The 57,671-nt window shown below is 41.3% G+C and carries 31 protein-coding genes, 1 tRNA gene and 1 pseudogene (1 of these 33 running past the window's edge); 23 read left to right on the top strand and 10 right to left on the bottom strand.

Translation table 11 applies throughout. The features are described 5' to 3' along the window. Positions 1-782: the 5' portion of a DEAD/DEAH box helicase gene (locus tag D0T84_RS09465; protein WP_163307639.1), read on the bottom strand. 334 nt of this gene lie to the left of the window's left edge; only the first 782 of its 1,116 coding nucleotides appear in the window; the start codon lies at positions 780-782; its stop codon lies beyond the left edge, outside the window. A gap of 374 nt (positions 783-1,156) precedes the next feature. Beyond that, entirely contained in the window at positions 1,157-2,512 is a 1,356-nt protein-coding gene (gene lpdA, locus D0T84_RS09460; protein ID WP_163307638.1) for a dihydrolipoyl dehydrogenase, read from the bottom strand. A gap of 1,174 nt (positions 2,513-3,686) precedes the next feature. Here lpdA and D0T84_RS23220 point away from each other — a divergent pair. The 21 genes from D0T84_RS23220 (at position 3,687) to D0T84_RS09355 (ending at position 47,407) form a co-directional block, all read left to right on the top strand. Next, entirely contained in the window at positions 3,687-4,250 is a 564-nt protein-coding gene (locus tag D0T84_RS23220; RefSeq protein ID WP_163307637.1) for a sugar O-acetyltransferase, read from the top strand. A gap of 12 nt (positions 4,251-4,262) precedes the next feature. Beyond that, a complete protein-coding gene (locus tag D0T84_RS09450; protein WP_163307636.1) occupies positions 4,263-6,194 on the top strand; it encodes a glycoside hydrolase family 97 protein in 1,932 nt (643 codons plus the stop codon). Between the two features lie 67 nt (positions 6,195-6,261). Beyond that, on the top strand, positions 6,262-8,229 hold the full coding sequence (locus tag D0T84_RS09445) for an alpha-L-arabinofuranosidase C-terminal domain-containing protein (protein WP_163307635.1): 1,968 nt from the start codon (positions 6,262-6,264) through the stop codon (positions 8,227-8,229). Positions 8,230-8,707: 478 nt separating this feature from the next. Next, positions 8,708-11,062 (top strand): glycoside hydrolase family 127 protein, encoded by a 2,355-nt coding sequence (locus D0T84_RS09440; protein WP_163307634.1) that lies wholly within the window; start codon positions 8,708-8,710, stop codon positions 11,060-11,062. A 102-nt stretch (positions 11,063-11,164) separates the two neighbouring features. Continuing rightward, positions 11,165-11,857, top strand: a complete 693-nt coding sequence (locus D0T84_RS09435) for an NUDIX domain-containing protein (RefSeq protein ID WP_163307633.1) — start codon at positions 11,165-11,167, stop codon at positions 11,855-11,857. Positions 11,858-12,793: 936 nt separating this feature from the next. Further along, complete coding sequence (locus tag D0T84_RS09430; RefSeq protein ID WP_163307632.1) at positions 12,794-13,681, top strand: helix-turn-helix domain-containing protein; 888 nt, start codon at positions 12,794-12,796, stop codon at positions 13,679-13,681. Between the two features lie 586 nt (positions 13,682-14,267). Continuing rightward, a complete protein-coding gene (locus D0T84_RS09425; protein ID WP_163307631.1) occupies positions 14,268-18,023 on the top strand; it encodes an FISUMP domain-containing protein in 3,756 nt (1,251 codons plus the stop codon). Positions 18,024-18,287: 264 nt separating this feature from the next. Then, positions 18,288-19,805 carry an FISUMP domain-containing protein gene (locus D0T84_RS09420; RefSeq protein ID WP_163307630.1) on the top strand — a complete coding sequence of 506 codons (1,518 nt, stop codon included), beginning with the start codon at positions 18,288-18,290 and terminating at the stop codon, positions 19,803-19,805. Positions 19,806-19,968: 163 nt separating this feature from the next. Continuing rightward, positions 19,969-21,363: an FISUMP domain-containing protein gene (locus D0T84_RS09415; RefSeq protein ID WP_163307629.1), complete on the top strand. Its 1,395-nt coding sequence runs from the start codon at positions 19,969-19,971 to the stop codon at positions 21,361-21,363. Between the two features lie 625 nt (positions 21,364-21,988). Further along, positions 21,989-25,132, top strand: a complete 3,144-nt coding sequence (locus D0T84_RS09410; protein ID WP_163307628.1) for a TonB-dependent receptor — start codon at positions 21,989-21,991, stop codon at positions 25,130-25,132. Between the two features lie 11 nt (positions 25,133-25,143). Then, positions 25,144-27,084 (top strand): RagB/SusD family nutrient uptake outer membrane protein, encoded by a 1,941-nt coding sequence (locus D0T84_RS09405; protein ID WP_163307627.1) that lies wholly within the window; start codon positions 25,144-25,146, stop codon positions 27,082-27,084. Between the two features lie 44 nt (positions 27,085-27,128). Next, the gene (locus tag D0T84_RS09400) at positions 27,129-29,960 is read left to right on the top strand and encodes a SusC/RagA family TonB-linked outer membrane protein (RefSeq protein WP_163307626.1); all 2,832 of its coding nucleotides are present in this window, start codon (positions 27,129-27,131) and stop codon (positions 29,958-29,960) included. Positions 29,961-29,978: 18 nt separating this feature from the next. Then, positions 29,979-31,790, top strand: coding sequence for a RagB/SusD family nutrient uptake outer membrane protein (locus D0T84_RS09395; RefSeq protein WP_163307625.1), 1,812 nt, complete (start codon positions 29,979-29,981; stop codon positions 31,788-31,790). A gap of 34 nt (positions 31,791-31,824) precedes the next feature. Then, a complete protein-coding gene (locus D0T84_RS09390) occupies positions 31,825-32,880 on the top strand; it encodes a DUF5627 domain-containing protein (RefSeq protein WP_163307624.1) in 1,056 nt (351 codons plus the stop codon). A gap of 20 nt (positions 32,881-32,900) precedes the next feature. Further along, complete coding sequence (locus D0T84_RS09385; RefSeq protein ID WP_163307623.1) at positions 32,901-35,081, top strand: endo-1,4-beta-xylanase; 2,181 nt, start codon at positions 32,901-32,903, stop codon at positions 35,079-35,081. A gap of 162 nt (positions 35,082-35,243) precedes the next feature. Further along, a complete protein-coding gene (locus D0T84_RS09380; RefSeq protein ID WP_163307622.1) occupies positions 35,244-39,116 on the top strand; it encodes a hybrid sensor histidine kinase/response regulator transcription factor in 3,873 nt (1,290 codons plus the stop codon). A 268-nt stretch (positions 39,117-39,384) separates the two neighbouring features. Continuing rightward, positions 39,385-41,109 carry a glycoside hydrolase family 43 protein gene (locus D0T84_RS09375; RefSeq protein WP_163307621.1) on the top strand — a complete coding sequence of 575 codons (1,725 nt, stop codon included), beginning with the start codon at positions 39,385-39,387 and terminating at the stop codon, positions 41,107-41,109. Between the two features lie 259 nt (positions 41,110-41,368). After that, positions 41,369-42,511: an alpha/beta hydrolase-fold protein gene (locus tag D0T84_RS09370; protein WP_163307620.1), complete on the top strand. Its 1,143-nt coding sequence runs from the start codon at positions 41,369-41,371 to the stop codon at positions 42,509-42,511. A 10-nt stretch (positions 42,512-42,521) separates the two neighbouring features. Beyond that, positions 42,522-44,465, top strand: a complete 1,944-nt coding sequence (locus D0T84_RS09365; protein WP_163307619.1) for a glycoside hydrolase 43 family protein — start codon at positions 42,522-42,524, stop codon at positions 44,463-44,465. Between the two features lie 78 nt (positions 44,466-44,543). Continuing rightward, positions 44,544-45,671, top strand: a complete 1,128-nt coding sequence (locus tag D0T84_RS09360; RefSeq protein WP_163307618.1) for an endo-1,4-beta-xylanase — start codon at positions 44,544-44,546, stop codon at positions 45,669-45,671. A gap of 374 nt (positions 45,672-46,045) precedes the next feature. Further along, positions 46,046-47,407 (top strand): glycoside hydrolase family 43 protein, encoded by a 1,362-nt coding sequence (locus tag D0T84_RS09355; RefSeq protein WP_163307617.1) that lies wholly within the window; start codon positions 46,046-46,048, stop codon positions 47,405-47,407. Between the two features lie 132 nt (positions 47,408-47,539). On the opposite strand, the gene D0T84_RS09350 is transcribed toward D0T84_RS09355, so the two are convergent. Continuing rightward, a tRNA-Lys gene (locus D0T84_RS09350) sits at positions 47,540-47,615 on the bottom strand. A 146-nt stretch (positions 47,616-47,761) separates the two neighbouring features. On the opposite strand from D0T84_RS09350, the gene queC reads away from it, so the two are divergent. Both queC and queF read left to right on the top strand, forming a co-directional pair. After that, the gene (gene queC, locus D0T84_RS09345; RefSeq protein WP_163307616.1) at positions 47,762-48,418 is read left to right on the top strand and encodes a 7-cyano-7-deazaguanine synthase QueC; all 657 of its coding nucleotides are present in this window, start codon (positions 47,762-47,764) and stop codon (positions 48,416-48,418) included. Position 48,419: 1 nt separating this feature from the next. Continuing rightward, positions 48,420-48,887 carry a preQ(1) synthase gene (queF, locus tag D0T84_RS09340; RefSeq protein WP_163307615.1) on the top strand — a complete coding sequence of 156 codons (468 nt, stop codon included), beginning with the start codon at positions 48,420-48,422 and terminating at the stop codon, positions 48,885-48,887. 85 nt (positions 48,888-48,972) lie between these two features. Here the strand turns inward: queF and D0T84_RS09335 are convergent, their stop codons facing one another. From D0T84_RS09335 to D0T84_RS23280, 7 genes and pseudogenes are all read right to left on the bottom strand, one after another. Further along, entirely contained in the window at positions 48,973-50,346 is a 1,374-nt protein-coding gene (locus D0T84_RS09335) for an MATE family efflux transporter (protein WP_163307614.1), read from the bottom strand. Positions 50,347-50,372: 26 nt separating this feature from the next. Further along, on the bottom strand, positions 50,373-51,692 hold the full coding sequence (locus D0T84_RS09330) for a YihY/virulence factor BrkB family protein (RefSeq protein ID WP_163307613.1): 1,320 nt from the start codon (positions 51,690-51,692) through the stop codon (positions 50,373-50,375). A gap of 672 nt (positions 51,693-52,364) precedes the next feature. Next, a complete protein-coding gene (locus tag D0T84_RS09325; protein WP_163307612.1) occupies positions 52,365-53,363 on the bottom strand; it encodes an acyltransferase family protein in 999 nt (332 codons plus the stop codon). A 580-nt stretch (positions 53,364-53,943) separates the two neighbouring features. Next, positions 53,944-54,588 carry a hypothetical protein gene (locus tag D0T84_RS09320; protein WP_163307611.1) on the bottom strand — a complete coding sequence of 215 codons (645 nt, stop codon included), beginning with the start codon at positions 54,586-54,588 and terminating at the stop codon, positions 53,944-53,946. A gap of 260 nt (positions 54,589-54,848) precedes the next feature. Further along, positions 54,849-56,168: an ABC transporter permease gene (locus D0T84_RS09315; RefSeq protein WP_163307610.1), complete on the bottom strand. Its 1,320-nt coding sequence runs from the start codon at positions 56,166-56,168 to the stop codon at positions 54,849-54,851. Next, positions 56,168-57,076 carry an ABC transporter ATP-binding protein gene (locus tag D0T84_RS09310; protein ID WP_163307609.1) on the bottom strand — a complete coding sequence of 303 codons (909 nt, stop codon included), beginning with the start codon at positions 57,074-57,076 and terminating at the stop codon, positions 56,168-56,170. Before D0T84_RS09310 ends, D0T84_RS09315 begins: the two co-directional genes overlap by 1 nt. A 498-nt stretch (positions 57,077-57,574) precedes the next feature. Continuing rightward, positions 57,575-57,671 (bottom strand): annotated as a pseudogene (locus D0T84_RS23280) (hypothetical protein); the annotation flags it as partial.

Here is a 57,671-nt window from a genome sequence, read left to right as displayed (position 1 = left end):
GCTATCTTATCGGCTCCATGTTTCGTGCGTGAAAAGACCAGTACAGATTGCCTTTTATCCTTTTTCAGCAAATTGATAAGCAAATCCTTTTTGTCCTGCTTTTCCACAAAGTAAACGCTTTGTTCAATCACATCCACAACGGATGATACGGGAGCAACTTCAACTTTCACAGGATTCTTCAGTATCGAACGCGAAAGCATCGCTATTGCCGGAGGCATGGTAGCGGAAAAAAACAGTGTTTGCTTATTCTTCGGCAGTTTTGGCAATATGCGCTTTATATCGTGTATAAAACCCATGTCGAGCATCCTGTCCGCCTCGTCAAGCACAAAATGAGTGACGAAGTCCAGATTTATAAACTTCTGGTTCATCAGGTCAAGCAACCGCCCCGGAGTAGCCACCAGTATATCTATACCTTTATTCAATTCATCCGTTTGGGCTTTCTGTTTTACACCACCATAAATAACGCAATGTTTCAGACCAGTGTATTTCGTATATTCTTTGATACAGTCGTTAATCTGGATTGCTAGTTCACGCGTAGGTGTTATCAGCAATGCTCTTATCTCTCTTTTTCGCCCATGTACTTTATTCTGATACAGTTGCTGAATGATTGGTATTGAAAATGCAGCCGTTTTACCGGTTCCGGTTTGTGCAAGCCCCAGAATATCATGCTTTTTGAGAGCCATCGGGATTGCGTCTTGTTGTATTGGGGTAGGATTTGTATATCCTTTTTCTTGCAGAGCCCTTAATATCGGCTCTATAATGTCTAATTCTTGAAATGTCATGTAATAATCAACCTGCCCTTTAGCAGAGCATATTTAAATTTGTAATTCACAAATAGTGGGGGAAATAACTGTAAGGATAGAACCAACACAAATTGTTTTTTTGATTTACAAAGATAATGCTAATAATCGGTTTGGCATTATAAGAGCTTGTTTAAATTTTATACGAATATTTTATTATACCTTTTTCTTCGTTCATTTTTAGTCTGTTTCCCGCTATTTTTTCCTTTCTCTCAACTCAATTGTTAAATAGGCGGAGCCAAATAGCCCGCTATTATCGTTTCGCGGAAGAACCAACGGTCACAGGAGCGAAGCGTATGTAAAAAACATCGCTAAAACATCGCTAAAAATTTGAACGAATAAAATTTGAACAGTTACTAAGAGAATAATGCTTCATGTATAATTTCCCCGACAGTAGGGTGCGGGAAGACTATCTTGCGGAACTCTTCTACGGTAAATCCTTTTTCGATGGCAATACCTGCGATCACAATCAGTTCGGATGCCGGATTACCTAACATGTGGCAACCTATAATTTTATTATCCCCGCTCACAATCAATTTACAGACTCCATTACCCAGTTCGTTTTCGGCAACAAAGCGCCCCGAATATGCCATCGGTAATTTAAGTATGCTAAAAGTCTCGCCTTTTGCTGTAAGTTCTTCCTCTGTTTGTCCTACTCCGGCTATTTCAGGATTGGTATATACTACTCCGGGAATAGCCTTGTAGCTCATATTGTCGGCTTTGCCCAGAATATGGTTTATGGCTACTTCTCCTTCTCTCACCGCGGTGTGCGCCAGTAGAGAGTGGCCTGTGATGTCCCCACAGGCGTATACATTAGGGTGTGTTGTCCGCATCCATTCATCTACTTTCACACCATTACGGAACATTTCAATATTCAGCTTATCAAGGTTCAGGTTGGCTGTGACGGGGCGACGTCCTGTACTCAGCAGGAGTTGAGCCGCTTCTATGGCTGATTGCTCTCCGTCTTTTTCAATTATAACCTGATTACCTTTAATTTCCATAACTTTAGTACCCACATGGAAGTCGATGCCCTTTTTTGTATATTCGGCACGAAGCATGGCCGACAGTTCTTTGTCCATCGTCCCGAGTATTTCGGGAAGCATTTCTATAACTGTCACTTTCACGCCCAAACTGTTGAAAAATGATGCAAATTCGACACCGATGACACCGCCGCCAATGACAGCTAAAGTTGCAGGCACCTCCTTATTTTCCAAAGCCTCCTTCGATGTCCAGAAACCCGCTTCGTCCAGACCTTTTATAGGAGGTATGATTGTTTCAGAACCTGTGCACAGCAAGACTTTTGCCGCAGTAATAGTTTCCCCGTTACAGGAGATCAGTAGATTCCTTTCGCCGTCTTCGCCGTTTATAACCGCTTCGCCGCTTACTACCGTCACATCATGGACAGCCAGTTTTTGCTTTATTCCGGCAACCAACTTACGCACAGTCTTTTGTTTGCGGGCGATAATCTTAGGCAAATCGAATACGGGTTCGCCTTCTACCAAAACGCCATATTTAGGAGCGCTCTTCATATTATCAAGGGTCTTGGCCGAGTACAAAAGGGTCTTAGTAGGGATACAGCCTTCATTGAGACAAACACCTCCCAAAGCGTTTTTTTCGAAAAGGATGGTTTTCAAACCATTTGCAGAAGCTCTTTCTGCCGCTGTATAACCTGCCGGTCCTCCGCCAATAATGGCAATGTCGTATAGTGTCATATCTGGATTAGTTTAAAGATTCAATAATTCAAAGATTAGTATCAATTAACAATTGTTAAAAAGTAAAAGCTGCACTGTATATGACAAAGATAAACGGAAAATCGGATAATCCACGCTACATATCCAAATGAAACAGTGAATATTTATGCTTACTACTGTTAATCTGACGATAAAAAATTACTTAGTCTTTCATATATTAGAGTTTATATTCAATGCGAATCAAGGGTTGCTTAGGGTTGCAGTATACTATTATAAATCAATCTTCTGTTTTGCAGTCAGGGTTCTAAGTCCACGAAGTGGGCTAATATGGATAACCACGGGTAAAGCCCGTGGCAAAAGCAGGTAGAAATAGACCGTCTCCGTAGGAGGCGAATGACATTTGTTTTTGCTATTTGCCTCCTACGGAGACATATTCTTCAGTCAGTTCCTGCCACGGGTTTTACCCATGGTTATCCACCTTCAGTCCCTTCGGGACAATAAGTTACTGTGCTTTTTAACCCTTGATTCGCATATTCAATAAGATTATATATGGTTTATTTTTCAAGCCATCGGATGAATTTTCCCAAACCCTGGAAGGGTGGGAAAAGAAAACCCCTGTTTTTAAACAGGCATTAACGCAAAAGGATTTATCCTTTTAACTTTCAACCTACGGAACTTGTTCCGTAGTATTTGAGTCTCTGTGATTTAATTGCCTCCTGCTTTAGCAGGAGGATAATAGTCTAATCAGATAATGGCTTTAGCCAAAATGTTTTGACTAAAGTCGTTTTCTATCTGTATTATTATCCACGACTTGAAAGTCGTGGCAACTAAAACTCCTAAAAATATGCATCTTACTCTTTTATTGAATATAAACTCTATTATTCCCAATAGTGGTTTATTCCTACTTTGTGTTCTTTAAAGATAGTCATAATCGCATGATTATCAATACTTAAAGATAGCAAAAGTAATAAAATGAAATCGGCATAATTAATTAAATATCAAATAATTACATATAGAGGCAGGTGAAAATTCTTCCAACTACCCCTGAGACGATTTCATCACTTATTTTCTATATTCCTCTAATTTATGCTATAAAACATGTTTTATAAGTGTATCTAATTACACTTATTTTCATACCTTGCAAGTGTTTTAAATACACTTATTGTAATCTGATAAATTCTAGGATACGGAAACCATGAAAACTGAAAAAGAAAAAATGCTTGCAGGAGAGCCATATACGGCTCACGGAGAGGAAATGATAGGGCTTCGTACCAAGGTGAAAAAGATACTTCACCGCCTGAATGTGACGGAGTACTACACAGACAAATTTCAGGATACCATAAATGAGTTGTGTCCCAATTCAGCTAAAAACCTGCATCTGGAACCTCCTTTTTATTGTGATTATGGCGAACATATATATGCAGAAGAAAATGTATTTATCAATTTTGGCGCAGTATTTTTAGATGGTGGCACTATCCGTATAGGTGCAAATACCCTGCTTGCTCCCGGTGTGCATATTTACACAGCCCGCCATCCGTTAGATATTGCCGACAGGAGGGAATGGGAAGACTGCAAGCCTGTAGTTATAGGTAAAGACTGCTGGATAGGCGGACATTCTACAATTCTTCCGGGAGTTACCATAGGCGACCGTTCGGTTATCGGTGCAGGTTCGGTTGTTACAAAAGACGTTCCCGCAGATTCGTTGGCTGTCGGAAACCCTGCCCGTATTGTGAAGAAACTAAATATAAAAACTAAATAAAGAATTTAAGCTATGAAAAAAGTAATAGGATTGTTCACTTTCCTATGTGTAATGTTGTTATTCTCATGCTCAGGTACGCAAAGTAATATGACGAGCCCTGACGGGAAAATAAGTGTAGAACTACAGACTGACTCATTACAGGTTTTACGCTATATTGTTAAAAAAGGAGCAGAAGTTGTCCTCGAACCTTCGGCTTTGGGGTTGGTAATGAGTGACGCTGACTATTCCAAACTTGAGGTCGCTAAAATCAGTGGTAAGAGAGAGGTGAACGGTACGTATACTACTCCTGCCGAGAAGAAACTGAATAACAGCTTTAAAGCGAATGAATGGGATGTGACGGTTCGCAATCCGGAAGGAAAGCAGATGCTGATAACATTTCATATTTCCGATAACGGGGTTGCTTTCAGATATGTATTCGATGAAACCTCGGAAAATGAAAAGACAATTGAAAAGGAAATTACATCTTTCAAATTTCCGTCAGCGGCGAAAGCATGGCTTCATCCGCACGATGATGTAAAGAACTGCTGGGCGCAGACATGCCCTAGCTACGAAGATAATTATATTACAGATGTCCCTGTTGGTACTCAGGCGCCTAAACTTGCGGGCTGGAGTTTCCCGGCGTTGTATAAATCAGGAGAATCGTGGGTGTTGCTTACCGAAGCAGGGCTGGAACCTACATATTGCGGGACGCGTTTGGCGCAGGATAGCCCCGATGGAGAATATTTTATCGAATTTCCGCAGAAAGGCGAAACTGTAAAACCGACAGACCCTATCACTCCGGTATCCAAATTACCTCTGCGTTCTCCCTGGCGTGTAATAATGGTAGGCAAATTGAGTGATATAGTAGAGAATACAATGGTAACGGATGTGTCGGAACCAAGCCGTATAGAAAATATAGACTTCGTAAAACCCGGACGTGCTGCATGGAGCTGGGGAATCGAAAAAGATAACTCTGTGAACTATGACCGGCAAAAACAATATATTGATTACGCATCTTCTATGACGTGGGAATATGTCCTTGTTGATGTAGAATGGGATAAGCGTATCGGTTACGACAGAATGCAGGAGCTTATCGATTATGCTAAATCAAAAAATGTAGGTCTTATCTTATGGTATAATTCATCCGGAGACTGGAACGAAACGCATTATACTCCTAAGAGTGCATTGCTGGAAAAAGATGCCCGCCGCGCCGAATTTGAACGTGTAAGCAAGATGGGTGTAAAAGGTCTGAAAGTAGACTTCTGGCCGGGCGACGGTCCTTCTGCTATACAATATTATTATGATATGATGCAGGACGCCGCGGATTATAAGTTGATGCTAAACTTCCACGGAACCACCGTGCCTCGTGGATGGAGCCGTACTTTTCCTAACCTGATGACGTTAGAGTCAATAAAAGGCTTCGAATTTATCACCTTTACTCAGGAAACGGCCGATCTGGCTCCGCAACATTGTGCTACAGCCGTTTTTGCCCGAAATGTTGTAGGCCCTATGGATTTCACACCTGTGTGTTTTGGCGAAATTCCGGGCATTGAGCGCCGTACTTCCAATGGATTTGAAATAGCGCTTACTGTTCTGTTCCAATCGGGGCTTCAGCATTACGTGGAAATACCGGAGAGTATGGCAAAACAACCGGACTATGTTCAGGAATATATGAAACATGTGCCCCGTGTTTGGGACGACCTTAAGTTGATTGACGGTTTCCCTGCTAAATATGCGGTGTTTGCCCGTAAGTCGGGGGATAAGTGGTATGTTGCGGGTATTAATGCTGAAACAACAGTGAAATCATTAGATTTAGACCTGTCTTCGCTGGGAATCAGAGGCGACGGTTCGATGATAACGGATGGCGATACCAACAGGACTTTCTCTCAGAAGACTGTGACTTTGGATAATGGAAAACTAAGAGTAGAAATGCAGCCGAATGGCGGATTTGTAATTGTGTTTTAGACAGTCAGCGATTAACGATCAATAACTTGTAACTCTTAATTCTTAACTCATAATTTATTATAAACTCATGAAACTAACTAAAATTTTAAGCCTCGCTGCCTTATTTGCTATCGGGCAAAATATGTATGCGCAACAGACCTATGATTTTGAACTGGATACAAAAAAGGTAGGAGCGCCTATCCAATCCACAATGTACGGATTGTTCTTTGAAGATATCAATTTTGCAGCAGACGGAGGCCTGTATGCCGAATTAGTGAAAAACCGTTCGTTCGATTTCCCGCAAAGCCTGATGGGCTGGTACACATTCGGAAAGGTAGAGGTAGCGAAGAACAATCCTTTGTTCGACCGTAATCCGAATTATGTAATCCTCTCCGATCCCGGACATGTGCATAAGCGTACGGGAATCGAGAATGAAGGATTCCGCGGTATGGGATTCAAAAAAGATGCTACATACCGTTTCTCGGTATGGGCGAAGAATATGAATGCTGCCGGCGATCAGAAAATAAGAGTTGAACTGATTGATTCAAAGAGTAATATTATCGGTGGTGAGGAAATAACAATCAACGCATCTGACTGGAAAAAATATCAGGTAACACTAATATCCACAGCCACAGAAGATAAAGGGCACCTGCGCATTTTTCTTGCTTCTGCCGGATCTGTTGCCTTAGAGCATGTTTCTCTATTCCCTGCAGATACATACAAAGGCCGTGAAAACGGTTTGAGGAAAGACCTTGCGCAAGCTTTGACTGATATTCATCCGGGTGTATTCCGTTTTCCCGGAGGATGTATTGTTGAAGGTACAGACTTAGATTCTCGTTACGACTGGAAAAAAAGTGTTGGCCCGGTAGAGAACAGGCCTGTAAACGAAAACCGTTGGCACTATACATTCCCTCATCGTTTCTTCCCTGATTACTATCAGAGTTATGGACTAGGTTTCTACGAATACTTCCTGTTGTCGGAAGATATGGGTGCAGAACCGCTTCCTGTGCTTAGTTGCGGGCTGGCTTGCCAGTTCCAGAATGAAGGAGAACATTGCCATGTACCTGTAGGCGAACTTGACTCTTATGTACAGGATGCGCTGGATTTGATTGAATTTGCGAATGGCTCTACTTCTTCTACATGGGGAAAACTACGTGCCGATATGGGACATCCGGCACCTTTCAACTTAAAATATATTGGTATAGGTAATGAACAATGGGGTAAGGAATATCCTGAACGTCTGGAACCGTTTGTAAAAGCTATCCGTGCAAAATATCCTGATATAAAAGTCATAGGTAGCTCAGGCCCTTCTGCCGATGGAGAGCAGTTCGATTACCTGTGGCCTGAGATGAAACGTCTGAAAGTAGATTTGGTAGATGAGCATTACTATAAAGAGCCGGAATGGTTCCTTGCTAATGCAAGCCGTTACGACAATTACGACCGCAAAGGCCCAGCTGTTTTTGCAGGAGAATATGCCTCACACGACCACTCTACAGGTAAGCAGAATAACTTCCTTTCGGCGTTGACCGAAGCTGCGTTTATGACAGGCTTGGAGCGTAATGCCGATATCGTACACATGTGTACTTATGCGCCATTGTTTGCGCATGTAGATGCCTGGCAATGGAATCCTGACATGATCTGGTTCGATAACCTCAGGATGATGAAAACGCCTAACTATTATGTGCAACAGCTTTATGCCCATAATGCAGGCTCAAACGTTATGACTCTGACAAGAGATAAAAAAGCGATTGCCGGACAGGATAATCTGTATGCTTCTGCGGTATACGACAAAGGTCAGAATTGCTATATCGTAAAGGTTGCCAATACGGGAACAGAGGCAAAGGATATTAAAGTAACGCTGACCGGAGGTAAAAAGGGTGCTTCGTATACTGTTGGCGACTGTGTTACCATGCAAAACAATGATTTAAAATCAATCAATACATTGGATAATCCTTCAAACCTTATTCCTCAGAAGACTTCAGCAACAATAGAAGGAAACGTATTGAATATAAAAGCTCAGGCTCAATCATTTAATGTATATAAGATAAAACTTTAGAAACTGTTTAAATTTTATTCGTTCAAATTTTTAGAGCTGTTTTAGAGATGCTTATTTACATACGCTTCGCTCCTGTGACCGTTGGTTCTTCCTCGAAACGATAATAGCGGGCTATTTGGCTCCGCCGATTTAACAATTGAGTTGAGAGAAAGGAAAAAACAGCCTAAAACAGCCTAAAAATGAACGAAGAAAAAGGTATAATAAAATATTCGTATAAAATTTAAACAGTTTCTTAGTCCAATTCAACAATGAAAGAGGAATCCGGAGCTGCTTATAGAAGGAGTACTCGGATTCCTTATTTTTAATTTATTATTTTCTTATTTATCTATTGGGTATCAAGTCGAGATTAGTTAAAGTAACAAATTTGAATAATAGAAAAACTGTTACTTTTGTCACTTTTTTAATGTAAATATTTGAAAATTAGATTTCTGTATTATTTGGTTTTGTCACTTTCTATCACCTTAGGTTAAAAAATAAAATGAAAAAACTATCTGTATTAATAATATCTCTTATATACGCAATAGCTGCTGTTGCACAGTTAAGTCCTAAAATCGAATATTTTCCTTTGCAGGATGTAAAGCTGCTAAATAGCCCGTTCAAACATGCTCAGGATTTAGACAGACAATACTTGTTGGAACTGAATGCCGACAGGTTGCTTTCTCCTTTTCTTCGGGAGGCGGGCTTGACACCCAAAGCAGAAAGTTACACCAACTGGGAGAATACAGGGCTTGACGGGCATATCGGCGGACATTACCTGTCAGCTTTGTCGTTGATGTACGCATCCACAGGCGACCAGGATATAAAAAACCGTCTGGATTATATGCTGGCCGAGTTGAGGCGCTGTCAGGATGCTAATGGCAATGGCTATATCGGCGGTGTTCCCGGAGGAAAAGCTATCTGGCAGGAAGTGGCAGACGGAAATATCAGGGCAGGAGGTTTCGACCTGAATGCCAGATGGGTTCCGTTGTATAATATACACAAGACCTATGCAGGATTGCGCGATGCATATTTGCATGCAGGGAGCGATATGGCAAAGGAAATGCTGATAAAGATGACGGACTGGGCTATCAGCCTTGTTTCTAAGTTGTCGGAAGAGCAGATACAGGATATGCTTCGCAGCGAACATGGCGGACTGAACGAAACATTTGCCGATGTTGCAGCCATTACTGGAAATGAAAAATACCTGAAGTTGGCGCATCAGTTTTCACATCAGGCTATTCTCAACCCTTTGATGAATCATGAAGATAAACTGACAGGTATGCACGCCAATACACAGATACCAAAGGTGTTGGGTTACAAACGTGTAGCCGATGTAGAAGGCAATGAATCATGGTCGGAGGCTTCCCGTTTTTTCTGGGAGACAGTTGTAGAGCACCGTTCGGTTTGTATTGGAGGAAACAGCGTAAGTGAGCACTTTAATCCGCTGAATGATTTTTCCCGTATGATAGAACATATCGAAGGGCCTGAAACCTGCAATACGTACAATATGCTTCGTTTGTCCCGTATGCTTTACCAGACTTCTCTGGATAAAAAGTATGTTGATTATTACGAACGGGCATTGTACAATCATATCCTTTCCACACAGCATCCCGAAACAGGCGGTTTCGTTTATTTTACCCAGATGCGTCCGGGACATTACCGTGTGTATTCGCAACCGCAGACCAGCTTCTGGTGTTGTGTAGGCTCGGGTATAGAGAACCATGCCAAATATGGAGAGATGATTTACGCGCATACCGATAATGAATTGTATGTCAATTTATTCATTTCATCCGAATTGGACTGGAAGGAAAAAGGAGTGAAGTTTATCCAGACAAATTCATTTCCGGATGAACCTTCAACTACTTTTGTCATAAATACTCAGGATTCGAAGGTTTTTACATTAAAACTACGTTATCCGAACTGGGTAAAAAAAGGAGAGCTTAAGGTTTCTGTAAATGGAAAGGATTTCCCGATCGGGTCAGAAGAAGATTATGTGGCGATAAACCGTAAATGGAAAAACGGAGATAAAGTAGTGATGCAAATGCCGATGCATGTTACTGCCGAGCAATTGCCGGATAAGTCAAATTATTACTCGTTCCGCTACGGGCCTGTAGTATTGGCAGCCAAAACGGGAACGGAAGATATGACAGGGCTCTTTGCCGACGATAGCCGTGGCGGGCATGTTGCACATGGCAGGCAAATACCTTTGAAGGAAATGCCGATAGTAGTCGGCAGCCCCGAGAATATGGCTTCACTCTTGAAACCTGTAGACGGAAAATCCCTGACATTCCATCTGGGTGATTTATATACAGATAAGTATAAGGATGGTTTGGAACTAATACCGTTTTTCCGCCTGCACGATTCCCGTTATATCATTTACTGGCCTCAGGCTACACCAGATGGCGTGAAAGAACTTCAACGGCAGATTGAGCAGGAAGAACAGGAACGTATCAAACTAGATGAAATTACTATAGATAAAGTAGTATGTGGCGAACAGCAACCCGAATCCGACCATTTTATACAGTCGGAGGACTCATATACAGGTTTTGAAGAAGATGTACATTGGCGCGAAGCCCGGGGGTGGTTTAGCTATCAGATGAAAAACGGAAACGGAAAAGCAAAATATCTCTTCTTGAAAGTTCTTAATAATAGGAATTTCAGTAATTTTGACGCTTATATAAATGAGCGGAAGCTTTCAGAACCAGAAATAGTAGAGTTTGGTAATTTTGCATATTTGCATTTCAGCATTCCCGATAATATGGGACAGGCTAACCCTGTCGTTAAATTTCAGGCACATTCAAATGCGGTAACGCCCAGAATTGCAGAAGTAAGGATTCTCTCAGATAAATATTGATATTGTTGAGAATTTGGATATTGGAAGAAAATAATAGTATATTTGCCAACTTTATGAATAAATGTATCACTTACACTTATGTAAGGCTTAATTCAACTTTAAATGACACCATTATTTTATAGAGAACAGGAAAAGTTTTATGTATCAGTCGATTGTATCATTCTTGGGTTCAAGGAAGGTAAGTTGTACCTGTTGATATCCAAACGTAAGTTTGAACCCCTTGAGGGGCACGATACACTGATGGGAGGTTTCCTTCGTTCAGACGAAAGCCTTTCCGAAACGGTGTCGCGTGTACTGTTCGAATATACAGGGATTAAGGATGTATTTATGGAGCAGGTCGGTACTTACGGCGAGATCAATCGCGATGAAGGCGAACGGGTTATTTCCATAGCTTACTATGCCCTGATCGATCTTGAAATGTTTGCCGATGAGTTGTGCAAGATACATGACGCGCGGTGGGAAGAACTAGATAAAGTAGGTAAACTCGTATTCGACCATAATCAGATGGTGGATGACACAATAGAGATACTGAGAAAGAAAACCGCGACCCAGCCTCTCGGATTCAATCTGCTTCCTGAGAAATTTACTTTACCGCAGCTTCAGTCGCTCTATGAGGCTATCTACCAGACTACATTGGATAAGCGCAATTTCAGGAAGAAGATACTGGAAATGGATATCCTTGAAAAACAAGATGAAAAGGACAAATCCAGTTCGAAAAGAGGGGCGTTCTATTATACTTTCAATAAGGAAAAATACGATCAGCTACTGCAAAAAGGCTATTATTTTTCATTATAATCGGGGAATATCACTTGTAATTACTTATCGTGGTTTTAATATACTAATGGTTTTGTTAGGCATGATATAAGATTTTGTTGCTCAGCTTTTAAGAGTCTGTTTAGTACATAACAAAAAACATTGAAACAGGCTTGAAAAACCTGATTTTTATAACCAAGATTATCGGTCCAGTGTCATCAACTTTAGGATTATGGAACTAAAGATCAGGGCTGAAAGCCCGTCTTATTTCAGCCCAAGGCAACGCTTCGCTTGCCATTGGGCTGAAATAATAAAGGCTTTCAGCCTTAGCCGGAAGACATTGGGTCATTGGCCTGCGGAAATTGCAATGCTTAGAAACTACTGTCTGAAAGACAGGACAGCGTATATTTTACTTTTCGGTCAATTTGTTAATTATCAATGTTTTCCATGTTGGATATTTTTTTTATCATGTACTAAGTAACTGTTTAAATTTTATTCGTTCAAATTTTGAGATCTATTTTTGAGAGCCATAGAATCCCAAAATGCAATCTTTATATCTACTCACAAGATTTAACAAATCCACTTTTTTAGAACTATACAGCTCATACACTTTGTGTTACAATCAGTACGCGCTTAATACATTACGATATCAAAATGTTAAAATATAAAAAGAGGATAACAATCACTGACTTTTTTTATACTTTTGAGCAAGTTAAAGACAAAATAAAGCATATTATTAAAAGCAACAAGCGTATGAAACAAATCTTATCAGAACTCTGATCAGCTTTTAGTGCATTCAAACATTAAGAGTAAAAGCGCTGTATTTTTAATGAAGAAAGTACACTAAGAAACTACTTACCAAGAACTTAAGGCAAAAAGAACGCGTCAGTATCCTATTATTGATGCTAATATTTAACATCTGTTTATCCCAAATAACATCCACCTAGCACCCTGATAAACAGCGAAAAAAGCAACACTATGGCAAAGCTACTCTATGCCGGGGAACATCTTAATTGTCCCAACTATGAAACCAGACAACGTCCGGTAATACAAGAAATGTACATAGACGAAAGTACTACTCAGCAGATAATACCTATGGTCAACAAAATTTTATTTGTTTTGGATGGAGAAATGGAATACTCTATGGGAAATGTAGAAGCTTCTCGTATAACCAAAGGACAAATGCTTTTTATACCAGCAGGCAGTCGTATCACATGCGTTGCACAAGCATACACACACATACTTGTGATACGCCTCTACAACAGAATACAACTTTGCGACTGTTTTAAGGTAGAAGATCTGCAACGTGTCATAACAGGAGAGGACTATAACTCACAGAGCTTTCTGCTGGAAGTAAACCCAGTAATGGAAAAATATTTGGATATGCTTATCCTATGCCATAATGCAGGTTTGCGATGCCGGTATTATAACGAAGATAAAGTCAAGGAACTGATGTTTATATTCAGAGCCTTCTATTCTAAGGAAGAATTGCGCCGTTTCTTTTCTTCCGCACTGACTACAGATACCACTTTCTCTCAATTTGTAATGGATAACAGCAACCGCTACAACTCCCTGTCTGAGATGGCAGAAGCGATGAACTATACAGTATCCGGTTTTGAAAAAAGGTTCAGAAAAGTATTTGCCTGCTCTCCTTATAGCTGGATGAAACGCCGCAAAGCGATGGAAGCATACCACTACATCAACACCAGTGATATGAGCCTAAAGCAGATAAGTGATAATTTCGGCTTTAATTCTCCCTCCGCATTCAATAACTTTATCAAACAACATTTCGGGAAAACACCCGGACAAATACGGGAAAATAAGAAAGATGGCGGAAATGGACAAAATCCGTCCGGTTATGAGTAACATCTAAGCCGTTTTATCAAAATATATTTGTATTCGAAAATAAGATATATAAAAGTTGAAGATTGCTTTGTCATTTTTAGAATGGCAGGCTTAGAAATATAGACAATACAAATGCCTAAATGAATGATTTTAGGAGGGCGTTATATTTGTCTCTATCAAAAAAATGATAACAAATATGCACACTCTACACAGAAAACAAGTGTATAAATATGCTGGTAGCATACACAATTGCTCTGATTTTAAAAATACAGACAACAAGCAGTGGCTTCCCGACCTTATTTATCAGTTGTATAATGTAGTAAGAACATATACAATAGAATTATTTTTTGCACAAATTCAAAATTTGTCTTGTTGTAAGTTTGTCTTCAATAAACTTAAATTGTCTTCACACAGAGGGTATGGCTTGAGAAAGTCGTACCCCCTTTTTCTTTACAGGCAAACAAGACAACCCATATCAAGAAAACAAGACTGGCTCAACAATACATATTAATTTAATACTACCTATACGAGACAAAAACAAATAAGATAACAACTAAATTGACAAACAGACAAACAATACCAAATTCATTATCAAAAAAACAACAATATGAGAAAAGACCTACTACACAAACTGGAGAGATTTCTGCTGTTTGCTGTATTCCTGATTTCAGGACAATCGATCAGTGCGCAGGTCACGATAGGTGACGATACTACTCCTAAGAATTTTTCTGTTCTGGAAATTATTTCCAATCGCGATAAAGGGCTTCGTATGGCTCATCTTACCACCCAGGAGCGCAACGCGATAACTACCACAACCGAATTTCAGGCTGAGAAAGAAGGCCTTGCCAAAGGGTTGACTATTTTCAATACAACAACCAATTGCCTTGAGTTTTGGAACGGGAGCAAATGGATATCTACCTGTGGCGGAGAACCTCCGGTATATCCTGTCGACGACAAAGCCAGGATAGAAAGCTGCCTGCCTTATATGTTTACTTATCAGACAGCGAGTTTGACTGCCATTTATACCTCGCCAGGAATAACGCCCACCTCGTACCAGTGGGTAGTAGATGGGCTGGAAGTACCCGGAGCCACCAACTCTACTTATTATTACGACCCTACCGGTATTACCCTCACCGAGGATGAGTTGGGCAACTGGAAGAAGACTGTAACCTTCACTTGCCGGATGGTAGTAGATGACCACTATATACAGACCGAGGACTACGAAATATTGGTGGTGCAAGCTACCAGAGGCGTATTGTCGCCCATATACGTATGGGCATGGAACGAAGCAGGCGATGGCCTTGTAAAGACAGCCATTGCCCATGTAAATCTGGGCGATGAAAATATGGCGTCTCCTTGCGAATTAAGAGGTGGTCACTTTTTCCAATGGGGACGTTATAGCTTAAATGATGGATACATTTCGTCTTCCAGTCCAAATTATCCGAATGATGATAACACAAGTGAAGATGGTGCTGTAACTAATCCCCTCGCCTTTGATGCCAATGGACAAATACTATCAACCTACATCGATGGAGACGGAAAGACTCCTTATGGCAAGTTCATAAAGGTTCTGGATCCAGCTTCCGGCGACTGGCGCCTCCCGCATATAAAGAACCTTTGGGGTAGTGGATACAACAGATATGTTCAGACAAAAACGATAAATGACCCTTGTCCGACAGGCTGGCAGATACCAAGCAGCCTTCAATGGCAGGCCATATACCGTATAGGAGGAGAAAGAGGCAATCCGCTTCTTGCCACTGCCAACACATGGTCGTGGATTACTTCTACCTCCCCTAGTGAGCGTAACAGCGGTATGAAAGTAGCCGAAGCACTGTATCTGCCGGCTGCCGGCAGACGATATCCGCTCACTGGTGCATTTGAAGATGAATTCAGTACCGGCTTTTACTGGAGCAGTACTTTCGACCATGAGCGTCTTCCCTTTTTTATGGGATTCAATATAAACGAAATAGAAGCTAATAGGGGCAACTTTGCCGCCAGTGGTTTCTCGCTACGCTGCATCGCAGACCCGGTAGACCCTAAGGCTAAGGTAGAGAGCTGTCTCCCTTATATGTTTAACTACCAAACAATGACCCTGACAGCCTCGCACAGCGACGGCACACCTACCTCATACCAGTGGCTGGTAGACGAAACGGCTGTAGCTGGCGCCACCACAAGCACCTTTGCTTATTCTCCGGCCAGCCTGGAGCTGGAAGAGGATGAACTGGGCAACTGGAAAAAGGCAGTAAACATTACCTGCCGGATGACAATAAACGGCCATATAGTACTGGCCAACAATTATGAAGTACTGGTAGTAAAAGCTACTAAAGGAAAATTGTCGCCTATATATGTGGCAGCTAGAGACGAAGATGGAAACCAGTTACCAAAACAGACAATAGCCCATGTAAACCTGGGGGTGGAAAACGAAACAGATCCATGTAACATGTATGGCTACTACTATCAGTGGGGACGCTACAGCCGTGGTGATACATATTACGAACAAACAGCTCCCAATTATCCGACTGATGATTTTTCGTCAGAAAATGGACGTGTAAGCGGAGCCGCTAACTTCGATGCTAATGGACAAATTGTATCGGGACACGGAGCGTATGGTAAATTCATAAAGAATAATGGAGTGAATGGTTTTGAAGACTGGCGTTTTCCTAGCATAAAAACTCTTTGGGGAGATGGAACAACCAACCTTGTTCAGGCCAAAACCGTCAACGATCCTTGCCCTGATGGATGGAAGATACCAAGCGGATTGCAATGGAAATCTATCTACAGTGAAACTTTGGATTATGGTGTTGCCGAAAATGCCACCATCAATAGCTGGCAGTGGATAGGCGCTCCTTCCGAAGATAAGAATTTACCGGGTGGATACAAGATCGCCAATGCACTTTATTTACCGGCAGCCGGCGGTAAACACAGGAGAAACGGAGAGTGGAGAAGCAAAAACGTTAATGGAGACTATTGGGCTAGTTCCTTAAGTGCTCCGGATAAGGATCCTCATTTCTTGTTTTTCAGTAGCAACCATGTCATGCCGCTTGGGATTGAAAACCGCGCCTTTGCCTTCCCGGTACGTTGTGTAATAGAAGACACACCACCGGTAGACGATAATGCTAGGGTAGAAAGCTGTATCCCATATATGTTCAACTACCAAAAAATGACCCTGACAGCTTCTTATACAGGCGATACCCCTACCTCATACCAGTGGTTGGTAGATGGTAGAGCCTGGCATGGAGCCAATGAAGCCGTCTTTCTTTTTGATGCTGCTAATGTCCGTACGGTAGAAGATGATCTGGGCAATTATAAAAAGACTGTAAGCATTACCTGCAAAATGACAGTAGGCGATGAAACAGTGCAAGCGCCCAACTATGATGTGCTGGTAATGCGAGCTATAAACGGCGTAGGAGAATTGTCGCCTATATATGTGAATGCATGGAAAGAGGGCATAGATGGCTCTTTTACCATTGGCGATCCTGATACAGATCTGATTAAAGTAGCTTACGCCCATGTGAACTTGGGCGCGCAAGACAGCACCGACCCTTGCGATTGCCTGGGTGACCTCTACCAATGGGGACGGCTAGATGACGATCATCAGGTGCGGGGAAACAGTAGCTCTACTCACTTCTATCCTAGCGGGTATGGCAGTTCCACCGGTGTTAGCTCATCTACCGTTGCTCAAGCGAGCGATTTGGATAGCAGTACCGGACAGGTTACTTCGGGAGAAAAGAGAGGCAAATTCATCAAAAGTGTATCAGATGCCGATAACGACTGGCAAAAACCTTCTAACATAAACCTTTGGGGCAATGGAGAAGCTATTCCTAGTTCACAGTTATACGATGATAAGGAGTGGAAGATACCGACTAATAATCCATGCCCTTCAGGCTGGAAAGTTCCGAGCCAGAAACAGTGGGCTGCTCTTCTGCTAGGAGGAACCAGCAGTGTAAGTAATCCTGTTGCTGCTGACGGTCTGGCTAATACATGGTCTCGAGAGGGTACATTCTTAGCCAATAGTGTTAGCGGCTACAAACTGGCTGATGCTCTACTTTTGCCCGCAGCGGGCACCCGTAGCAGCGCCGATGCCTCGCTGGGATTAGTAGGTAGCTTTGGCCATTACTGGAGTGTACCCCTAACGGAAAACAACTCTCATACTATCTGTATTTCAATGCAGGAAGCGCTATTCCGAGCAATGGCTTCTATCGCGCAGAAGGCCTTTCTATACGATGTATTGAAGGTAAGACACAGCCGTAATAATATCAACCTCAGTATTGACCTTCGGGGTTTTATCACCCCGAAGGCTTACTATAAGGATTCTTCAATCGCTGAAAAAGTGACAAGGAGGAGAACGTTAAAAACAACATAGTTACAAAGATGATATGACCTTTTTAATGAAAGCAATATATAATTATCTATTTATGTAATGGATAGTTGACAGTTGACAATGGATAATGGACAATGAAAATCACTGTCAACTGTCAACTATCAATTGTCAACTAAAAAGGTAACAAACAAAGAGTATAAAAAAAGTGTCACTTTTGTCACTTTTTAACAATCTGAATATTGAGAATGAAAAATTATAAGTTTTAAGGATATAAGAGTATCACATAACGAAGAAATAAGACAATATATGAAAACATACACATTAATCAGAACTACGCTTATTGCCTGCTTGTTGTCGCTGACAATAAGCCTGCAAGCTCAGATAACAGTAGGAGGCGACAAAACTCCGGAGAACTTCTCCTCCCTCGAATTGATATCAAACAAGCGCGCGGGACTTCGCATGCCCTTGCTAAGCACCAAGGAACGCAATGCAATGACCAAAACGAAAGAGTTCCTAGACAATGCCACCGGCCTGGCCAAAGGGCTGACCATATACAACACATCAAATGACTGCCTTGAGTTTTGGAGCGGTACCAAATGGATATCGCAATGTGAGGGGGAAATGCCTCCTTATATACCAGCTACACCGAGTGCCAGCGCTACGGTAACGGCTTGCGCCGTATCTTCTGCTCCGGCTTCCGTACTTGCCAGTACCGGTTTTTACATGTTTACCTACCAGACGATGAACCTGTATGCCAATTCTACGGGTGATACCCCTACATCGTACCAGTGGGTGGTGGACGGCAAACTGATAAAAGGAGCAAATAGCGCGACCTTTGCTTATACCCCTCCTGCGGATATTGCCCTTGAAGCAGATTACCCTTCCGACCTGGGTTTAAGCAACTATAAGAAGACAGTGACTATTACCTGCCAGATGGTGATTAACAATAATGAAGTGCAACCTGTGAGTGATTTTAAGATACTGGTGGTGAAGGCTACCAAGGGTACACTTACCCCTATCTATGTGAATGCGCTGGAAGGCGGCGTGGCCGGGGCTGACATTGTAAGAGTCGCCTTTGCCCATGTCAACCTCGGAGCTGAGAATGATACTGATCCTTGTAATTGTCTGGGTGACCTTTACCAGTGGGGACGTGAAAAGGACGGCAATGGTACTACTACCGGACATTTCAGGCGTAACCTGACTGATGCGGATGTATGGCCTAACGGGATCGGTACTTCCGATGCTACTACCTCTACTATTGCCCAGGCAGCCGACCTGGATGCTACTACCGGACAGGTGTTATCTTCCGTTACTGACAAATACGGTAAGTTTATCAAGAGCCTCTCTACATCGCCTGCTTATTACGACTGGCGCAACTCTCGTAAACATGACCTTTGGGGTGACGGCTCACAGGATTATAATCCTACCTGGGCAATACCTTCAAACAATCCTTGTCCTACAGGTTGGAAGGTTCCCAGCCAGAAACAGTGGTCTGCTATCTATCAGGGTGGTACTACCAACGGTGCACCCGGCGCTTCCACTTCAGGTAGCACATGGACTGGTCTTGGAAAATTCTCAAGTGGTAATACCAGTGGTTACAGAGTTGCTGAAGCACTTTATTTGCCCGCCGCCGGCTACCGTAGCCACTTCAATGGTTCGCTGGACACCGTCGGCCGCTTCGGCTACTACTGGAGTAGTACAAGGAATAGCGTTAGCAGCTACGGCGACGACTCGTACAGCCTGGCCTTCCTCAGTAGCAATGTTCTCCCGGGCCACCTCACCAATCGCGCTTACGGATTCTCTGTGCGCTGTATTCCAGAATGAAAGCGAGCGCAGGGAGCTCTCGCTACCGCGCGAATCTTTCGTGTGGCTTTAACAACCACACGATACAATCGTGCAGCAGCAAGGTTAAGTCCCCCAAGAGGGAAGGGTTAAACAACTAATGTTGTAATAAATTCTTTTCATTACTTAATAAATAAAACAATATATGAAAACAAACAAATTAATAAAAACAACCCTTACTGCCTGCTTATTGTCGCTGACAATAAGCTTGCAGGCACAGGTAACGATGGGAGGCAATAAGGAGCCTGAAATCTTCTCGGTGCTCGAATTGATCTCAAACGAGAGTGCAGGGCTTCGCATGCCGATACTGTCTACACAAGAGCGTGACGATATAACTACAACACAGAAGTTCCAAGACAATGCCACCGGTTTGGCTAAAGGACTGACCATATACAACACATCAAATGACTGCCTTGAGTTTTGGAGCGGTACCAAATGGATATCCACCTGCAAGGGAGAAACTCCTACATATCCTATAACCAGAGAAGCTACCGTAAACAGCTGCATCCCTTATATGTTTACTTACCAGACGCTTAATCTATGGATAAATTATTCTGCAACTCCCGCACCCACTTCGTACCAATGGGTAGTAGACGGGCAGGCTGTGGAAGGCGCTACTTCCGATACTTACGCATATACTCCTCCCTCCAACCTGGCATTAGAGAAGGATGAACTCGGCAACTATAAAAAGACTGTAAAATTCACCTGCCAAATGGAGATTGATGGGGAAATAAAGCAAACCATTGATTACGAAGTATTGGTGGTGAGGGCTACCAAAGGCTCACTGTCGCCTATCTATGTAAACGCATGGAATGAGGCAGGTACAGCGCTGGAGAAAGAAACCTTTGCCCATGTGAATCTGGGAGATGAGAACGAAACCAATCCTTGCAATATGTTAGGCTACCTTTTCCAGTGGGGGCGTAAGGCTGACGGACATCAGGAAAGGTCTTCTTTACAATACCCAGCAACAGGATTCGGCACTTCTTCAACTATAGCCCAATTAACCGATTTGGATGCTAATGGACAAGTCTTATCTGACAGGCCTCAATACGGTAAATACATACCAGGTTATACTGGATCAAAAGATGACTGGCGCAATCCTCAATCAGACACATTATGGGGAGATGGAACTGAGAAGCGTAACCAGCTTAAGACCGCAAGCGATCCTTGTCCTACCGGATGGAAAGTTCCTAGTAGAGAACAATGGCAGTCGATATATAAAGTTTCAGGTGCTGGCATCCCAAGCCAGGCTACAGCTAACTCCTGGACATATATAAAAGGGATTGCAATACCCGCAAATAAAGCACCCGGAGGCTTTGCTTTAGCAGATATCCTTTATTTGCCAATTGGAGGCTATCGGGATTTTATGGATATATGGTTTATAGGAGCTACAGGTAATGGAAACTACTGGACTAGCACAAGTACACTCAAAGATGGGAATGCTGTGTCTTATGATATTGCTTTCTATTCTGGAGGTGTTGACACTTTTTACAGAATGTTTCGTTCCGCGGGTTGTTCTGTACGTTGTATAAAAGAATAAGAATAGATAAAAGACCAGTATAGTTAATACAGAAGGATTAGTTCAGATTGAGCTAATCCTTCTGGCGTTTTTAAACACCTCCGTTGCCCAAACACCTAACCTCTTACATTTCACCTATTGCGTAACATGCAATTCAGCATCTTCGTGCCCATCACAAAGCTACAGAGGCATCTCACATCGTGCCTAAAACCCTAAGGCAATATACCGGAAAACAAGCCACAAGCCTATTCCTGTACGATATATCTAAAAGTGGGAATAAAATATCTAAAAGTGGGAATAAGAAAAGTATGCTCATTTTACTTTTGTTTCCAGTTCACAAATTCTACCGTAATACTGGAAAATATGAAGAATACGATTTTTTATTCAGAAAACCTAAGTCTAAAACATGACATTCTCTATACATCAATTTTTCAAAGAAAACTAAACGGGGATTTTCCAATCTCCCCATTTCTGCTATTATTCGCAGAAGCCTTGAATACTATTTACTATTAGCTCATAATCAGCTTTTGTTAACTTAAAATATTTAATACATGAAAACAAACCTTGATGATAGTTAGTCTCTTCACCAATTTGAACCAATCATATTATGATAATTAATTTTTTAATTGCACAAAACTAACTAGTAATGAATAATAAAACAAAGCAAGTTTGGAAAATTCCTGGCTTATGTCTTTTTCTGCTATTTATATGCTTAACAGCAAGAGCGCAGAACGGGAATATTATTACAGGAAATGTAGTAGATGAGAGCGATGAACCTCTCATTGGGGCCAACATTACATTGAAAGGGAATACTGCAATAGGAACCATCACAGATTATGATGGGAACTTTTCGTTAAATGTTCCTGCCGGAACAAAAACCATTGTAGTTACATACGTCGGAATGGCAACGCAAGAAATAAGCATTGCAGGAAAGAGCCATTTCAAAGTAGTATTATCAGAAAATAATGCCATCCTAGGCGAAGTGATCGTTGTAGGATATGGCCAGCAGAAAAAGGCCAGTGTAGTAGGCGCTATTACGCAAACGACCGGAAAAGTATTGGAGCGCGCAGCCGGTGTTTCCGACATTGGAGCCGCATTGACGGGGAATTTGCCGGGTGTGATTACAACACAGAGTACGGGTATGCCGGGAGAGGAAGAACCTCAAATAGTGATCCGTGGTGCAAGCTCATGGAATAATAGTGATCCATTGGTTTTAGTAGATGGTATCGAACGTCCGATGAGTTCTGTTGACATCAGTTCAGTTGAATCTATTTCTGTTCTGAAAGATGCCTCTGCTACTGCTGTATATGGGGTAAAGGGAGCAAATGGAGTAATCCTTATCACAACCAAAAGGGGGTCGGATGGCAGAGCAAAAATAGATGTAGGTTTTAATGCGACTTTAAAATCGCCATCGAAGCTCCCAAACAAGTTAGACTCTTATGACGCCTTAATGGCACGCAATACAGCCATTGAACACGAGTTGGCATTGACTCCTGATTCATGGGAATACATCAGACCGCAGTCTTTTATCAACAACTACCGGAATCAGACTTCAATAGAACAGAGAGAGCGCTATCCCAATGTAGATTGGCAGGACGCCCTTTTCAAAAATGCGGCAATGTCTTACAACGCGAATATAAATATCTCGGGGGGAACTAAGTACGTGAAATACTTTGCATCCGCCGATTTTGTACATGAGGGAGACCTTTATCGTGTCTATGATAACGGACGTAATTATAATGCCGGATATGGATATGACCGCCTCAATGTGCGTAGTAATCTCGATTTTCAGATTACAAAAACCACCCTGTTCAAAGTGAATCTGGCTGGTTCGAACGCTATAAAGAAAACACCTTGGGGACAAACAGACAATTCTACATGGGCAGTAGCTCAACAGTGGTCGGGAGCATACAATATTGCGCCGGACGTTTTCTTACCTCAATATTCGGATGGTTCCTGGGGGTACTATCCTAATATTTCGAACGTAACAAACTCCGCTGCTACGATCTCCTTAGGCGGAACGATGCAAACCACTACCACACGTATCAATACAGACTTTACTTTAGAACAGGATCTAAGCTTTATAACAAAAGGCCTGACAGCAAGAGGTACTGTAGCGTGGGATAATATCTTCGTGGAATTCGAGAGAGGAATCAATGACATGAACAACTCGGCTCAGGCCAAATGGATAGACCCTGAAACCGGGATTGTATACAATCAGCAAAATTACGACGCCAACAACAAATTCGACTGGATGCAAGGTGTCAACTGGGCTACATCCGGAGGTGCTGTGAAGAACGACGAAACTGTACGTAACCTTTACTACCAGGTTCAATTGAACTGGGCTCGTCAATTCGGCAAACATAACCTTACTGCTATGGGCGTTTTTAGCCGTCAGGAAGAAGCCAGAGGTAGTGTGATGCCGATCTATCGCGAAGACTGGGCGTTCCGTACAACTTACGATTATGCCGATAAATATTTTATCGAATACAATGGGGCATATAACGGTTCCGATAAATTCAGTAAAGAGAATCGTTTTGCATTCTTCAACTCCGGAGCTATAGGCTGGATGTTAAGCGGAGAAAAATTCATGCAGGGGCTCAAGTTTATAGATATGTTCAAAGTCAGGGCTTCGTATGGAGAAATCGGAGACGACAATCTGGGCGGCGACAAATTTGATTCGGCAAGGCGCTGGTTGTATATGACTCAATGGGCTTATGGAGGAAATGCATCAATGGACCTGAATCATGGAACAAGCCCATACACTTGGTACAGAAAATCTGCACTGGGCAATGCTGATGTAAAATGGGAAACCGTGAAGAAATTGAATGTCGGCGCCGATTATTCATTCCTCAATGGCCTCTTTATCGGTAGTGTGGATATATTCCGCGACGAGCGGAAAGACATCCTTGTTTGGGGAGACGACCGTTCGGTGCCTTCCTATCTGGGAGCAACGCCCCCTACGGCCAATATAGGTAAAGTACGCACCAGTGGTTATGAACTGGAACTACGTATAAACAAAACATTTTCGAATCAACTACGGCTTTGGGGTAACTTCAATATGACACATTCCAAAAATAAGATATTACAAAAAGATGACCAGGCTCTAAGGCCGGCCTATCAAAAATCTGCCGGATACAGTATGGGTCAGTACACCTCTTATGTAGATGCCGGATATGTGAATACTTATGACCAACTATATGGAAGTACGCGGCACGATACGAATGACTCACATAAGCTGCCCGGCGATTATAATATTATCGACTTCAATGGAGATGGCGTCATCGATAACAAGGATTTAGTCCCTTACGGCTACTCCGGTACTCCGCAGAACACATTCAATGCCACTGTCGGTTTCGAGTGGAAAGGGTTCAGTGCCTTTGTTCAGTTCTATGGAGTGACCAATGTAACCAGAGATGTGAGCTTAACCAGCTTTGGCAACAAATTGAATACCGTATATGATATAGGTACATGGTGGTCGAAAGAAAACACCTCTGCCGATGTAGTTGTGCCGCGCTGGTCTTCCAGCCCAAGCTACAACACCAGTACTCAACATTTGTATGACGGTTCATATATCCGTCTGAAAAATGCCGAAGTCGCTTATACTTTTACAAGTGGCTGGATAAAAAAACTAGGTGTAAATAATCTGAAAATATATCTCAATGGTAATAACCTATGGTTGTGGACAAGAATGCCTGACGACCGCGAATCCAATTTGTCCGGCGCCGGTTATCTAGGAGCTTACCCTACAGTGAGACGTTACAATTTAGGTATAAAATTCTCATTATAATATCGAAGAAGATGAAAAAAATATATAAGACTTTTTTGTGGAGCGGTATTCTGTCCTTAATGTTGGGAATGGGTCTGACTTCTTGTGAAGATTATCTGGATAAGGAACCGGACTCTACTGTATCGGAAGAAGAGGCGTTCAAGAATTTTATAAATTTCCAAGGCTATATAGAAGAAATTTATAACTGTATTCCCGATAAGGAAAAATGTAACTGGTGTCCTTCGTGGAACTGGGGAGACGATGAGATCTTCAATCCGGAAGCCGACAATCGTATGACTCATCAGGCAGACTTGGGCAACTTCCGAGCATGGAGCACTACAGGCAACTGGCTGTTCAGAGATGGAAGCAACTCTACCTCTACCGGAGACGGATCGCCAAAAAATCACTCATTGTGGCCTCATGCATGGTATTGTATCAGCAAGGCTAATGAGGGGATTGCAAATATAGATAAACTGAAGGCTTCGCAAGAAGAAAGGAACTTGATAGAGGGACAATTATACTTCTTCAGAGCATGGTGGCATTTCGAGTTGATGGCATACTTTGGAGGTCTTCCGTATGTAGATCAGATACTGGATGCTACAGGCTCGTTGACCTTGCCCCGGCTAAGTTATCAGGAGTGTGCTGATAAGGCTGCGGCCGATTTCAGGAAAGCGGCAGATTTGTTGCCTATCGATTGGGATAATACGACCGCAGGTAAGAATACCGTGGGTAAAAACCAATTGCGCATCAATAAGATTATGGCATTGGGATACTTGGGTAAAAACTACTTATGGGCTGGTAGTCCTTTGATGAAAAATGGCGCGCAACTTGGAGGTGGCCAGACTTACAACTACGATGAAGAATATTGCAAAAAGGCGGCAGAAGCTTTTGGCGAACTTCTCAACCTTGTAGAGAGCGGTCAGACCCAATATGCCCTGGCCGAATTTAACTATAAAAATATATACGAGCATGAAAGGTCTTCAAGCGCTTCATCCTGCTATTCCGATATATTTTATACAACTCGCCAGAACTGGCTGCAACCGGGTTCGGTAGAGGCTATCTTCCGCGGGCCATCCCCTGATTATAATGCCAGCAACTGGAATACATCGAAAGTATTCGGACCGAAGGTTGCCAACCTGGTAGGACATGACAATGTTATTCATCAGCCAACAGCCAATTATGTGAATCTGTATGGTATGGCCAATGGTTTGCCTTTGGATGATCCTAATTCGGGCTTCGACCCTAACTATCCGTTCAAGGACCGTGACCCTCGTTTCTATCATGATATCGTATTCGATGGATTCAAATATGTAAATGGTGCAATGCCGGCCGATATGGAATATCTGCGCTATTGCAGCCTTTATAGCAACGGAGCTATGAGGCCGGTAGCCAATGCAAGCCGTACCGGTTATTTTATTCAGAAGCTCGTTCCTCACACTTGTAACGAATATGACAGGACTTACGATTGGGGCGGAAACTTCCATTCTTATTTACCTTATATGCGCTTAGCTGATATTTACCTGATGTACGCAGAATCCTGTGCTGCATTTGGTGGGGCTGCAGGCAAATCAGCCAATTTCTCTAAAACAGCAACAGATGCGCTCAACACTATCCGCGACCGTGTAGGAGCAGGGCAAATCACCAGTGCTTATACTTCCGATAAGCATAAATTTATGAATGAAATTCGCAGGGAACGTGCCGTAGAACTTTCGTTCGAAGGATTCCGCTTCAATGATTTACAACGTTGGTTGCTTCTTACTGAATATCCATATACAGTAAAGACTTCTCAGGAATTTGACCGTATAGAAAGTGTGGATTTCTTCAAGGATAATGACCCTAAAGATGCCAGAGTAGGCAATTTCAGACAAGAAACTATTCTTACCCGCGTGTATGGAACAAAACATTACTGGTTCCCTCTTCCTGACGATGATGTATATCTGTATCTGGAATTCGGACAAAATCCGGGCTGGTAAATCCCAGCAGAGTAAACCAATGTCTAATTATAAACGAATAAACGATGAAATATATACAATCAAGATTCATTTTATGCGCTATGTTTGTCCTTTCTCCTTTTGTGATAAAGGCACAGACTATTGCCGAAAATGATACGGATTCACTCAGTAACGATAAAGACAAGCAATCATTGGTGCAGGTCGCATTCCGGAAAGTAGCGCAAAACGATCTGCTGGGTGGTGTATCTGTAGTTAATGTCGAAGAACTGACCAAGAAGAACTATAATACATATAGTTTGGATAACATGCAGGGATATATCGGCGGCTGGAATGGAAGTTCGCTATGGGGTATGGACGGATACCTGGTGCTGGTAGATGGCATCCCCCGTGTCGCCAACAATGTTTTACCTAGCGAAATAGATCAGATAACATTCCTGAAAGGGGCACAGGCTGTAGTCCTTTATGGTAGCCAGGCATCCAAAGGCGTTGTCTATATTACCACCAAGAGGGGTAAAACGGAGGGTCTTAACATAAGTGTACGTGCCAATACCGGTTTCCATGTATCGAAGAGCTATCCCGAATATCTGGGTTCTGCCGAATATATGACACTTTACAACGAAGCGCGTGGCAACGATGGGCTGTCTTCATTATACAGCGAAACAGACATCTATAACTATGCCTCCGGGAAAAACCCATACCGTTATCCGAATGTAGATTTTTATTCTTCCGAACATTTGAAGAAAGTATATAACCGTTCGGAAGTAACAGCTGAAATTACAGGTGGAGGTAAACGTGCTCATTTTTACAGCAATATCGGTTATTATCATCAAAATGACCTGTTCAAGATCGGAGAAGCAAAAGACAATGGAGTCAACCGTCTGAATGTACGTGGAAACGTAGATGTGATGATAAGTAACACTATCAGCGCATATATCAATGCCAACGCTACATTCTATGACGCAAAAAGTGCCAAAGGAAACTACTGGGGAGCTGCATCTACATTCCGTCCCAATAGGGTGGCACCCTTGATTCCTCTAAGTTATATCGATCAGAATGCTTTGACTGCCTGGGATTTGGTAAACAACACTGATAATATTATTGATGGTAAATACTTTCTTGGCGGTACGCAAATAGATCAGACGAATGTATTTGGAGATATTTATGCCGCAGGGAGCAGTAAATACACCAGCCGTTATTTTCAGTTTGATACAGGTGTGGATATCGACCTGAACAGGACACTGAAGGGACTGTCGTTCCATACTAAATTCGCGGTGGATTATGCCACAGGATATACAACGTCTTTCGATAACACATATTCGGTATATGCACCTACATGGTCAAACTATAATGGTAACGACATAATTGTAAACCTGACAAAGTATAACAATGATAAAAGACCCGGAACTCAGAATGTAAGCGGCAGTGCCGATACACAGACAATGGCCTTTTCCGGACAGTTTGACTATGTAAACACCTTCGCAAACGATCACAATGTGTCGGCTATGCTTATCGCTTCCGGTTATCAGCAGACCGTATCCACCGAGTATCATAAGACCTCTAATGCGAATCTGGCTTTACAGCTTGGTTACAATTACCAGAACAGGTATTATGCCGACTTCGGAGCAGCAGTGATACATTCCGCCAAACTGGCCGAAGGACACCGAAACGCTTTCTCGCCATCGCTTACATTGGGTTGGAGATTAAGTAACGAAGGGTTCCTCTCCGGTTCTAGTGTGGTAGACGATCTTGTATTGAGCGCCTCGGGTAGCATCCTGCATCAGGACATTGATATTACAGATTACTACATGTACAAGTCGGCCTGGTCTCAGGATTACGGATGGAGCTGGTACGACGGCAGTTTGGAGAAATATACAATGTCTTTACGCGGCGAGAATAAAGATTTGACATTTATCAAGCGTAAGGAATTCTCTACCAGTCTGAAAGCTTCGCTATGGCAGAAAATGATTACGGCTGATGCGTCATTTTTTATCAACTCTATGGAAGGCCATATTATAACACCAAGCACTCTTTTCCCTAATTATTTATCTACATACTATCCGGCGGCATCATTTGTTCCGTATATGAATTATGATAATAACAAGCGCGTAGGATTCGATTTCAGTGTTAACTTCAACAAGAATCTGGGAGAAGTTGACTTTTCATTGGGTGTATCAGGAACTTACTATGACACGAAAGCAACCAAACGCAGTGAAGCGAATGAATACGCATATCTAAACCGGAAAGGTAAACCGATTGACTGCATTTGGGGGCTTCAAAGCACCGGGCTATTCCAAAGCGAAGAAGAAATAGCAGCTGCTCCGGAACAAAAGCTGGGCGGTACGGTAAAACCCGGAGATATTAAATATATCGACCAGAACAATGATGGCGTTATTGATGACAAAGATATTGTATATCTGGGTAAAGGAGGATGGTATGGAGATCCGTTTACATTGGGCATAAACATGACTCTGAAATGGAAAGACTTTACATTCTTCGCTCTGGGTACAGGCGGCTTTGGCTCTAATGGCATAAAGAACAGCTCGTACTACTGGGTATACGGAGACGGTAAATACTCGGCCATAGTAAGAGATCGTTGGACAGAAGAGACGAAATCTACAGCCACTTATCCGCGTTTGACTACCGAGAGTGGAAGTAACAATTTCCGTACATCGGACTACTGGATGTACAAGGCTAACCGGTTTAATCTGGCTAAAGTACAGATAACATACGACTTGCCGAAACATATACTGCAAAAGAGTTTTATCAGGGAATTTTCAGCATACTTGAGCGGTGCTAACCTACTGACTATCTCTAAAGAACGTGAACTGATGGAAATGAGTGTAGGTACTGCACCACAAACCAGATACTACAATATAGGGATAAAAGCCGTATTCTAATATTTAAAATGCAATAGTATGAAAATAATAAAAAATATAACAAAACTGCTGGTTATCATACCTCTGTTGTTTACATCCTGCGACGACCTGTTTTCCCCTGCTTTGGAAAACAACCGCGACTTAGATGTTATGTATGAAGAACCGGGATATGCGCAAGGGGTATTAGGATATGCCTATTCGATGCTACCCTATCTGACGAAGTCTGAAACAGATATAGCGACAGACGATGCTGTTACGAATGACAGATCCAGTGATTATATCAGTATGGCCACAGGCTCGTGGACAGCCAACAGCGACCCTATGAGCCAATGGCAAAGCCGCAGAGCTGCCATTCAGTATCTGAATCTGTTTCTGGCTGAAGCTGACAAAGTAGTATGGGCAAAAGATGAAAATGTGCATACTATGTACTGTGATCGCCTCAAAGGGGAAGCTTACGGGCTGCGTGCACTGAATATGTATTATCTGTTGATGGCTCACGGAGGATGGACTGCTGACGGAAAACTACTGGGTATACCTAATGTAACTACTGTAGATGATATTAATTCGGACTTCAATCTTCCCAGAGATACATTTCAGGAATGTATAGACCAAATATTCAGCGATATATCTAAAGCACTGGAATTATTACCTCTCGACTATAATGATATAAAAGATGCCGACATTCCGGCTAAATATAAAGCTATAGGAGTAACCAATGCCGGAGATTACAACCGTGTAAACGGCACGCATATACGTGGACGCCTTACTGCCCGCATAGCAGAAGCTATTCGTGCTCAGGCTGCATTACTTGCCGCCAGCCCGGCATATAACGAAGGCACTACAGTAAAATGGAGCGATGCGGCGGATTATGCAGCTCTGGTTCTCAATCGTATTAATGGAGTAAGTGGCATAGACCCTACAGGGCACACTTGGTTTATGAACAAATCGGAGATCAATGCTCTGGGTTCGGGTGCAGTACCGGCTGAAATTCTGTGGAGAGGCGACAAAGATAATAGTACTGAAGATTATGCTATGGGACTATCTCAGGAAAAAAGTAATTATCCTCCTTCTCTCTATGGTAGCGGCCGTATAAACCCTACCCAGAATCTTGTAGATGCTTTCCCGATGGCAAATGGCTATCCGATTGCAGACGCTGCCAATAGTGGGTACTCAGCAAACGATCCGTATACAGACCGTGATTCTCGCCTGAGCCAATACATCCTGTACAATGGAAGCAAATATGGAACAAGTAATGCGGAAATTATTACCGGAACTTATGGAACCAACAATGATGCCTTGAACAAAGAAAGCACATCGACCCGTACCGGTTATTACCTGCGCAAATTACTACGTGACGACTGTAATCCTGATCCATCGTACAATACGGCTCAGTATCACTATCCGGTACGCATCCGCTTCACTGAGATATTCCTTGCTTACGCTGAGGCTGCAAACGAAGCTTGGGGCCCGACCAACAGCGGAAGTCACGGATATAGCGCTTATGATGTCATCAAAGCCATCCGCAGCCGTGCAGGCGTAGGAACAAGTAATGGAGATGCCTATCTGGAAAGTATCAAGAGTGACCAGAATAAAATGCGGGAGCTGATACGTAACGAACGCCGGCTCGAACTTTGTTTCGAAAACCGTCGCTTCTGGGATTTGCGTCGTTGGAAAGCCAGCATTAATGAGCCAGCAAAAGGTATACAGATAGATAAGCAAAGTGACGAAACCTTGAAATACACAACTATCGCTGTAGAAGAAAGAAACTATAAAGATTATATGTATTATGGACCAGTTCCTTACGGTGAAGTACTGAAATGGAGTAATCTACAACAGAATCAGGGTTGGTAAACGAACAATTATAAAATACTAAATATTGAAAAATATGAAACTGTTTAAATTATTATATATATTGTCCGCCGGGATTTTGACCATATTGGTTAGCGCTTGCGAAAACCAAGATGTTGAATTCTCAGATTATGAAGGCGGAACCACTGTATACTTCGCTTATCAGTATCCGGTACGTACTATCGTATTGGGAGAAGATACCTATGATACAACCCTCGACAATGAACATCGTTGCGAAATATATGCAGCCATGGGGGGAGTATACGCTAACAAGAAAAAGGTCGGCATCGATTTTGTTGTTGACAATACATTATGCAACAACCTGTTTTTTGAGGACGGAAGTGCGGTAACGCCTATGCCTTCAAACTATTATACACTCGGAGGCAACCAGATCATACTGGATCATAAAATGCAGGGAGCTGTTGGTGTACAATTGCAAGACGCGTTCTTCTCAGACCCTAAAGCCTTGGAAAAAACGTATGTAATACCTCTGCTGATGACAAAAGTTCAGAATGCCGATCGTATTCTTACAGGAAGCCAACTGATAGAAGGCGCACCCCGTACTTATGCTGACGCATGGGACATTCTGCCTCAGGACTATGTATTATATTGTTTGAAGTTCATTAACCAGTGGCATGCGAAGTACCTTCGCAGAGGAGTAGATCAGATTACAGAAAATGGAGCAACCACCTCCAACGTTCGTCATAAAGAAAATATCGAAGATGATGAGATTTGCAGCCTGACAACTGCCGGACTGAAAGTTACCAACTTTCCGGTAAGCACTTCGGTTTCGGCTATTGGAGAAGACGGGCAGCCGACTTCGAAAACACTTACCTGCAACCTGTTGCTCAACTTCAACGATAACAACGAATGTACTATCACTACCGACACAAAAGGCTATACAGCCAGCGGTTCGGGTAAATTTGTAAAAGGCGGCGACAAAAACAATTGGGGCAACAAAGATCGTAATGTTATGTATCTGGAATACAATATAGATTTTGGGACGAAACAATATTCAACAAAAGATACTTTAGTCGTACAAACCCGGGGTATCACAGGAGAATGGTTCATTCCTTCTTATATAGCACAGTAACCATTTAATCAAAGATGAATATGAAACAATATTATAAAATTTTGTTAGCTATCATAGTTGGTGCCGTATTGGTATCCTGTGCTGACGAGTTTAAAACCGATTTCAGCGCTGATAAGCCGGAGAATATTGCAAAATACGAATATCTGGATGCCTATGAAGCCTTGAAAACATATGTTGACCGTAATGCCCATCCCAACTTCAAGTTGGGAACAGGCATCACTGTAAGCGATTTCTTAAATAAAGATTTAATCTATAGTCTGGCTTGTTCTAACTTCGATGAACTGACGGCAGGTAATGCAATGAAGTACAGTTCGTGTGTAGGAGACGATGGTACGATGGATTTCTCTCAGGTGATAAAGTTTGTAGATGCTGCTAAAGGCGCGGGCTTGAGCATCTATGGACATACTTTACTATGGCATGCGCAACAAAACAATAAATATCTGAACTCGCTGATAGCAGACAGGGAAGTTCCCGGAACGGGAGGCCCTTCACTGGAGGCAAGCGTAATCACTAATTCAGACTTCGAAAGCGGAAGCGATGGCTGGGGAGGCTGGGGAAATAACTCCACTAACGGAAGAACAAACGAAGGAGAAGGTTTCGATGGAGGCCATGCTTTTGTTTTCACTAACCCTTCTGCAGTAAACCCTTGGGAAGCACAAATTGCTTACAACGTTGCGGCAGCCTTGGAGGTTGGTTCCACATACGTTCTGAATTTTAAGGTCAAAGGTACTCAGTCCGGTAGTATTACCGCGTCTCTGCAGAATCCTGATGGCTATAAGGGTTGTGGCGATTTTCCGGCATTTGAGATTACTCCTGAGTGGAAAGAGCAAACTCTGGAAGTGGTTGTAACAGGAGAAAACGCAATACGTTTCCTGTTCAATTATGGCACATACGCCGGCACTATATATATAGATGACATAACGCTCCGCCGCTTAAATCCAGATGGAAGCGGTTCCGTTATGATTAAGAAATATGTAGTACAAAACGACTTTGAAGATGGAGAAGCTATTATGGGTTGGGGAAATGGTTCTACCCGTCAGGTAGTGGATGGAAAAGGTTACAATCAGACGAAAGGTCTCGAAATAGTGAATCCTTCCGCTGTAAATTCTTGGGAGGCACAAGCAGGCTACGATTTTTCTGAAGCATTAATCGAAGGTGAAACTTATTATCTGAACCTGAAAATCAAAGGGAATGCAGAAGGGTCTGTAGGAGCCTCTTTCCAGAATCCGGATGGATATCAGGGACGTGGCGATTTTCCGGCTATAGCTATTACTACCGATTGGCAGGATGTCACAGTACAGGCTAAAGTTACCGGCGATGGAACCACCCGCTTTTTATTCAACCTCGGGGGATATGCCGGAACCATCTGGATGGACGACTTGTCTCTCTATCGTGAAGAATCCAGCAATACGATCCCATTAACAGATGAAGAAAAGAAAGAAATACTTACCGATGCCTTAGAAACATGGGTCAAGGGCATGATGGAGGCTTGCGATGGCTATGTAAAATCATGGGATGTAGTAAATGAGCCGATGTCTGATGCAAATACATCTGAATTAAAATCCGCCGCTACAGCTTCGGCAGAAGAGGCCCGGAGTAATTTCTATTGGCAGGATTACCTTGGTAAGGACTATGCGCGTCAGGCAATTAAGTTTGCACGCCAGTATGGAGGCGACGACCTGAAGCTTTTCATCAACGATTATAATCTGGAAGCTACCTATAACAATAACGCCAAATGTGACGGTTTAATCAAAATGGTAGAATACTGGGAATCGGATGGCGTAACTAAAATTGACGGTATTGGCACGCAGATGCACGTATCTTATAATATGGATGCCGAAAAGCAAAAGAAGCAGGAAGACTGTATTGTGAAAATGTACGAACTATTGGCCGCTTCGGGTAAGCTGGTCAAGGTATCAGAGTTGGACATGGGTATTCTGGATGCGGAAGGCAACGCCATCAAGACTGTAGACCTGACTTACGAACAGCAATTACAGATGTCGGAGTTCTACAAGTTCATTATAAAGAAATACTTTGAAATTATTCCAGTTAATCAGCAATATGGCATTACACACTGGAGTCCGGCAGACAGTCCGGAAAACAGCCATTGGCGCAAAGGGGAACCTATCGGTCTTTGGAGCCTAAATTATAACCGGAAACCTGTTTATGCAGGGTATGCAGACGGATTAGCCGGAAAATAGACATATTGCAGACTCTAAATCATTTTTATTTTGAATAGCGGAATCTTTATTTAAAGGATTTCGCTATTTTTGCAAATATTTACATAAAATATAATTTTTGTTAACATTTTACTCAAGGATTTTTTACTAGATTTGTTTAAAGAAACTTGATCTAACCTTACTATGAAGTTCATATTATTGATAATCTCTGCTATATCCTTTTTCCTTACAGCTCATTCATCTAATATCAGGTTCTATGATATTAATACAATTCATAGTATAAATATGAGAGAGGTGGCATCGGTATGTAAAGACAAGAATGGATTTATCTGGTCAGCATCCAAAACCGGCATTCTAAGACTTTCCGATGATGATTACCATATTTACCAGCTCCCTTACGAAACCGCAGATATTATTTACACGAAACTTGTTTATGAACATGGAAACCTCTCAGCGTTTACCAATAATGGCCAGGTATTTTGCTATAATGAAATATTAGACAAATTTGAACTGCTGATTGATATCCGCAAGCCGCTGAATGACAGCCATCTTGTACTATATGAAATACTTACCGAAGAAAACGGTAGTTTGCTGATGGCTACGACAGTAGGATTGTACAAGTACCATAAAGGGAACTTATCCCAAATAGAAAAGCAATTGTCGCAAGTACAAAATATAACATGGTATGACAAGCATCAATTATTTATTCTTGAACCCAACGGTATCTGGCTCATGGATACCAAAACAATGAAAAGTAAACATATCTACAAATATACCGAACGGCCATCCATCAGATTTACCTGTTCTTATTACGATAAAGAAGAAAAACTCTTATGGTGTGGCACTACTTCCGACGGGCTTTTTTATTATAATGTAGCTACGGGCAATTTTTCCGAATCGTCTTTTCCTAAACAACCTATCCAGGCGATTGAGCCTAATTCTGACTCTACTATCCTGATCGGTATTGATGGGCAAGGCATCTGGGAGTTAGCTAGAAAAGGAAATAAAGTTTTAAATATCTATAAAGAAGACGTAGACAACCCATCATCCTTGAAAGGAGATGGAGTATATGACATTTTCAGTGACGAAAACAAACGGATATGGGTGTGTACTTACAGTGGAGGCCTATCCTACTTTGATCAGGTCTCAGCTAATGTGAATCACTTAGTGCATCAGATAGGAGATGTAAACTCACTGAATAATAATGTGGTCAACAAAATAATAGAGGATAGCAGAGGCATTATCTGGTTTGCGACAAACAATGGCATCAGTAGCTGGAACAGGAATTCAAATAAATGGAAAACATACTTTGACGATAACAAAGAACAGGCGCAGGTATTTCTTTCTCTGTGCGAAGATAATAAGGGGAATATTTGGGCAGGGACATACTCGTCCGGATTTTATGTGATCGATGGCAAGACTGGACAGGAAATAAAATATTACTCTAAAAATGCGGAAAACTCCTCATTAACAAACAACTTTATATTTGACATCTTCAAAGACAGTGACGGAGACCTTTGGATGGGAAGCCCTCTGGGAGATGTATTCTGCTATGTGGAGAATGAAAATAAATTTAAAGTTTATCCATACCTGCCGGTTCATACTTTTGCAGAACTGTCTCCTGACAATATTCTATTAGCCTGCACCTATGGCCTATCCATACTGAATAAACAAACAGCAGAAACAGAAATATTACTGGATGGATACCTGCTGTATGATATACTGCTCATAAATGATGATGCATGGCTATGCACAAGTGGGGACGGATTACTTCGCTTCAATCTAAAAAATAAATCAACAGAAAAATTTACGACCGAATCGGGACTTCCTTCCAATTATATTAACAGCATATTATTGGAAGACGGTTACTTATGGCTGGGAACAGAAAACGGATTATGCAGATTTAATCCGGAAGACAAAAGCGTGCTGATATGTTCCTCTTTATCCCCTTATTTGAATGTTTCATTTAATCAAAACTCCAACTTTAAACTCAAAAACGGGCAACTGATATGGGGTAGCAATAATGGCGCGGCTATGTTCGAACCAATAGCAATCCAATACGCGCAACCTGAAGGCCGTATCTTTTTTCAGGATATGATTATTTCCGGCCGTTCGATCCGAAATACTCCCTCTCTAAAGCTGGATACACCTTTGGACAATTTGCATAAAATTTCACTCGGTTATGAGCAAAACACACTGACAATAGAATTTCTCTCCATTGGGATGTCGACTGTAAATTCCAAGTTTTCGTGGAAGATGGAAGGAATAGATGAAGAATGGACGCAACCGACAAATTCGCGTGTGTTAACGTATGCGAGCATACCTAGTGGAGATTTTAAACTGAAAATAAGGATGTATGACAGTTCCCTCTCCCATGTCATAAACGAACGCACATTAGATATACATATTACTCCTCCATTCTGGAAAACCTGGTGGTTCCGGTTCATAATAATTGTCTTTGTAGGTGGAATTGTCTTTTTTGCTTTGCGATTCTATATTAATCGTCTGAAACAGAAGCACACAGAAGATAAGATCCGTTTTTTTACCAATACGGCACATGACATCCGCACATCGCTGACATTAATCAATGCACCGATAGAAGAATTAAACAAAGAGCAGAATTTATCTGAAAAAGGACATTATTACCTCAACCTTGCCACTGAACAGTCTGGCCGCCTTTCCTTTGTTACTACACAATTACTCGATTTCCAGAAGGTAGACATAGGCAAAGGGCAAGTTTTTTTAATAATGACCGACATTGTAAGTTTAGTATATCGCCGGAAATCGATGTTCGAGGCTATGGCTAAAAAGCAAAACATCAGCGTGGAATTCTCCTCCAATGAGGATTCATATATGACAGCCGTAGATGAACTTAAAATAGAAAAGATTGTAGACAACCTTATATCCAATGCTATCAAATATTCGCATCCGGATGGAAAAGTAGAAATAAAGCTGGAGTGTGAAAATGACAGGTGGGCATTAGAAGTGAAAGACTATGGCCTGGGCATTTCCAACAATGCAAAGAACAAATTATTTAAAGAATTTTACAGAGGGGACAATACGGTTAACTCCAAAATGGTAGGATCGGGAATCGGTTTGCTGCTCACCAAAAACTATGTATCCATGCATCATGGCGACATCTCCTTCGACAGCAAAGAAAATGAGGGTTCAAAATTCAGAGTCACAATTCCTTATAAGAAAGTATCGTTTACACAGCCTGTTGTAAATCGCAACAAAACGGATGAATTGGCTAATATTCAGAAAGAATCTCAAGAATCAGACTTATCAAAGAAGGAGATATTGGATGAAAAAAAAGCACACATCCTCATTGTTGAAGATAATAACGACTTACAGAATTTTCTGGCATACTCCTTTCAGGATCAGTATAATATAACAGTAACGAATGATGGCGTTGAGGCATGGAACCAGATAGCGAAAAAACTGCCTGATCTGATTATTTCTGACATTATGATGCCCAACATGGATGGGTTTGAACTTTGCCGTCTGGTAAAATCCACATACGAAACATCTCATATACCGATTGTACTGCTTACTGCGTTGACAGAAAAAACACAACAACTACAGGGACTGGGATTTGGAGCCGACGATTATCTGACAAAGCCGTTCGATATGGCATTGCTTTCCCAGCGGATCAAGACGATTATTCAAAACCGCAAAACTGTACGGGATAAAGCCCTAAAGCTAATAAATGAGAAGAACGATGAACCGATCTTATCCAATGAGATGAACGACAAATTTGTAAAAAAAGCGGTAGAAGTCGTTCGTTCCAATATGGATAATCCTGAATTCGATAAAGAGACATTTGCTTCGGCTATGAATGTAAGTTCATCACTTTTATACAAAAAAATTAAATCATTGACAGATCAATCCCCTATAGATTTTATTAAAAGTATCCGGTTAAACTATGCTTCCGAATTATTGCAAACAAAAAAATATACGGTAACCGAAGTAAGTATAATGTGTGGATTCTCAAGCATCAAATACTTTAGTTCCGCCTTTAAAAAACATTTTGGCAAATCCCCTTCCGAAATATAATGCCTGTTTACGAATAACGGCTGTGGTATCCAACCAGATTCACAGTCGTACTGTTGAACGATACTTTTTTATGTGTCCAGACATATCAATGTGTTGTATCTATTGTTTACCGGAAGGCAATTTCCTCGCATTTCCAATATATAGGGAGTCAAATATCTAAAAATGGGAATCAAATATCTAAAAGTTGGAATCGAAGAAAAGAACTCATTTTACATTTGTTGTTAGTTCGTATTATATTTATCACACTACTTAAAAAGATTTATATTCCATGACTAACATTTATTCTATGCTTAAAATGCTAATTTGTATTTACCTGACATTATGCTTCTGTTCGTGTAACTCTCAGGTACAAACTGTACCAAAAGGCGACTTTGTGGCGTACTTCGATTATTTCACATACACCGGTGAAGACGATTTCTATAAAAATAACCCACTGTCAGATAATAGTCAGTTCTATAATCCGATTCTGCCCGGATGGTATTCCGATCCGAGTATTTGTACTAATGGAGAAGATTATTTTTTGGTAACGTCTACATTCGTATATTATCCCGGCGTACCTATTTTTCACAGTAAGGATTTAGTCAACTGGAAGCAGATAGGACATGTTTTAGATCGTCCTTCACAATTAGAGAAGTTTCAGGGACAACACGTTAGTGGCGGAATATTTGCTCCAGATATAAGCTACAATCCCCATAACCAGACATATTATATGATTACGACCAATGTCGGAGCCGGAAACTTCTTCGTGAAAACAAAAGATCCGTTCGGAGAATGGTCTGAGCCTATATATTTACCAGAAGTCGGAGGTATAGACCCCTCATTCTTCTTTGACGACGACGGACGGGCATATATTATCAACAATGACGGCATGGATGGCAAAGAATTGTATGACGGGCACAGGTCGATACGTGTACGCGAATTTGATGTAAAAACAGACAAAACGGTAGGCGAATGGAAAATGCTTGTAAACGGAGGTGTTAATCTGGCAGAAAAACCTATCTGGATAGAAGGGCCACATATATATAAAATCAAAGGCGAATATTACCTGATGGCAGCCGAAGGCGGAACCGGACCCAACCATACGGAAGTTATCTTTAAAGGAGACAGCCCGATGGGCACCTTCAAGCCTTGGGACAAAAATCCGATACTTACCCAGAAACATTTACAGGGAAACCGTCCGAACCCGATTACATGCGCCGGACATGCCGACCTTGTGCAAACAAAAGAAGGAGACTGGTGGGCTGTATTCCTGGCATGCAGGCCAATCGATAATAAATTTGAAAACCTCGGACGTGAAACATTCATTATGCCTGTAAGATGGAGCGACGACGGGTATCCTTATATGACTAAAGATGATGAAGTGATACCTATGATTCTGAAAAGGGAGAATGTAACGCGAGGTGCGGATGTTACCTTCGGCAACTTTGACTGGCGCGACGATTTTAATTCCGCTTCTTTGGGATTGGAATGGATGACATTGCGCGCTCCTGCCGAAGACTTGTATTCACTTACCGAAAATCAGGGTTACCTTTCTTTGAAAAGTTCAGATATAAAGGTTACCGACAAGAAAACGCCGGCTTTCCTTACCCGCCGTATGCAACACCACAAGTTTGTTGCTACATCACGCATGTATTTTAATCCGTCAGACGACCAGGATGTTGCCGGCATCTTACTTTTCAAGGACGAAAAGCATTATTTGTTCTTTTCGATACAGGGTCTCGAAAATGAAAAAGGAATCAGAGTGGAACAAGTTAACGGAGAAGGGAATAGCAGTGTACTGGCTCACAGCACTCTTCCTTTACAAAAAGACCAGCCTGTAGACCTGAAAGTCGTTTCCAATGGCACTGACTATGATTTCTACTATAGCACAGATGGTAACAACTGGCAACAAGTAGCACAAGGTGTCTCGACACAGGTGTTATCTTCTGCGAATGCAGGAGGATTTACAGGTACCACGATAGGTATGTATGCGACAAAAAGCAGTGAAAAATAATTTAGATAATACAGTAGCATCCGGACTTTTAACTTCGGATGTTAGAAACTGTTTAAATTTTATTCGTTCAAATTTTTAGAGATTTTTTAGAGATTTTTATTTACATACGCTTCGCTCCTGTGACCGCTGGTTGAGTTGAGAGAAAGGAAAAAACAGCCGAAAACAGACTGAAAATGAACGAAGAAAAAGGTATAATAAAATATTCGTATAAAATTTAAACAGTTTCTTATTGTATTAATCTGAAAACTAAAACCGAACCATGAAAAAACTTATATGCCTGTTATCTGTGATAGGGATCAGCCTTTCCCTTATCTCACAAAGCCTCGTGGGGCTACCTTCCGAAACGAATATCCCCGAAGCTCAATACCCAAAAGTAAATGAAGACTTAAGTGCTACCTTCAAAATATTTGCTCCCGAAGTAACAGAATTGCAAGTGGATATTTGCGGAAGAAGGTATCCGATGGCGAAAGACGCTGATGGTGCTTGGACTGTTACGACCGAACCGCTTGTTGTAGGCTTCCATTACTACTTTCTTCTGGTAGACGGGGTTTCGGTAACCGACCCGTCTGTAGATACATTCTTTGGATGCGGGAGGATGGCAAGTGGAATAGAAATACCCGAAAAGGAGGAAAATGCAGCCTATTATTCCTTCAACAAAGAAATTCCTCACGGTCAGGTGCGCGAGTGCCATTATTACTCCGAAATAGAGAAGAAACAACGCAGATGCTTTGTTTACACTCCTGCCGAATATGAAACGAATCCGACAAAACGATATCCGGTCTTATACCTGCAACATGGGATGGGCGAAAATGAAACAGGATGGAGCCGTCAGGGAAAAATGAGCTTCATTATGGACAATCAGATAAACCAGGGAAAATGCGTACCTATGATAGTAGTAATGGATTATGGTAATTGCGGGTATATATACGGGGCAAAAAAAGATGAAACAAGGGAAGAATTCGGAGCGTCTTTTACCCCTATACTTCTCAATGATATAATACCTTATATAGACACGAATTTCAGGACTATCAACGACAGGGATTACCGGGCTATGGCCGGGCTATCGTGGGGTGGGCACCAGACATTTAATACTACATTGAACAACTTAGACAAATTTGCTCATATAGGCGCATTCAGCGGCGCTTTGTTTTTTATTCGGAAAGAAAACCTAAAGGAAGCCTATAACGGAGTTTTTGCCGATGCAGCCACGTTCAACAAGAGAGTACATACTTTCTTTTTGGGAATGGGTTCGGAAGAGAATATGGGCAGCAAAGCCGTCAGTGATTCGTTGAAAGAAATCGGGATAGAAAATGTGTTTTATGAATCGGAAGGAACTCATCATGAGTGGCTGACCTGGAGAAGATGCCTCAACGAATTCCTGCCTCTCATCTTTAAACAATAATATTACGAATATGAAACTTCCAATAACGTTATTTGTTGCGGTCTGGCTTTTTTCATTATTGAACATAACCGTTTTTGCCCAGTCGAGCGATAATGGCAATGGCACCTTTACCAATCCTGTAATATGGGGCGATTTTCCAGATCCTGACGTTATCAGGGTGGGAAACACGTATTATATGATATCTACCAGTATGCACTATTTTCCGGGAGTAACCCTTATGGAATCCCCCGATTTAGTAAACTGGAGTATCGCATCCAATGTTGTAGAAGAATTTAAAGAGCATCCGTTCTACGATCTGGATGGAGGAAACCGCTATGCTAAAGGTCAGTGGGCTACAAGCCTACGCTATTTCAACAATCAGTTTTATGTATTATTCACAACCCTTACCGAAGGCTCATACATTTATACTTCATCAGAAGCCAGAGGAGCATGGACAAAACATAAACTGGACGCATTCTTATACGATCCCGGAATGTTTATCGACACAGACGGGCGTGTTTATGTCGTACATGGAAATACAGAGATTCAACTTACCGAACTTCATTCAGATGGATTAAGCGTAAAAACACCGGCTAAACCGATTTACACAGCTCATCGTCAAGGTTTGGAAGGGAACCGTTGTTATAAGATAGGAGACTATTACTATATCTATTGTACATACGGTGGCCCTCAGGGGAATCAGGTTTGTCTGAGGTCAAAATCATTAGCAGGCCCTTTCGAAGAACGGGTCGTTATGAATTATACCGCAAATTATTCGCCATTAGTACTGCATCAGGGAGCCCTGATAGATTTACCCGATGGCAGCTATTGGTGTATGATATTTCAGGATCACGACGGGTTGGGGCGTATCCCTTACCTGATACCCGTCTATTGGCTAGACAACTGGCCTGTTCTGGGTAACCCTATGGATGGCAATATGACTCTGCAAAAGCCGATAAAAAGTACAGAGGTTGTTCATTTCCCCACGACGGATGAATTTAACGATTCCCAATTAGCCCTCCAATGGCAATTCAACCATAATCCGGACAAATCAAAATATTCATTGAACGAAAACAAAGGTTCGCTAAGACTTTATACTGCGACATTGACAGATTCGCTCCTAAAAGCGAGAAATACGATATGTCAGCGCATTATAGGGCCACATAGTGAGGGAACCCTTAAAATGGACGTATCGAAAATGAAGGTGGGAGATAAATCGGGGCTGGTTCTACTTCAAGACCCTTTTGCCACACTTACCGTGAATAAGATAAACAAAGGATATGAGTTGCTGATGACTGTGAATGAAGAGGTAAAAAGTAGAATCGATTTTAAGGAATCCATCATTTACCTGAGGGCAGACGTTAATGGAATGTCTAACAATGTGGATTTCTCTTATAGCCTCGATAATAAAACATTTCAACCAATTGGGGACAAGTTTAAGATGCAATTCAAATTGAGTATTTTTTGTGGCAATCGCTATGGTATTTTTAATTATGCAACGGCAAAGATGGGTGGATATATCGATGTCGACTGGTTTAGGGTCAAACATACTCCGCTTTTTTCGAGGGACTGCAACAATGGCACAATATTGCAGGCTGAATACTTTGACCACCATTACGCTTCACAAACCAGACTTTCGGCAAACGATAAAGAAAACCGTAATCAGGACGTAGTATTTCAGGATGGAGGCTTAATAGCTTTCAGCAGTCTCAATATAAAAGAGAATAACCTGAATCGCATAGAACTGACTGTAGAATGTAATTCTACTGAAGCATCACTTGAAATTTATAACCATGATAAAGGCAAAATTATCGGGAAAACGAAAATATCGGATAAGGCGGGTTATCAAACAGTAATTGTTGATCTGGATACACCATTAGAATCTGTAGATAGGCTGGAGTTCAGAGTCTGGAATTATGGGAATAAAGGCATAGTGGCTTTAGATAAAATAAGATTTTCATCCGTATTACCTTAGTATGATTTATACTGTAAATATAGGAATCGAAGAAAGATATCAAAAAAGAAAAATAATTGAATCTAAATATACCAACGTATGAAAAAATTAATCATTCCTGCTTTATGTCTGATTCTTCTGGGGTGTACCCCAACGGCGAAAACAGATCAGGCGAAAGAGCCAACCTTGAAAGAAGCCCTCAAAGACAAGTTCCTGATAGGAACTGCGATGAACCTGAACCAGATACATGGGCGCGACACTTCGGCTGTGAATATTATTAAGCAACAGTTCGATGCCATTGTAGCCGAAAACTGTATGAAAAGCATGTTTATGCAGCCCAAAGAAGGCGAATTCTTCTTCGATGACGCCGATAAATTCGTAGAATTCGGAGAGGAAAACAATATGTTCATAACAGGACACTGCCTGATCTGGCATTCGCAGGCTCCCCGCTGGTTCTTTACAGATGAAAAAGGTAAAGACGTATCGAGGGAAGTCCTTATAGAACGGATGAAGAAACATATTACCACCGTTGTATCAAGGTACAAAGGCAGGATTAAAGGCTGGGATGTGGTAAATGAAGCCATAGAAGACAACGGCAAATGGCGTAACAGTAAATTCTATCAGATTATCGGGGAAGAATTTATACCGCTGGCATTTCAGTTTGCACACGAAGCCGATCCAGATGCCGAATTATATTATAATGACTATAACGAATGGCACACCGGAAAAAGGGATGCTATCGTGAAGCTGGTAAAGACGCTCAAGGAGAAAGGACTCCGTATAGATGCTGTAGGTATGCAGGGGCATATGGGAATGGATCATCCCGGTTTGCAGGAATATAAAGCCGCTATTGAGGCCTATACTTCTACAGGAGTAAAAGTAATGATTACCGAATTCGACATGAGCGCGTTGCCATCCCCATGGGGCACAAGTGCAAATATTACTGATACAACGGCATACCGTAAGGAAATAAACCCGTATGTGAATGGCCTGCCTGATTCCATATCTACCGCCTGGACACAACGCATGACGGCCTTTTTTAAACTCCTTTTGGATAATAAAGAAAAAGTAAGCCGTGTTACCATGTGGGGGGTAACGGATATTGATTCTTGGAAGAACGGTTTCCCGGTAAAAGGACGTACCGATTATCCGTTGTTGTTTGACCGACAATATAAAGCGAAGCCGGTGGTAAAAGAAATAATAGAATCTGTGAACAGTAATCAGTGAACAATTAACAGTTAACAGTTCGCGATAGAGAACCTATTATTTAATGCGAATCAAGGGTTAAATGTGCTATTACTTGTCTCTTTAGGGACTGAATGGTAGACAGAAGCTTTCATCGGTCAAGAAGGTGTCTCAAAAGTAAAATATCTTTATCAAATTGTTACTCTCTTTGTCATTCTGAGTGCAACGAAGAATCTCGACCTACCAGATACGAGATGTTTCACTCCGTTCAACATGACAAAAAGATATGAAAAAATACTTTTGAGACACCCTCTATGTACAGAACAATTCACCTTTTGTAGCTGACGACGCATTTAACCCTTGATTCGCGTTATTGATTACTTGTAACCGCCTGTGGGTAACTAAAAAATAGAACGATGAAATACAATAATATCCTTTCCTTATTGATTTTGGGCATAGCTGCCACCTTTATAGCAAAAGCTCAGAATCCAATCATACAGACTGCTTACACTGCAGATCCTGCACCAATGGTTTACAATGATAAGTTGTACCTCTACACCAGCCATGACGAAGCCAATTCGACATGGTTTACCATGAACGATTGGAAACTGTACACTACCAGCGACATGGTAAACTGGACGGATCATGGTGTTGTACTAAAATACACTGATTTTGAATGGGCCAAATCAGATGCATGGGCGGCGCAATGCATCGAGCGAGATGGAAAGTTCTATATGTATGTACCTGTTATATCACGCGAAAACAATAGGGGTGCTGTCGGCGTAGCTGTTGCTGATAGTCCTTACGGGCCTTTTTATGATCCTCTGGGTAAACCTTTGGTTCAAACCGAATGGGGAGACATTGATCCTACTGTGTTTGTTGATGATGACGGACAGGCATACCTCTATTGGGGCAATCCTAATTGTTATTACGTTAAACTGAATGAAGATATGATTTCTTTTGAAGGAGAGGTAGTAAAGGTACCCATGACAGAGGAGACATTCGGGAAACGAGAGGGTGACGCACAGAGAGCAACTCTATATGAAGAGGCACCATGGCTCTATAAGAGAAATGAATTGTATTACTTGTTTTGGGCAGGAGGGCCGATACCTGAACATTTGGGCTATTCCACAAGTACCAACCCTACAGGCTCGTGGAAATATAGCGGTACGCTAATGCCAACCGAAGGAGGTAGCTTTACCAACCATCCCGGGGTTATAGATTTCAGGGGGAAAACCTATCTTTTCTATCACAATGCAGGTTTACCCGGTGGCAGTGGATTTACCCGCTCTGTCTGTGTTCAGGAAATGAAATTCAATACAGATGGCACAATTCCTCAAGTGAATATGACTAAAGGAATTACACAGCCCTTATCCAATATCAATCCTTATGTAAAAACTGAAGCCGAAACCATCGCGTGGTCAGAAGGTGTTAATTCTTACCAGAACAATCAGGTTGGCGTATTCATAGAAGCAAAAAAGAACGGAGCGTACACAATGGTCAGAAGTGTCGACTTTCGCGAATCAGGTGCGACCCGGTTTATAGCACGGATTGGGACTACCCACAACAGCGATGTAACATTAGACGTGCGATTAGACGGAACTGATGGAAAGACAATTGCGACAATTAATGTACCGCGAACGGGCGGAAACGACCGATGGGCACTGGTAACGACGGAAATAGAGAAAGTCACAGGTATCCATGACCTTTATTTCGTATTTCAAGGTAAAGCACAGACTGATATTCTATTTTTCGACTATTGGAGATTCGCTAAATGATAGAGATATTCTTGACCCTTTATAAAGGTGAAACTTTTATAGGAATAACAAAGAAAAAACCTCTCAAAACGTTAGTTGTGAGAGGTTTTTGTTATTTGATGGCTTCGAGTTGACTTAAAACTCTTGTCCATTTGGTGACCCCGGAGAGGCTCGAACTCTCGACCCAATGATTAAGAGTCATTTGCTCTACCAACTGAGCTACGGAGTCATTTTGGTAGTGCAAAAGTATAATAATTATTCTTTTTTAGAAAATATTTTCGGCAAGAAACTTTAAAAATCGTTACTTTTGTAATCGTAAAGGGATTCCTTTTCCGTGTATCTTAGGATTAACCACGTAAAAAACAGAGTTATACAATGAATAATAAAGAATCAGCACTAGTCTTGTTCTCTGGAGGACAAGACTCCACTACATGCCTTTATTGGGCACTCAAGAACTTTTCTTCCGTTCACACCCTATGCTTTACTTACGGTCAACGCCATTCTAAAGAGGTAGAAGTGGCAAAGGCAATTGCTGAACAGGCAGGAGTACCATTTCAACTACTTGATGCATCTATCATCAGTAAATTGTCTGTAAATTCTTTGACAAGCGATATTACAATGGATCAGGAAAAACCAGCCGGCTCCTACCCGAATACTTTTGTGCCGGGACGAAACCTGCTGTTTTTAACATTTGCCGCAGTTATTGCCCGTTCGCATGGGATACGTCATATTGTCACGGGCGTTTCCGAAGCCGATTACAGTGGATACCCCGATTGCAGGGATACGTTTATCCTTTCGGCTAACGCATCAATCAATCTGGCAATGGATGAGCATTTCCAGATTCATACACCATTGATGTGGCGGGATAAGACCGCTGTGTGGCAATTGGCTGACGAACTCGGCGTTTTTGATATTGTACGTGCTCAGACACTGACCTGTTACAATGGAATTATCGCCGATGGCTGCGGTCATTGTCCTGCTTGTAAATTACGTAAACAAGGTTTAGATAGTTATTTAAAGATAAGAAAATAAAATGGAACTAGAAGGAATCAGCCACTTGGGTGGCAAAACAGAGTACAAAGATGATTATGCACCCGAAGTACTGGAAGCTTTTGAAAACAAACATCAGGGAAATGACTACTGGGTAACATTTAATTGTCCCGAATTTACAAGCCTGTGCCCGATCACAGGGCAGCCGGATTTTGCAACAATCCATATCAATTATGTCCCAGACGTAAAAATGGTGGAAAGTAAAAGCCTGAAATTATATTTGTTTAGCTTCCGCAATCATGGAGCCTTTCATGAGGATTGCGTAAATATCATTATGAAGGACCTCGTCGGGCTGATGAACCCCAAATATATCGAAGTAGTAGGGTTATTCACCCCTCGTGGAGGTATCAGCATCTATCCGTTCTGTAACTATGGCCGTCCCGGCACTAAATACGAAATGGCAGCCAAAGAACGGCTCTTAAATCATTGCCCGCAACAGATATATAAGTAAAGTCCAATTTTCAAATACTTAGTGTGACTGTTAGGAGTTTTTTCGTAAATAAATTATTGAAAAAACTCCTGGCAGGTTCTTAGACTTATCCTATCTTAGGCTTTCTTTTTTGCACACGCCTGTAAACGATTGCAAACCAGACAGGCAGAACCGTTCCTTTACAGATGGTTGATATGGCTATTGCCCACCACACCCCTGTGATCCCCATCTGCGAAGCCAGATAATAGGCAAGAGGTATGCGTAAAGCATTGAAGGTAATACTTATCACTGCAGGTTCGATCGTGCGCCCTATCCCGTTGAACATACCTTGTGTGGTTAGTTCAAACATCATAAAGATTTGCACCAGCCCCATAACAAAAAGATATTCCGCCCCGGCTCTCATCGCATTTTCTTCGGGAATAATAACACCGAATATCTGGGAGCCAAAAAGGATAAATGCTATGCTTACAAAGATTCCCAGCGTCAGCATTACCCGTATGGTATAAATATATGCCTTCTTCCCCCTTTCCAGCTTATTGGCCGCGTAGTTCTGGGCAACAAAAGCACTCAGCGCCGTAGAGAAGCCCTGTGATGTATTCCATGTGACCGCCTCTATCTGTCCTCCGGTCGTTTGCGCCATCATACCCAGATGTCCGCCGTAAATAGATGCTACACGCGCCAGATTCATGTTGATGATAGCATATAACGAATTCATAACCGAAACCGGTGTGCCTAAGAAAAATATACGTTTAAGGTAGATAAGCTTAGGTTTGATAAAAAATGAAAAGTTACCTAATATACGGCTTCCGAATTTGATTTGATAAAAGAACAGTGAAAAAACAAACAACTGCGCAACCACCGTGCCTACGGCGGCTCCGTGCAACCCCATACCCATAACGAACATCAGGATGGGATCGAGTATCATATTGAGCACCAATCCGGCAGCATTATTCCTGAAAGGTACAATGCTACGTCCGGCTCCATTATAAATTCCCGTGAAATTGTACGACAAAAACTGAAATGGCAGGCTAATAGTGAGTATCCGCAAATAAAGTACGGCATCAGCCGTTATATCCGCCTCCAACTTGAAGAAAGACAAAATAGGATTAGCAAAAATAAACAGAGTGGAGACCCACAAAACACTTATTACAATAGCTGTGGTCGTAGAATGAGAAGCATAGATAGCAGCCCTTTTCATTTTCTTTGCCCCTATCGATTGCCCGACAGCCACTTCCGAGCCAATCATAGCCAAATAAGCCACAGACGATGTCAGCCACAGCAACATACCTATAGCGCCAATAGCGGCCTCCGACTTAGTAGCTATCTCAGGATGGGATACTGTACCTAACCTACCCACCCACGACATAGCCATCAGTGTATATGCCATTTGCAAAAAGCTGGTTCCCATCAAAGGTAAGGCCAGACGTATCAGGGTCGAAAATATTTTCCCTTCCGTGAGGTTATGGATGCCGGATTTCATTCAGATGAAGCTTTCAGATACATGAATTACAAATTTTTGAGTAGTACGTCTCCATTTTGGCTGTCTGAGAGGTCTTTTATCTCAAGGATAGTATCCCACTCCTTCTGAAACTGGATATCGGTATCAATCACAAAATCCTCAGAGCCATGTTTATCTATTTTCTCAAATAAATAACTGACTGTAATATGATTAATATCCAGAGCCGGAATATATGCCGGCACAAGGGTATCCTCCGAAGGTGTTTCTACGATCATGCCGATCTCCTGTAAATAGAAAAGCGTATCTCCGGTCAGTTTTGTAGGTATTTTATAATGCTCCGACAATTCATCGGCAGTGTATGGTGTATGCCCTTTCTCAAAACGCTTTATTATAAGCGTCATTATCAGCAAGGTGATAAAATCCTTATACCGGCGGCTTATGTTCGATGTCTCATGTTCAAAACTAAACTTATTAACATTCTGGTAAGCAAAAGACAGCTGTACCCCAAACAAAATAAAGAACCACGTTAGTTGCAGCCATAATAGAAGTAGCGGTAAAGCCGCAAAGCTACCATATATGGCGTTATACTTGGATATCCAAATCTGCCCGCTGATGTATAACATCTGGAACACCTGAAAACAGATACCTGTAAATACTCCACCTAATAAAGCACTGGTAAATCTTACTTTCGTATTAGGAATGTAAATGTAGAGGATAGTAAAAAGCAATATTGTGATAAGGAAAGGTACCACCTTCATAAAAGGGCCCAGAACCAACCCCAGAATATATTGTTCTTCGGCTGTTGTACTCAGCAATATATTAACTCCGGCATTACAAATCAGAAAGATAGGGGCAATAATAATTAATGCAAGGTAATCGGTAAACATACGGAAATATGTGCGTCCCCGTTTTATCTGCCAAATCCGGTTAAAGTTGTCTTCAATGTTAGAAAGCAGGTTGATAACAGTATATAATAACAGGACGACGCCAATACCGAGAAAAATACCACCCTGAGCATATTCTATGGATTTATCTATAAAAGCAGTAGCCTTATTCAGAAGATCTTCCTGTCCTGCGAAATAACTGAAAAGCTGTGTTTTGACAATATTCTGAAAACCGAATCCACGGGCTATGGCGAATAACACAGCAAGCAGAGGGACAATAGACAGTAATGTACTATAAGTAAGAGCCGACGCCCGGGTAAAAAGTTGCTCCCCATCTATATTCCTGATAGCAAGAATAAATGATTTTATTATATTATAAAGTCCCATCCTTCTCGACGAACGATCTTTCCTGTTTATTCTCCAGATGTCGTAAGAGAGGAAACGTATAACTTTTTTTACAAACCTTTTTATTTTTTCAATCATACGAATATTTTATCCAAAATATCTGCAAAGATAGTTTGTTCTTTATTAGTAAATACATTTGAAAGATATAATCTTTTTCCTTCACACAGGAATTAGCCGCCAATCAGATAAAAAAATAACAGTAAAATGCTGAAACAAGTTCACTGTCCAGATATATAAGTACAAAAAAAGGCCGAAAAAACAGTATCGTTAAAAGGGGGAAATGAAGTCGTATCGACTTTTTATTTTTACCACAGGATAATGGGTGTTCGACGGAGTTTTATTAATAATGTGAATCAAAGGTTGAAGCAAAGTGTTATAAATTAACTTTCTGTTTTCCGGTCAGGGCTCTAAATCCACAAAGTGGGCTAATATGGATAACCACGGGTTTTACCTGTGTTTATTAGATGTTCAGTCCCCTCGGGACAATAAACTGCTGTATTTCCAACCCTCAATTAGCGTTAATAATTGTCTTTAAGAATATACTTGGTTATAACTTAAGTCCAGAACACAAATTATTTATACTATATCGAATCATCAATTACAGAGGCGAAGCGCATGGAAAGGATGGCTTGAAAAGCCATATCTACATAATCGCAGGCGAGCGAAGCATTGCCTGTGGAACCAAAAAACGGACGCTGCCTGAAAGGCAGGGCGAAGAGGGCAATAAAGTCTTTTAAAAATTTAAATAGGCTATAGAAATATTTTTATTCTCTTATTAAGCTGAATAAGAACCACACCAAAGATCATGGATAAGAATAGCACTAGAAACAAAGACTTATATGTATTTAATCTATCATCTAAAATGCTTATGATCAATGGATGTAAAAAAAAGACTGCTGATGCCAGTTTGGAAATAAGACCATCATCATTTCTTAATACCGGGTTATTTATAAAATAGACCATGAGTAACGGGCAAATAAAAAATAGAGAAAGTCTATAATCCATCAAAAAAGGGAAAAGTTGACCTATACTGAATTCATTAAAAGGTCCCAATTTAAATCCATTGAGAGTATATGACTCAAAGAGTAATAATAACAGGAATAAAGTGACTAATAGAATATTTAACAGCTTACCAATCTTCAGTTTGTTATAATACAAAAACCAACCAATATAAACGAAAGGGAAGCCCATAAAGAGAAAATTCCTTATCAGGTACACTCTGAATACATATAAGTATTTTACGATAAAAAGGGAATAACCATCAAAGACTGACAAGTCAATCAAAGGTAATGAATAAATAAAACTACCGAATACAAAAAGAATTAGAGAGATACCCAGTAGCAGATACTTATTGTATCCTTTGACAAGATATAATAATACCGAAGCACCAATGAGAGCACTGATATACCATAAATGCCAATAGCCGGTAAAAATAAGCAAGACTGAGCCAATAATACCTCTTCTGGAGCATATAAATAAATCATCATAGTAAAAACCTGAATATATAAGCATCCATACAATGTATAGGATTATTAGTTTTTTTAAATACCCAAAAAACTTTTCCTTATTCTCTATAATCAATGCTAAATAATAACCATTTATTATGAAAAAGCAAGGTACGGCTATTCGTGCAATTCCATCACCAATAAGCCATTCAATTGACACAGGCTCTGGGTACAAATGTATTGTTATGACAAGTACAGCCAGAAAAAACTTAAAATAATCAAGAGCAATATTTCTTTCATGCATGCCAGTGGATGTTTAAATGGGTTGTCTTTGACGTATTGTGTTAGGATAAATAATCTTCTGTTGGCAGTAATCTACGTCCAAATAATTGTTGTCTATATAATAAATTCTTGTTTAGTCACCTCTGGTGAGAAGGAAAAATGTATCCTCATTTGCTAATCGCTCAAAATTAGTTGTCTTTGAAGTGTTTACAAATAATAAGATAAAATATTATTGATATGCAAATATAATAAAATATGACAGATAAATTACCTTTCTAGAATAAAAAGCAAATTATCTGTCAAATCTTCTTCAAAAACGAAAATCTGCTCCAGATAATCCCCCAATCAGATATATACATCTACTGTATCTTCATCCGCAAATTTACAGGGAAGGTAGTTTTAAAAGCCTTATGGTTCATCCCTACACTTCTCTTAATGGCAGGAATCTATATTTTTCTGTTCTCCGATATAGGAAGAGCATACCGGGGCGAATTTATGATTGTATATATGGCAATAGCCGCGCCAAAGCTACTGTTCTTTATCGTTTCACTATTCCACCTGCCTCTTATGACGAGTGGGGGAGGGTGCTCAACCCTGAATATTTACCTTATTCTGGTTAGCGGGCGGCTTCTGTCCGGTTGTTTCTCACTATTAAACTGAAACAGGGTATCGGCCTTAATCATAAACTGAAGCTTATCTCCTTCTCTGAATAGGTTGTGATAAGCTTTACGCACAGTACAATTGATAGTATCATTATCCATCTGGTACGTGCCCAACATCTTTTCCTTGATGGTAGAACCATTTATATCGTAAAAGAAGTTATTGCCATTATCAAAGGATATAGTGCCCATGGCAGCACCCAGAAAACCTTTATATTGCCTGACTGTATTAAATTCTATGACAGTATTCTGTGTGGCTGATTGTCCCTGCCTTTGTTTTTTAGGAATATACAGTTCATCCAGCAAGCTTAACATTTCATCCGAATAAAGAAAAACGCCAGCATTTATCAAAATGGTAAATTTACCGATACAAATCTCGGATATGGTATTGTCCCTGGAATACATCCTCATTTTAAGACGGGTATCGGGAGACGGATACACATTATTATTTGCAACAGGCAGATTGTTCAGAACGGTCACTATTCTGGCTACCTCTGCAGGATTTGTTATAGTCTCCTTATTTAGTATATTATGAAATGTAAAGTCGAAACTCATACAATCTACACTATGTGACGTCTCTAAATCCATTGGAACAGATAAAACCTCAATTTTTGAGATCTGTTGAGAAAAAACGTTTAAATAAACCGCTAAGAATAAACATATTAATACTTTTACCTTCATTGTTGTATACTCTTTAAGTTTTGTGTTTGTATAAGTTTGAAATAAGATGTTGTCCTTTTTATTTTGATAAACCTTTCTTTATCAAGGCCAAATTTAGTAATAATAATAAAAACAAACAATCCTGCCAATAGAAATTGACAGGATTTCTTCTATTTTACTTACAACAGTTACTTATATTTCAACCATTTGAACATTTCGGCAAAGGTCACTTTCTTTCCATACATCAATATACCTACCCTGTAAATCTTTGCTGCCAGTTTAACCATCAGCACCGCAGTAACGTAAAGCAGAACGACTGATAAGGCCAGTTCCCAGATCGGTATTTCGAACGGAGCCCGCACCATCATTACCACCGGGGACGTAAATGGAATAAGCGAACACCAGAACGCCATATTGCCCTCAGGATTCTGTGACGCGGCAAATCCGGTATAAAAAGCCAAAAGCAGAACGATAGTTAATGGCATCATCAGTTGCTGGGCTTCCTGCGAATCGTTAGCTGCTGAACCAAACATAGCATACAGCGAAGAGAATAGCAGGTAACCTCCCACAAAATAAAGAATAAGACAAATACCAACCTGTAACCAATTGACCATCAATAATCCGTTGATAGCCGACAACATTTCAGGATTATCCTGCATTATGGCCATCGCCTGTTGAGCCTCTAATGTAGCTGTCGCATCCATACCTGCCCCAAAGAGTATCTGTAAGGCAACGATAGCACCTCCTCCGATTATCAGCCAGATAAGCAATTGGAGCAGACCTACCAAACCAACACCTACGATCTTACCCATCATAAGGTCGAACGGCCTCACCGACGATATGATAACTTCAATGATACGGTTCGTCTTTTCTTCTACCACGCTCTGAACCACCATCTGCCCATACATCATGATAAAGAAGAACATACAGAAAGTCAATGCCATGCCGGCTATAGATGCAGCCTGCCCCAGTGTTTCTGTTTCTTTCCCTGTTTCATCCATACGGATTGTAGACACATTGATCCTGTCCTTCGATTTGAGTATCTGCTGCAAGTCTGTGACAACATGAGGCTCTATATTACTTCTTTTGGTAAAATCGTCAATCTTCCTGTCCCTTACCGCTTCGGTCAACACATTGTTGATATAAGAGGTAAGTTCCCTTGGTGGTTGTTGCTTCTCCGAATAAAATGTAGCCGCAGCCGGATTGGTATTCAGGTCTCCTGAGATTTCCAGTATAGCTGTAGTCTTTTCGTTAGGTTTGCTGTCATTATCCGACAGCTTTACAAACTCATATTTGTCAGTAGACTGAAACAAACCAAAATAAGAATCAGTCCGGTCAATCACATATACCTTGCTTATGTCATCATTGCTACTCAGCATCATCAGGAGTGCCGGTATAGTAGACACCGCCAAAAATAAAAATGGCGTAAGCAATGTTGTCAGAATAAAAGTTTTTGTCTTTACTCTGGAGATAAACTCCCTCTGTATAATTAATCCTAATGCTTTCATTATTTTTTCCCGGATACGATTTGTATAAAGATATCATTCATAGAAGGCAGTTCTTCTTCAAAGGTCAGCACCTCATACAGTCTGGCTATTTCCTGTATCAGTTCCGAATTAGAAGCCTCATCATTACGCTGGATACGAACTTCCGTCACATTATTTGCCGTAGACTGCGACAATACCGAGAAATGAGGCGATTCCATTTCGAAAGCCTCTCCCACCACCTGAAGTTTAAAGATATACTTCCTGTATCTTGCCCTGATCTCCTTCACATTACCATTCAGTACAACCTTCGATTTGTTTATCAGGGAAATTTCGTCACACAATTCTTCCACAGACTCCATATTGTGTGTAGAAAGAATAATAGTCTTACCTTTTGCCTTTAGTTCCAGCAATTCATTTTTTAACAATTCGGCATTTACCGGGTCAAATCCACTGAAAGGCTCGTCGAGAATATATAAATCGGGTTCGTGTATCACAGTAGCGATAAACTGTATCTTCTGTTGCATACCTTTCGATAGTTCTTCCACTTTCTTGTCTTCCCACGAAAGTATATCGAACTTTCTGAGCCAATACTGAGTTTTTTGCCGGGCATCTTCTTTAGACAGTCCTCTCAACTGAGCCAAAAAGATAATATGCTCTCCAACCTTCATTTTTTTATAAAGGCCCCTTTCTTCGGGAAGGTAGCCTATATTAAATACATCTTCGGATGTTGATTCTTTCCCATTGATAAAGACCTTGCCTTCATCGGGAGCCGTAATCCTGTTTACAATACGGATAAGGGAAGACTTGCCGGCGCCATTAGGGCCCAGCAATCCGTAAATACAACCGCGGGGAACCTGTATGCTCACGCCATCAAGCGCCCTGTGGTCTCCATATTGCTTTACTACATTCTGTGCTTCGAGATAATACATATTTTATTGCTAATTATTTCTTTCCTTATTAGTCGTAATAAAATTGAAAAAGTCACATTTGTTTTCAAAATCAAGGAAACAAAGCTAATCAGATTTTTAGTAACTGTTTAAATTTTATACGAATATTTTATTATACCTTTTTCTTCGTTCATTTTTAGTCTGTTTTCGGCTGTTTTTTCCTTTCTCTCAACTCAACCAGCGGTCACAGGAGCGAAGCGTATGTAAATAGCCCGCTATTATCGTTTCGAGGAAGAAAAAAAGCATCTCTAAAACATCTCTAAAAATTTGAACGAATAAAATTTAAACAATTACTTAGTCTCTCCTTACGAATATAAAAGTTTCCAAATATTTTTCATTTCGCTAGCATTTTCATCAGTAGAAAACTATTTGCATTTGGTTGGCAGCATTTATTATATAGCCAAGAAATGAGATTCTTCATCCATTTCTTGAGATTCCAGGCTGTGGCACTTAGAAGAGCATTGATTTGGACATACCTCTCTCCACAGAGATAATTTTCATGCATTCTGAAGTCTGATTTGAGATGTGCGTTAACCGGTTCTATTGCTGCCCTGCGTCTAAACTTCCTCCGCTTTTT

This window comes from Dysgonomonas sp. 521 (assembly GCF_010501055.1).
Classification (GTDB): Bacteria; Bacteroidota; Bacteroidia; order Bacteroidales; family Dysgonomonadaceae; genus Dysgonomonas.
Note: the sequence above shows the minus strand (reverse complement) of the source record. Positions and strands in the feature narration are given on the sequence as shown.

Excerpts from the sequence above, each read along its gene's own strand:
- D0T84_RS09380 (WP_163307622.1), top strand. The coding sequence starts at position 35,244 with ATGAAGTTCATATTATTGATAATCTCTGCTATATCCTTTTTCCTTACA.
- D0T84_RS09450 (WP_163307636.1), top strand. The coding sequence starts at position 4,263 with ATGAAAAAAGTAATAGGATTGTTCACTTTCCTATGTGTAATGTTGTTA.
- D0T84_RS09310 (WP_163307609.1), bottom strand. The coding sequence starts at position 57,076 with ATGTATTATCTCGAAGCACAGAATGTAGTAAAGCAATATGGAGACCAC.
- D0T84_RS09320 (WP_163307611.1), bottom strand. The coding sequence starts at position 54,588 with ATGGATTTAGAGACGTCACATAGTGTAGATTGTATGAGTTTCGACTTT.
- D0T84_RS09355 (WP_163307617.1), top strand. The coding sequence starts at position 46,046 with ATGAAATACAATAATATCCTTTCCTTATTGATTTTGGGCATAGCTGCC.
- D0T84_RS09315 (WP_163307610.1), bottom strand. The coding sequence starts at position 56,168 with ATGAAAGCATTAGGATTAATTATACAGAGGGAGTTTATCTCCAGAGTA.
- D0T84_RS09410 (WP_163307628.1), top strand. The coding sequence starts at position 21,989 with ATGAATAATAAAACAAAGCAAGTTTGGAAAATTCCTGGCTTATGTCTT.
- queF (WP_163307615.1), top strand. The coding sequence starts at position 48,420 with ATGGAACTAGAAGGAATCAGCCACTTGGGTGGCAAAACAGAGTACAAA.
- D0T84_RS09440 (WP_163307634.1), top strand. The coding sequence starts at position 8,708 with ATGAAAAAACTATCTGTATTAATAATATCTCTTATATACGCAATAGCT.
- D0T84_RS09325 (WP_163307612.1), bottom strand. The coding sequence starts at position 53,363 with ATGCATGAAAGAAATATTGCTCTTGATTATTTTAAGTTTTTTCTGGCT.
- D0T84_RS09365 (WP_163307619.1), top strand. The coding sequence starts at position 42,522 with ATGAAACTTCCAATAACGTTATTTGTTGCGGTCTGGCTTTTTTCATTA.
- D0T84_RS23220 (WP_163307637.1), top strand. The coding sequence starts at position 3,687 with ATGAAAACTGAAAAAGAAAAAATGCTTGCAGGAGAGCCATATACGGCT.
- D0T84_RS09400 (WP_163307626.1), top strand. The coding sequence starts at position 27,129 with ATGAAATATATACAATCAAGATTCATTTTATGCGCTATGTTTGTCCTT.
- D0T84_RS09395 (WP_163307625.1), top strand. The coding sequence starts at position 29,979 with ATGAAAATAATAAAAAATATAACAAAACTGCTGGTTATCATACCTCTG.
- D0T84_RS09425 (WP_163307631.1), top strand. The coding sequence starts at position 14,268 with ATGAGAAAAGACCTACTACACAAACTGGAGAGATTTCTGCTGTTTGCT.
- D0T84_RS09420 (WP_163307630.1), top strand. The coding sequence starts at position 18,288 with ATGAAAACATACACATTAATCAGAACTACGCTTATTGCCTGCTTGTTG.
- D0T84_RS09360 (WP_163307618.1), top strand. The coding sequence starts at position 44,544 with ATGAAAAAATTAATCATTCCTGCTTTATGTCTGATTCTTCTGGGGTGT.
- D0T84_RS09435 (WP_163307633.1), top strand. The coding sequence starts at position 11,165 with ATGACACCATTATTTTATAGAGAACAGGAAAAGTTTTATGTATCAGTC.
- D0T84_RS09385 (WP_163307623.1), top strand. The coding sequence starts at position 32,901 with ATGAAACAATATTATAAAATTTTGTTAGCTATCATAGTTGGTGCCGTA.
- lpdA (WP_163307638.1), bottom strand. The coding sequence starts at position 2,512 with ATGACACTATACGACATTGCCATTATTGGCGGAGGACCGGCAGGTTAT.
- queC (WP_163307616.1), top strand. The coding sequence starts at position 47,762 with ATGAATAATAAAGAATCAGCACTAGTCTTGTTCTCTGGAGGACAAGAC.
- D0T84_RS09330 (WP_163307613.1), bottom strand. The coding sequence starts at position 51,692 with ATGATTGAAAAAATAAAAAGGTTTGTAAAAAAAGTTATACGTTTCCTC.
- D0T84_RS09390 (WP_163307624.1), top strand. The coding sequence starts at position 31,825 with ATGAAACTGTTTAAATTATTATATATATTGTCCGCCGGGATTTTGACC.
- D0T84_RS09445 (WP_163307635.1), top strand. The coding sequence starts at position 6,262 with ATGAAACTAACTAAAATTTTAAGCCTCGCTGCCTTATTTGCTATCGGG.
- D0T84_RS09370 (WP_163307620.1), top strand. The coding sequence starts at position 41,369 with ATGAAAAAACTTATATGCCTGTTATCTGTGATAGGGATCAGCCTTTCC.
- D0T84_RS09415 (WP_163307629.1), top strand. The coding sequence starts at position 19,969 with ATGAAAACAAACAAATTAATAAAAACAACCCTTACTGCCTGCTTATTG.
- D0T84_RS09335 (WP_163307614.1), bottom strand. The coding sequence starts at position 50,346 with ATGAAATCCGGCATCCATAACCTCACGGAAGGGAAAATATTTTCGACC.
- D0T84_RS09375 (WP_163307621.1), top strand. The coding sequence starts at position 39,385 with ATGACTAACATTTATTCTATGCTTAAAATGCTAATTTGTATTTACCTG.
- D0T84_RS09405 (WP_163307627.1), top strand. The coding sequence starts at position 25,144 with ATGAAAAAAATATATAAGACTTTTTTGTGGAGCGGTATTCTGTCCTTA.
- D0T84_RS09430 (WP_163307632.1), top strand. The coding sequence starts at position 12,794 with ATGGCAAAGCTACTCTATGCCGGGGAACATCTTAATTGTCCCAACTAT.